The following is a 55,868-nucleotide window of genomic DNA, read 5'->3' on the forward strand; positions in this document are numbered from 1 at the left end:
GCGAGTTCCGGCTCAGCCAGGCGTCGAAGGTCTCGGGTGTGGCCGGGCCGTGGGCGCCGAGGTAGGCCAAAATGAGGGTGGCGGCGGCCGCGTCCGGCTCGGGTAGCCCGGGCCAGTCGGTGACGGCCCGCGCCGGGCTGGTGAAGGTGACCCGGCTCCCCCGCGCGGGCCCGTGGCACAGGATCCCCTGCCAGGCCAGCGGTTTGAGCACCGCACCCCAGCCGGAGCGCAGCTGCTCGTCCAGGTGCGCGAGCCCGGGCCGGGCGATGACCGCGGCGACCAGCTCCTCCCGGGAGAGCGCGGCGTCGGCCAGGATCTCTTCTACGGCCGCGCCGAGCGCGGTGATCTGCTCCGGCGTCGCGCCGAAGTTCCGCGTCCACACCGGCTTCTCCCAGGTGCGCGCGGAGGCGACGAGCGCGAGCGCGGCGGCCGCCTGCTCGGCGGTGAGCACGTGCAGCGTCCCGCGCATGGCCCAGGTGCGCAGCACCTTTCGCGCCCCGAGCGCCGCCGCCACGCCATCGGCAGCCGGTTCGGCCGAGCGCAGCGCGACCGCCAGCTCGGCGGCCGAGGCCACCTGGGCCTGCACCCCGGCCAGCCGCCGCACGACCTCGACCGCGGAGTCCGCCGGTTCGACCAGGAACTGCCTGCGCGACCGCCACGCGAACACCTGCTCGGCGGTCAGCCGGATCACGGAATCCCCGGCGTCCGGCGTGCCGCCAGCCCGCGCAGCGCGGCCCGCAGCCCGGCGCTCTGCTCGGCGTCGACCAGCTCGACGAAATGACTGAACACCAGGTCGGCACGGCCGCCGGAGCCGAGCGCGTCCGCCATCACCCTGGCGCTGTGCTCCTCGCGGGTGAGGGTGGGCCAGTAGCGGTAGGCCTTGCCCGCGCGCTCCCTGGCCAGCCAGCCCTTGCGGTGCAGGTTGTCCATGGTCGACATGACGGTGGTGTAGGCGATGTCGCGTTCGGCGGCGAGCTCCCCGTGGAGCTCCCTGACCGTGGTCGACTCGGTATCGCGATCCCAGAGCCGATCCATGACGACCGCCTCCAGCTCGCCGAGACCCCGCACCGCTCTTCTCCTCCCGCCGGGCCGCTCCAGTGCCGGATCAGCGTACCGGGCAGCACCGCCGGATCCGCCCGCACGGCGGACATCAGACCATCTGGTATGCGAACATATGTTCGTGTCCGGCGACGGCGATATTTCTCCGGCGACGCCACGGCAACGGATCAGCACCCGGGCCGAGGCGTCGATCCTGCACGCCGACCTGGACTCCTTCTACGCCTCGGTGGAGCAGCGCGACGATCCCGCGCTGCGCGGCAAACCGGTGATCGTCGGCGGCGGGGTGGTGCTGGCCGCGAGCTACGAGGCCAAGGCGCGCGGCATCCGGACCCCGATGGGCGGCGCGCAGGCGCGCGCGCTCTGCCCCGAGGCGATCACCGTCCCGCCGCGGATGGCGGCGTACGCGGAGGCGAGCAGGCTGGTCTTCGAGATCTTCCACGACACCACGCCGGTGGTCGAGGGCATCTCGATCGACGAGGCGTTCCTGGACGTGGGCGGGTTGCGCCGGATCGCGGGCGAGCCGGTCGGCATCGCGGAGCGGCTGCGGGCCAGGGTGGCGGGCGAGGTGGGGCTGCCGATCTCGGTCGGGATCGCGCGCACCAAGTTCCTGGCCAAGGTGGCCAGCGCGGTCGCCAAGCCGGACGGGCTGCGCGAGGTGCCGCCCGGCGGCGAGCTGGAGTTCCTGCACCCGCTGCCGGTCGAGCGGCTCTGGGGCGTCGGCGCGGTGACCGCCCGCACCCTGCACGAGCACCGGATCACCCGGGTCGGCGACCTGGCCGAGCTCGGCGAGCGCGGGCTGCGCGGCATCCTCGGCCCGGCCGCCGCGCGGCACCTGCACGCCCTGTCCATGGCCCGCGATCCGCGCCGGGTCGAGACCGGCCGCAGGCGCCGCTCGATCGGGGCGCAGCGCGCGCTCGGGTCCCGTCCGCGCCCGCCGGAGGAGATCGCGGCCTACCTGCACGGCCTCACCGACCGGCTCGGGCGCAGGCTGCGCGGGGCGAACCGGGTCTGCCGGACGGTCGTGCTCCGCCTGCGCTTCGCCGACTTCTCCCGCGCCACCCGCTCGCACACGCTCCCCGAGGCCACCGACGACGGCGCGGTGCTCCTGCACGCGGCCCGGCTGCTGCTGCACGCCGCGGCCCCGCTGATCGCCGACCGCGGCATCACCCTGATCGGGGTCGCGCTCACCAACCTCGGCGACGCCGAGACCGTGCAGCTCGCGCTGCCCTTCGAGCCCCGCGCCGGGCACACCCTCGACGCCACCCTGGACGACCTGCGCCGCCGCTTCGGCAGCACCGCCGTCACCAGGGCGGCGCTGCTGCACCGCGGCGAGGGGGTCTCGGTGCCGATCCTGCCGGACTGAGGAGGGGGCCGAAGTAGCCCCCTCCTCCACTCCGGCCGCCCGCCAAGTCGACCCTAGGGGCCGCCGCTCGGGCGCCGCGACCCTTTTCCTGCCGGATGGCAGTCGTTTACCGCACGCGAGACCGACCGGTAAATTCGTCGCCGAGGGCACGGTGCGGGAAGGGACGGTGGGGTGGCGGAGTACTGCGCGGAGGAGTTCGCCGCCGATGCCGAGGATCCGACCGGCTCCTGGGTCACCTATGTGGAAGCCAGGCAGGGATCGATCGGGCTGAGCTTTCCCGCCGACGAGTTCCGATCGGAGGCGTCGGCGCGCGATGTCGGCAGGTTGCAGACGGTCCGGTTCAGCACCGGAGCAATCGGGTACCGGCGCTCGGCGCGGCACATCCGCCGGGGCGACGGCGAGAACAGCCATCGCCTGCTCATCCCGCTGCGCGGGCGGTTCCGGATCGAGCAGGGCGAGGCGCGCGAGTTCATGCAGCCGGGGAAGGTGGCGTTCTTCCACTGGGGCAGCCCGCTCGCCATCACGCACGACGAGGAGATCAGCGCGCTGATCCTCACCGTCCCCGAGGGCATGGTGGACGCCGCCCGCGCCGCGAAGGCGCCGCTGGCACTGGATGATCGGCGCCCGCTGGTGCGGGGGCTCGTTGCCCAGGCGCGGTGGCTCGACGAGGCCGACGGCTGGACCGCCGCGGACTTCAGCATCGCCTACACCACCGTGCTGGCCCAGCTGGACGGGGCACTCAACCCGCACCCCGCGATCACCACCGGCCGCCTCGCGGAGCAGGTCGAGCAGGCCATGGCCCTGATCGAGGAGCACGCCGACGACCGCGAACTCACCCCGGCCGTCATCGCGGGCCGGGTCGGGGTGGCCGAGCGGACCCTGTACCGCGCCTTCGAACAGGCCGGATACCCGGCGCCGGGGATGGTGCTGCGAAGCGCGCGGCTCGCCCGAGCCCACCGGCGGCTGTGCGAAGCGCTGCCGGTCGATCTCACCGAGCTGGCGCGCGAGACCGGCTTCCCCAGCCTGCGCCGGTTCCGCGAGGCGTATCGGGCACAGTACGGCCGCTCCCCCGCGGAGTTCCGCGCGGAGCTGCTCGGCGAGCGCGTCCCGCGGGCCACCGCGTCCCCGGGAAGCCGTGCTCCGGCCGGGCTCGACGCGCCTAGAGCCGCTCGATGACGGTGGCGTTGGCCAGCCCGCCCGCCTCGCACATGGTCTGCAGGCCGTAGCGGCCGCCGGTCTGCTCCAGGTGGTTCACCAGGGTGGCCAGGATGCGGGTGCCGGAGGCGCCGAGCGGGTGGCCGAGGGCGATGGCACCGCCGCGCGGGTTCAGCTTGGCCGGGTCGGCGGCGAGGTCGTGCTGCCACACCAGCGGGACCGGGGCGAACGCCTCGTTCACCTCGTAGGCGTCGATGTCGTCGATGCCGAGCCCGGCGCGGCCGAGCACCTTGCGGGTGGCCGGGATGACGGCGGTGAGCATGAGCAGCGGGTCGTCGCCGGTGACGGCGAAGGAGTGGAAGCGGGCGCGCGGGCGCAGGCCGAGCGCGCTCGCCTTCTCCTCGCTCATGATGAGCGCGGCCGAGGCGCCGTCGGTGAGCGGGGAGGAGTTGCCCGGGGTGATCGACCACTCGATCTCGGGGAAGCGCGCCTTGTGCTCGTCGTCGGCGAACGCGGGGCGGAGCCCGGCCAGCTTCTCGGCGGTGGTGCCGGGGCGGATGGTCTCGTCGGCGGTGAGCGTGCCCGCGGCGACGATTTCGTTGTCGAAGCCACCGGCGGCGGCGGTCTCGGCGGCGAGGCGGTGCGAGCGGGCGGCGAAGGCGTCGAGGGTGTCGCGGTCCAGCTTCCAGCGCGCGGCCAGGATCTCGGCGGCGGTGCCCTGCTGGATCAGCCCCTCGGGGTAGCGGTGCGCGAGCGGGGCGCCGTTGGCGTCCTTGCCCTGCGCGTTGGAGAACATCGGCGCGCGGCTCATGGACTCGACGCCGCAGGCGATGGCGATGTCGTAGGCGCCGGCGATGACGCCCTGCGCGGCGAAGTGCGCGGCCTGCTGGCTGGAGCCGCACTGCCGGTCGACCGTGGTGGCGGGCACCGATTCGGGCAGCCCGGCGGCGAGCGCGGCGGTGCGGGTGATGTTGAACGCCTGCTCGCCCGCCTGGGTGACGCAACCGCCGATCACATCGTCGATCAGCGCCGGGTCGATGCCGGTCCGCTCGAGCAGCGTGGCGAGCACGCCCGCCAGCAGCGTGGCCGGGTGCACGTCGGCCAGCCCGCCTCCGGCTTTCCCCTTGCCGGACGGGGTGCGGACAATGTCGACGATGACTGCGGACGTCATGGCGGCTCCTCGCTCCGAGGCACTGCGTTTCGATCCGAACACGCGAATGCCGATTAACTTACTGGCACTGTACGCGCCGCGGCCGCCGGTGCGGAAGGGTGCTCAGGACTGGTGCGGGGAGTCGAAGGTGCAGACCCGGCCGCCGAGCAGCAGCTGGGTGCCGGGCGCGAGCGTCATGGGGTGGCCGGGGACGGCGCGGGTCCATTCGTGGTGGCCTGCGGCGCGCAGGTGGGTGCCGTTGGTGGAGCCGCCGTCGACCACGGTGACGTCCCAGGCGATGAGCCGGATCTCGGCGTGCGCGCGCGACATGCCGCCGGAGGGGTCGGCGATCCGGATGGGCCTGGCGCCGCGCGCGGCGACGGCCTCGTGGTGTTCGGGTTCGCGGCCGAGGACCAGGTCGCCGTCGAGGACCAGGGTCCGGCCGTCGTCGAGGAGCAGGATGCCGAGCGGGGGGCGCAGGCCGTCGGTGAGGCTGCGGCCGGGGTGGTCCATGGAGAGGCCGCAGACCGCGCAGTAGGAGACCCGCGGGTCGTTGAGGTGCCTGCGCGGGCACGGAAAGCCCTGCACGACGACGCCGCCGATGCGGTCGGCGGTCGGCGCGGGCGGGGCCGGGTTGCGGACCGCCTCGGCGGCGCTCGGGACGACGGTGTCCTCGAGGTCGGCGGGGATCAGGGGGCGCGGGGCGGTGGTGCGGCGGGGGTCGGGGCGCTCGGTCGGGGCATTGGCCTTGTCCAGCACGACGCCGGTGCGGAGCCGGGGTTCGGTCGTCGGCCGGAGCAGGGCGGGGCCGTGCCCGTCGCCGTCGGTCCAGAGCACCGCGGCGGCGCCGGGGACGGTGCCTGCGCTCAGCCCGAACACCCCGCGCACCGGCAGGTTCTCGACCTCCCGCTCCGGCTCGTCGACGTAGAGCCCGATGCCGACCGCGGGCGCCGGGGTGACCAGCCGGTCGACGGTGAACCCGGCGTCGCGGCCGCGCAGGATCTCGGTGCGCCGCTCGGCGTCGAGCACCGCGCGCACCCCGCCGTGCAGGAACACCGCCACCCCGGCGCCGACCGGGGTGAGCACCCCGAACTCGACGCTCTCGGCGCCGGGGAGCCCCATGAGCCAGGTGGTGGCGAGCCGGGCGAAGGCGCGGCCGGGGTTCTCCGGGTCGTCGGCGGTGGCGGCGGCGATCAGCTCGAGTACCGCTCCGGTGTGCCGCCAGGCTCGCGAGATCGCGGTCACCGGGGTCTCCATGCGGTGCGCGACCACCGCGACGGCGCCGTCCGCGACGGCCACCACGTGCCGCCCCGGCACGACCTCCACCTGGGCGGTTCCCGCGAGGCTCCGCATGCGCGCCCCCTCGCCGACGACGGTCCGGCAGTGCCGGAGCTGTTCTGAGCAAATGCTAGAGCACCGAGGGGGTTCGCACCCGGCGCGCCGGGCGATCCGGGCGAACCTGCCACGCGTCCGGCCGGGCCGGACGTACCATTCCGGGCGTGGACGCTATCGCTCGCCCGCTTCGGGTCCTGGTCTACAGCAACGATGCCGACACCAGGGAGCAGGTGATGACGGCCGTCGGCCGGCGGCCGTCGGGTGAGCTACCCGAGTTCTCGTATCTCGAGGTGGCGACCGGGGCCGTCGTGCTCGAGCGGGTCGATGCCGGGGACGTGGATCTCGCGATCCTGGACGGGGAGTCGGCGCCGATCGGGGGGCTCGGGTTGGCGAAGCAGCTCAAGGACGAGATCTCCGACTGCCCGCCGGTGCTGGTGCTGACCGGGCGGGCCGATGACGCGTGGCTGGCCACCTGGTCGCGCGCCGAAGCGGCGGTGCCGCATCCCATCGATGCGTTCCGGTTGGTCGATGCCATCGTGGCGGTTCTCCGGGGGCGTAACGCCGCGTAGTCCGGCTCCTGCCGATTCCGTAGCGACCGTCCTGCGCGCACGCGCCGATATCGCCCGCTTCGCGCTCGACCGATTCGGTCGCGGGCCGAGGACGCCGCAGGCTGCGCTCCCTGCCGTGCCGACGCGTCAGCGAACATCGAGCGATCTATTCATGCGTGATCGACATGACTCACCCGGCCGCTCGGGCCGCACCGAACTTCTCGACTCCGTCGATAACGATCACGCCCCAACCTTGCGGAGCAGGCGACATTACCCCCGCCGCGCTCATGAATCGCAGTCCCGAATTCGATCAAACCGCACCCCGCGAACCGAACCGGACACCACGCCCCGGTTGTACTCTGTGCCCTAGCTCACAGAGGCGTGGTGGCCCGCATAGCGGGCGAGCCCGAGCCGCCGCGCGGTTTCCCGCCGCCGACCCCAGCTCTCGAGGAGGGGAAGTGCCGTCGTGAACACCGAACTGCCCGCCCTGGTTCTCGGCGGCCTCGCCGCCGGCTTCGCGATCTTCTCGATCGGGCTCGCCGCCGTGATCGGCCCCAAGCGCTTCAACCGGGCGAAGCTCGAGCCGTACGAGTGCGGGATCGAGCCGACCCCGCACGCGGTCGGCGGTGGTCCGGGAACGGCCGCGGGCCAGCGCTTCCCGGTGAAGTACTACCTGACCGCCATGCTCTTCATCATTTTCGACATCGAGATCGTCTTCCTCTACCCGTGGGCGGTGCACTTCGACGCGCTCGGGGTGTTCGGGCTCGCGGCGATGGCGCTGTTCGTGCTGAACGTCTCGGTGGCCTACGCCTACGAATGGCGCCGCGGCGGACTCAGCTGGGACTGAGCGGCGCACCCGACTACCGAGGACACACCATGGGTCTGGAAGAGAAACTGCCGAGCGGCTTCCTGCTGAGCACCGTCGAGGATCTGGCCGGGTACATGCGCAAGGGCTCGCTGTGGCCCGCGACCTTCGGGCTGGCCTGCTGCGCGATCGAGATGATGGCGACCGGCGGCGGCAAGTTCGATATCGCCCGGTTCGGGATGGAGGCGTTCCGGGCGTCGCCGCGGCAGGCGGATCTGATGATCGTGGCGGGGCGGGTGAGCCAGAAGATGGCGCCGGTGCTGCGCCAGGTCTACGACCAGATGACCGAGCCGAAATGGGTGCTGGCCATGGGGGTCTGCGCCTCGTCGGGCGGCATGTTCAACAACTACGCCATCGTGCAGGGCGTTGACCACGTGGTCCCGGTCGACATCTACCTGCCCGGCTGCCCGCCGCGCCCGGAGATGCTGTTGAACGCGATCCTCGCGCTGCACGCCAAGATCCAGGAGACCCCGCTCGGGGTGAACCGCGAGGAAGCGGTGAAGGCGGCCGAGGCGGCGGCGCTGGCCTCGACGCCGACCATCCGGATGGAGGGGTTGCTCCGATGAACGCGCCACGCTCGGAATCGGAGTCGGGTGGGCGGGACGACGCGAAGCCCGCGAGCGACCGGGTCTCCCCCGGCCCCGGATCGGACGGCCCCGACGCCGCGAAGGCCGCGAGTGCGCCGGCCGGTTCCGCCGCCCCGGCCGCCACGCCCAACGGTTCCGCCGAACCCGCATCCGATGCGACCGGCCGCGGTTCCGCCCCCCTGTCGGCGGGTGCCGACCCGACCCCCGGCGGCATCGACGCCGCCGCGACAGCGGGCCCCGAGGGGACCGTTCCCGAACCGGGCGACCCCGAGGTGATCGGTGTGCGGCACGGCATGTTCGGCGTGCGCGGCACCGGCGACACCTCCGGGTACGGCGGGCTGGTCCGCCCGGTGAGCCTGCCCGGCGGCACACAGCCCCCGTACGGCGGCTGGTTCGACGGCGCGGTCGCGACGCTGCGCGCGGCGCTCAGCCCGGTGGCACTCGAGCAGGCGCTGGAGAAGGTGATCGTCTTCCGCGGCGAGCTCACCCTGCACGTGCACCGCGAGCAGCTGCCGCTGGTGGCGCGGGCGCTGCGCGACGACGAGGGGCTGCGCTTCGAGCTGTGCCTGGGCGTGAACGGCGTGCACTACCCGCAGGACGCGGGCCGCGAGCTGCACGCGGTCTACCAGCTGTCCTCGATCACGCACGGCTACCGGCTGCGGGTGGAGGTCGCGGCGCCGGACGCCGACCCGCACATCCCGTCGCTGTTCGAGATCTACCCGACCACCGACTGGCACGAGCGCGAGACCTACGACTTCTTCGGCATCGTCTTCGACGGGCATCCCTCGCTGACCCGCATCACCATGCCGGACGACTGGCGCGGGCACCCGCAGCGCAAGGACTACCCGCTCGGCGGGATCCCGGTCGAGTACAAGGGCGCGCGGATCCCGCCGCCCGACCAGCGGAGGGCCTACAGCTGATGAACCACACCGATATCGACAATCGCCCGAAGCACGCCAGGCCCGAGGCCGAGCCGCCGATGGTGACGCTCGCCGGGCAGGACTGGGACCAGGTCGGCGCCGTGCTGGAGAGCGTCGCCGAGGAACGCATCGTGGTGAACATGGGGCCGCAGCACCCCTCCACGCACGGCGTGCTGCGGCTGATCCTGGAGATCGAGGGCGAGACCGTGGTGGAGGCGCGCTGCGGCATCGGCTACCTGCACACCGGGATCGAGAAGAACCTGGAGTTCCGCAACTGGACCCAGGGCGTCACCTTCGTGACCCGGATGGACTACCTCTCCCCGTTCTTCAACGAAACCGCCTACTGCCTGGGCGTGGAGCGGCTGCTCGACATCACCGAGGCGATCCCGGAGCGCGCCACGGTGGTCCGGGTGCTGCTCATGGAGCTGAACCGGATCTCCTCGCACCTGGTGGCGCTGGCCACCGGCGGCATGGAGCTGGGCGCGCTCACCGCCATGCTCTTCGGTTTCCGGGAGCGCGAGCTCGTCCTCGACGTCTTCGAGACGGTCACCGGGCTGCGGATGAACCACGCCTACATCCGCCCCGGCGGGCTGGCCCAGGACTTCCCGGACGAGGCCGTCACCAAGGTCCGCGACCTGCTCACGCTGCTGCCGAAGCGGCTGCGCGAGCTGGAGCTGCTGCTCAGCAGCAACCCGATCTGGAAGGCGCGCACCAAGGGCATCGGCTACCTGGATCTGACCGGCTGCATGGCGCTCGGCATCACCGGCCCGGTGCTGCGCTCGGCCGGGCTCCCGCACGACCTGCGCCGCGCGCACCCGTACTGCGGGTACGAGAGCTACGAGTTCGACATCCCGACCGCGGCGGGCTGCGACTGCTACGGCCGCTACCTGATCCGGGTGGAGGAGATGAAGGAGTCGCTCAAGATCGTCGAGCAGTGCCTGGACCGGCTGCGGCCGGGCCCGGTCATGGTCGACGACCGGAAGATCGCCTGGCCCGCGGATCTGGCGGTCGGGCCGGACGGGCTCGGCAACTCACCGCAGCACATCGGCAAGATCATGGGGTCGTCGATGGAGGGGCTGATCCACCACTTCAAGCTGGTCACCGAGGGGATCCGGGTGCCGGCGGGGCAGGTGTACTCGGCGGTGGAGTCGCCGCGCGGGGAGCTCGGGGTGCACATGGTCTCCGACGGCGGGACCCGGCCGTACCGGGTGCACTACCGCGACCCCTCGTTCACGAATCTGCAGGCGGTGGCGGCGATGTGCGAGGGCGGGCTGGTGGCGGATGTGATCGCCGCGGTCGCCAGCATCGACCCGGTGATGGGCGGGGTGGACCGGTGACCGAGATCCTGCTGCGGCTCTCCACCCGGCCCGACCCGTACCCGGAGGCGGTGCGCGAGCGGCTCGCCCGCGATGCCGGGGTGATCGTCGCCCGCTACCCGCACCCCCGCTCGGCGCTGCTGCCGCTGCTGCACCTGGTGCAGGCGGAGGAGGGGTTCGTCTCGGCCACCGGCATCGATTTCTGCGCCGAGCTGCTCGGGCTGACCGCGGCCGAGGTGACCGCGGTGGCGACCTTCTACTCCATGTACCGGCGCACGCCGACCGGCGACTACCACGTCGGGGTGTGCACCAACACGCTCTGCGCGGTGCTCGGCGGGGACGCCATCCTGGCGCGGCTGCGCGAGCACCTCGGCATCGAGCACGGGCAGACCACGCCCGACGGCGCGGTCACGCTCGAGCACATCGAGTGCAACGCGGCCTGCGACTACGCGCCGGTGGTCATGGTGAACTGGGAGTTCTTCGACAACCAGACCCCGGATTCGGCGCAGGCGCTGGTGGACGCGCTGCGCGCGGGCGACCAGGTGGTGCCGACCCGCGGCGCCCCGCTCTGCCGCTTCCGCGACACCGCCCGCATTCTCGCCGGCTTCCCCGACGAGCGCCCCGGCGCCCTGGACGGCATGGCCGGTGAGCCCACCCTGGCTGGTCTCCGGGTCGCCCGCGAGCAGGGCATGGCCGCACCCGAGCCACCCGCTCCCGGCGCGGAGGAGTCGCGGTGACCGCGCGACCGAACCCCGCCGCTATCGAGGAGGGTCCGGCATGACCGCGCTGACCCCGGTGCTGAGCGAGCACTGGGACTCCCCCCGCTCCTGGACGCTGGACACCTACCACGAGCACGGCGGCTACGACGCCATGCGCACCGCGCTCTCGATGGCCCCGGACGCGGTCATCGGGCTGGTCAAGGACTCCGGGCTGCGCGGCCGCGGCGGCGCGGGCTTCCCCACCGGCACCAAGTGGAGCTTCATCCCGCAGGGCCCCGGCCCGGACGGCACCGTCCCCCCGCACTACCTGGTGGTCAACGCCGACGAGTCGGAGCCGGGCACCTGCAAGGACATCCCGCTCATGCTGGCGACCCCGCACGCCCTGATCGAGGGCGCGATCATCGCCGCCTACGCCATCCGCGCGAACCACGCCTTCATCTACGTGCGCGGCGAGGTGGTCCCGGTGCTGCGCCGCCTCCAGGCCGCCACCGCCCAGGCCTACGCCGCCGGCTACCTGGGCCGCGACATCCTCGGCTCCGGCTACGACCTGGAGCTGATCGTGCACGCCGGGGCAGGCGCCTACATCTGCGGCGAGGAGACGGCGCTGCTCGACTCGCTCGAGGGCAGGCGCGGCCAGCCCCGGCTGCGCCCCCCGTTCCCCGCGGTCGCCGGGCTCTACGCCCGTCCGACGGTGGTCAACAACGTGGAGTCGATCGCGAGCGTCCCGCCGATCATCCGCAACGGCATCGACTGGTTCCGCTCGATCGGCAGCGAGAAGTCCCCCGGTTTCACCCTGTACTCGCTCTCCGGCCACGTGGCCCGCCCCGGCCAGTACGAGGCGCCGCTGGGGATCACGCTGCGCGAGCTGCTCGGCTACGCGGGCGGCGTGCGGGCGGGGCACCGGGTGAAGTTCTGGACCCCGGGCGGCTCGTCGACGCCGCTGTTCACCGACGACCACCTCGACGTCCCGCTGGACTACGAGAACGTCGCCGCGGCGGGCTCCATGCTCGGCACCAAGGCGCTGCAGATCTTCGACGAGACCACCTGCGTGGTGCGCGCGGTACTGCGCTGGACCGAGTTCTACGCGCACGAGTCCTGCGGCAAGTGCACCCCGTGCCGGGAGGGCACGTACTGGCTGGTCCAGCTGCTGCGCCGGCTGGAGACCGGGGACGGCACCGAAACCGACCTGGACACGCTGCTCGATCTCTGCGACAGCATCAACGGCAAGTCGTTCTGCGCGCTCGGCGACGGCGCGGCGAGCCCGATCCTGTCCTCGCTGAAGTACTTCCGCGAGGAGTACCTGGAGCACCTGCGCCGCGGTGCCTGCCCGTTCGACCCCGCCGCGTGCACGGCATGGGCGGACGGCGGCTGGCAGAAAGCCGGAACGGACGCCGAACCCACAGCACAGCAGGAGACGCCATGACCGCCACCGTGCCAGGCACCGGCCGGGAGCAGGCCGTCACCGACCTGGTGACGCTGACCATCGACGACACCGAGATCAGCGTGCCGAAGGGCACGCTGCTGATCCGCGCCGCGGAGCTGGTCGGCATCCAGATCCCGCGCTTCTGCGACCATCCGCTGCTCGACCCGGTCGGCGCCTGCCGCCAGTGCCTGGTGGAGGTGGAGGGGCAGCGCAAACCGGTGGCGTCCTGCACCGTCGCGGTGGCCGAGGGCATGGTGGTACGCACCCAGCTCACCTCGGCGGCGGCGGGCCGCGCCCAGGAGGGCGTGATGGAGCTGCTGCTCATCAACCACCCGCTGGACTGCCCGGTCTGCGACAAGGGCGGCGAGTGCCCGCTGCAGAACCAGGCCATGTCCTCGGGGCGCACCGAGTCCCGCTTCGACGGGGTCAAACGCACCTACCCCAAGCCGATCCCGCTCTCCACCGCCGTGCTGCTGGACCGGGAGCGCTGCGTGCTCTGCGCGCGCTGCACCCGCTTCGCCCAGCAGGTGGCGGGCGACCCGTTCATCGAGCTGATGGATCGCGGTGCGCTGCAGCAGGTCGGCACCGCCGAGTCGGAGCCGCTGGACTCCTACTTCTCCGGCAACACCGTGCAGATCTGCCCGGTCGGCGCGCTCACCGGCACCGCCTACCGATTCCGGGCGCGCCCGTTCGACCTGGTGTCGAGCCCGAGCGTGTGCGAGCACTGCGCGTCGGGGTGCGCGCAGCGCACCGACCACCGGCGCGGGAAGGTGCTGCGCCGCCTGGCCGGGGACGACCCGCAGGTCAACGAGGAGTGGAACTGCGACAAGGGCCGCTGGGCCTTCGCCTACGCCACCGAGCGCGACCGGATCACCACCCCGCTGGTCCGCGGCGCCGACGGCGAGCTGGCCGCCGCCTCCTGGTCGGAGGCGCTGGCGATCGCCGCGATCGGGCTGAGCGAGGCGCGCGGCGCGGCCGGGGTGCTGGTCGGCGGCCGGGCGACCGAGGAGGACGCCTACGCCTACGCCAAGTTCGCGCGGGTCGCGCTCGGCTCCAACGACATCGACTTCCGGGCGCGGCCGCACTCGGCGGAGGAGGCGGAGTTCCTGGCGGCACTGGTGGCCGGGCGCGGGGTCGGCGTGGACTACGCGGGCCTGGAGCGGGCGCCGATCGTGCTGCTCGCCGGGTTCGAGCCGGAGGAGGAGTCGCCGATCGTCTACCTGCGGCTGCGCAAGGCCGCGCGCACCGCCACGCTGCCGGTCTTCGCGATCGCGCCGTTCACCTCGCGCGGGCTGACCCGGATGTCGGGCCGGCTGCTGCGCACCGAGCCGGGTGGCGAGCCGGCGCTGCTGGACGCGCTGCGCACCGATTTCGGCACCGCGGCGCGGCTGCTGCGCGAACCGGGCGCGGTGATCATGGCCGGTGAGCGGCTGGCCGCGATCCCGGGGGCGCTCTCGGCGGTGGCGCGGCTCGCGGCGGAGTCCGGGGCCGGGCTGGCATGGGTGCCGCGGCGGGCCGGGGAGCGCGGCGCGGTCGAGGCCGGTGCGCTGCCCGGGTTGCTGCCCGGCGGGCGTCCGGTGGCGGATCCGGCGGCGCGCGGGCAGGTGGCGGCGGCGTGGGGCGCCGAGCTGCCGGTGTCGGCCGGCCGCGACACCACCGGGATCCTCGGCGCCGCGAGCGAATTGCGCGCCCTGCTGCTCGGCGGTGTCGACCTGGACGATCTGCCCGACCCGGTGGCGGCGCGCGCGGCGCTGGAGGCGGCGTCGTTCGTGGTGAGCCTGGAGCTGCGGCACAGCGCGGTCACCGATTTCGCGGACGTGGTGTTCCCGGTGGCGTCGGTGGCGGAGAAGGCGGGCACCTTCCGGAACTGGGAGGGGCGGGCGCGCCCGTTCGAGGCGGCGCTGGGCGGGTCGACGGTGCGCCGCACCGCGGCCCCGCTGCCCGACCTGCGGGTGCTGCACGCGCTCGCCGAGGAGATGGGCACCCCGATCGGGTTGCGCGATGTCGCCGCGGCGCGCGCGGAGCTGGCCGGGCTCGGCCGCTGGACCGGGAACCCGGTTCCGGCGCCGGAACACGATCACCCGGAGCTGCCGCACCCGGAGTCCGGGTCGGCGATCCTGACCGGCTGGCGGATGCTGCTCGACCGCGGCCGCCTGCAGGACGGGGAGGACGCGCTCGCCGGTTCCGCGCGGCCCGCCGTGGTGCGGCTCTCCGCCGACACCGCCGCCGAGATCGGTGTCGCCGCGGGCGAACCGGTCACCGTGCGCACCGCGCACGGCGCCATCACGCTCCCGCTCGACCTCGCCGACCTGCCCGACCGCGTCGTCTGGCTGCCGTGGAACTCGCCGGGCAGCACCGTCGCCGCGACCCTGCGCGCCCGCCCCGGCGACGTGGTCTCGATCGCCCCGGCCGACGGGCGAGCCGATGCGTGACGCGCGCACGGCCCGGCCCGGCGCATCCCGCACTACCGGAGGAGTCCCGCGATGAACGGCGTGTTCGGCACCGACCCGCTGTGGCTGGTGCTGCTGAAAGCGGTGGGCGTCTTCGTCTTCGCCATCATGATCCCGCTGATCGCGGTGCTGGCCGAGCGCAAGGTCGTCGCCCGCATGCAGATGCGGATCGGCCCGAACCGGACCGGCCCGTTCGGCATCCTGCAGTCCATCGCCGACGGCGCCAAGATGGCGCTGAAGGAGGACATCATCCCGGCGGTGGTGGACAAGCCGATCTTCATCATGGCGCCGATCCTCTCGGTGATCCCGGCGTTCATGGCCTTCGCGGTGATCCCGTTCGGCCCTGAGGTCTCGATCTTCGGGCACACCACCGCGCTGCAGCTCACCGATATGCCGGTGGCGGTGCTCTACATCCTGGCCGTCACCTCGATCGGGGTGTACGGGATCGTGCTGGCCGGCTGGTCATCGGGGTCGACGTACCCGCTGCTGGGCGGGTTGCGCTCGACCGCGCAGGTGATCTCCTACGAGATCGCGATGGCGCTCTGCTTCGCGACGGTGTTCCTGCTCTCGGGCACGATGGCGACCTCGGGGATCGTGGCCGCGCAGACCGGCACCTGGTACGTCTTCCTGCTGCTTCCCTCGTTCCTGATCTACTGCGTGGCCATGGTCGGGGAGACCAACCGGGCCCCGTTCGACCTGCCCGAGGCCGAGGGCGAGCTGGTCGGCGGCTTCCACACCGAGTACTCCTCGCTGAAGTTCGCCATGTTCATGCTGGCCGAGTACGTGAACATGGGCACTGTCTCCGCGCTGGCGACGACGCTGTTCCTGGGTGGCTGGCGGGCGCCGTGGCCGCTGAACATGTGGGAGGGCGCGAACGCGGGCTGGTGGCCGCTGCTGTGGTTCACGCTCAAGGTGTGGGCGTTCCTGTTCGTCTTCGTCTGGCTGCGCGGCACGCTGCCCCGGCTGCGCTACGACCAGTTCATGAACCTGGGCTGGAAGCTGCTCATCCCGACCGCGCTGCTCTGGGTGATGGTGGTGGCAACGGCCCGGGTGCTCGGCAACGAGGGATATCCGGTCGAGACCCCGATCCTGGTGCTGGTCGGCCTGGCGATCACCGCGGGCATGATCGCGCTGTTCCTGCGCGCGGGGAGGGCCCCGACGATCCCGGACGAACCGGCCGAGACCGGGCCGCCCGCGGCGGAATCCGGGCGGCACGGCGCGGTGTACCTGGGGTTCCCGACCCCGCCGGTGCCCGCCGGGCTGACCCACGCCGACGCCGCGACCGGCGGGCTCCTCGAGCCGCTGGCCGGGTTCGCGGTGACGGCGGCGACGATGTTCAAGAAGCCGATCACCGAGTTCTACCCGGAGCAGAAGGTGCCGACCGCGCCCCGCTACCACGGGCGGCACCAGCTCAACCGGCACCCGGACGGGCTGGAGAAGTGCGTGGGCTGCGAGCTCTGCGCGTGGGCCTGCCCGGCGGACGCGATCTTCGTCGAGGGCGCCGACAACACCGAGGGCGAGCGGTTCTCCCCCGGTGAGCGGTACGGGCGGGTCTACCAGATCAACTACCTGCGCTGCATCGGCTGCGGGCTGTGCGTGGAGGCCTGCCCGACCCGGGCGCTGACCATGATCAACGACTACGAGCTCACCGACGACAACCGCGCGGCGCTCATCTACGAGAAGGACAAGCTGCTCGCCCCGCTGGCCCCCAACATGGAGGCACCGCCGCACGCGATGGTGCCCGGCACCGACGAGGGCGACTACTACCGGGCCGGGGTCACCGGCGCGCTCCCCGACCCCGGCCCGGCCGCCCGTGCGGCGGCGCGGGAACCGGACCCGGCCGCCACCCCGGAGCCGGTGGCCCTCACACCGGGAGGTGCCCGGTGAGCGCGCTGACAACGCTGGCAGCGGAGCTCCCTCCCACCGGAACCGGTGAGGCGGTGCAGTTCTGGATCCTGGCCCCGGTGGCGATCCTGGGCGCGCTCGGCATGGTCTTCGCCCGCAAGGCGGTGCACTCGGCGCTCTGCCTGGCGGCGACGATGATCATCCTGGCGATCTTCTACATCGCCCAGGACGCGCTGTTCCTGGGCGTGGTGCAGATCGTGGTCTACACCGGCGCGGTGATGATGTTGTTCCTGTTCGTGCTCATGCTGGTCGGCGTCGACTCCGCGGAGTCGCTCACCGAGACGCTGCGCGGGCAGCGGGTGGCGGCGACGGTGGTCGGGCTCGGCTTCGGCGCGCTGTTCGTGGCGGGGCTCGCCCGCGGTGTCCGCGCGGCCGAGATCTCCCTCCCGGCAACGGGTTTCCCGGGCCGGGATGTGATAGCGGAGCTGGCCGAGCTGATCTTCCTTCGCTACGTGTGGGCCTTCGAGCTGACCGGCGCGCTGCTGATCACCGCGACCATCGGCGCCATGGTGCTCGCGCACCGCGAGCGCTTCGGCCCGCGGCTGAACCAGCGCGAGCTGGTCAGGCGCCGCTTCCACGGCGGCGGCATGCGCCCGACCCCCCAGCCCACCCCCGGCGTGTACGCCAGGCACAACGCCGTCGACGTCCCGGCCCGGCTGCCGGACGGCTCGTTCGCCGAGCAGTCGGTGAGCACGATCCTGCGCCAACGCAAGGACAAGGCGCTGACCGATCCGACGGTGCTCGACGAGGAGGAGAACCGGTGAACCCCGCGAACTACCTGTTCCTGTCGGCGCTGCTGTTCACCATCGGCGCCGCGGGGGTGCTGCTGCGGCGCAACGCGATCGTGGTGTTCATGTGCGTCGAGCTCATGCTGAACGCGGTGAACCTGGCGTTCGTGACCTTCGCCCGCCTGCACGCGAACCTGGAGGGCCAGGTCTTCGCCTTCTTCACGATGGTGGTGGCCGCGGCCGAGGTGGTGGTGGGGCTGGCGATCATCATGACCATCTTCCGTGCCCGCCGCTCGACCTCGGTCGACGACGCCAGTCTGCTGCGGTTCTGACATGGATACCGTGACGCTCTGGCTGCTGCCCGCGCTGCCGCTGGCAGGCGCGGCCGTCCTGCTGCTGCTCGGCCGCCGCGCCGACCGCTGGGGGCACTGGCTCGGCTGCGCGACCGCGCTGGCCGCCTTCGCGCTGGCCGCGGCGGCCTTCGTGGCCATGCTCGGCCGGGCCACCGCCGACCGCGCGATCGGCGCCGACCTGTACTCCTGGGTCCCGGTGGACGGGCTGCAGGTTGATCTGGCGCTGCGCCTGGACCAGCTCTCGATGTGTTTCGTGCTGCTGATCACCGGGGTCGGCTCGCTGATCCACATCTACTCGACCGGCTACATGAAGGACGATCCGGGTCGCCGCCGCTTCTTCGGCTTCCTGAACCTGTTCCTCGGCGCCATGCTGCTGCTGGTGCTCGCGGACAACTTCCTGGTGCTCTACCTGGGCTGGGAGGGCGTCGGGCTGGCCTCGTACCTGCTGATCGGGTTCTGGTTCCAGAAGCCGTCGGCGGCGACCGCGGCGAAGAAGGCGTTCGTGGTGAACCGGGTCGGCGACACCGGCCTGGCGATCGCCATGATGGTCATGTTCGCCACCTTCGGCTCGGTCGACTTCGGCACCGTCTTCGCCGGGGTGCCCGGCGCGAGCGAGGGCACGGTGCTGGCGCTGGGGCTGCTGCTCCTGCTGGCGGCGTGCGGCAAGTCGGCGCAGGTGCCGCTGCAGTCCTGGCTCGGCGACGCCATGGAGGGCCCCACCCCGGTCTCGGCGCTCATCCACGCCGCCACCATGGTCACCGCGGGCGTCTACCTGATCGCCCGCTGCCACGCCATCTACGACCTCTCCGCGGGCGCCCGGCTGGCGGTGGTGCTGGTCGGGGCGGTGACGCTGCTGTTCGGCGCGATCATCGGCTGCGCCAAGGACGACATCAAGAAGGCGCTGGCCGCCTCCACCATGAGCCAGATCGGCTACATGGTGCTGGCCGCGGGGCTCGGCCCGGCCGGGTACGCCTTCGCCATCCTGCACCTGCTCACGCACGGTTTCTTCAAGGCGGGGCTGTTCCTCGGCGCCGGGTCGGTCATGCACGCGATGAACGACGAGACCGACATGCGCCGCTACGGCGCGCTGCGGGCGGCGCTGCCGATCACCTTCGCCACCTTCGGCCTCGGCTACCTGGCGATCATCGGGGTGCCGCCGTTCGCCGGGTTCTTCTCCAAGGACAAGATCATCGAGGCGGCCTTCGCCGAGCCGGGCGCGGCCGGGCTCGCACTCGGCGCGGTCACGCTGCTCGGCGCCGGGCTGACCGCGTTCTACATGACCCGGGTCATGCTGCTCACCTTCTTCGGCGAGCGCCGCTGGGCCGAGGACGCGCACCCGCACGAGGCCCCGGCCTCGATGACCGGGCCGATGATCGTGCTGGCCTTCGGCTCGGTCGGCGCGGGCGGGCTGCTGGTGCTCGGCTCCGGGCTGCAGACCTGGCTGGCCCCTGTGGTCGGTGAGGCGCACGGCGAGCACACGATCCCGGCCTGGGTGGTGACGCTGCTGGCGCTGGCCACGGTCGCCGTCGGCGTCGCGGTGGCGGTGCGGCGCTACGGGCGGCGCCCGGTGCCGCGCACCGCACCGGAGCCGGTGTCGGCGCTGACCGTCGCGGCGCGGCGTGACCTCTACGGCGACGCGGTGAACGAGGCGGCGTTCATGCGGCCCGGGCAGCACCTGACCCGCTCGCTGGTCTTCGTCGACGCCCGCGGGATCGACGGCGTGGTGAACAGCACCGCGGCCGGGATCGGCGGGCTCTCGGCCCGGTTGCGGCGCGCGCAGACCGGTTTCGTGCGCTCCTACGCGCTGTCCATGTTCACCGGCGCGGCCCTGGTGGCCGCAGCCCTGCTGGCGGTGAGGATCTGGTGAACGATTTCCCCTGGTTGACGGTGCTCTGGCTGGTCCCGGCCGGAGGCGCGCTGCTGGCCGCGGTGATGCCTGCCGCGCGCCCGGCCGCGGCGCGCTACGTCGCGCTCGGCGCGGCGCTGCTCACGCTGGCGGTCGCGGCCGGGGTGGCGGTGGGTTTCGAGCCGGGCGCCGGCCGCTACCAGTTCGTCGAGGAGCACGAGTGGATCCCGGCCTTCGGCGCAGGCTACACCCTCGGCGTCGACGGCATCGCGCTGGTGCTGGTGCTGCTCACCGCCGCGCTCATGCCGCTGCTGCTGCTCGCGGGCTGGCACGACGGCCGCGCCGCGGGAGCGGGGCCGCGCGCCACGCACACCTACGTGGCGCTGATGCTGGTGGTCGAGGCGATGGTGCTGCTCTCCTTCACCTCGCTCGACATCCTGCTGTTCTACGTGTTCTTCGAGGCCATGCTGATCCCGATGTACTTCCTCATCGGCGGTTTCGGCCCGCGCACCGGCGACGAGCAGGCGCGGCAGCAGCGCTCGCGGGCGGCGGTGAAGTTCCTGCTCTACAACCTGTTCGGCGGGCTGGTAATGCTGGCGGCGGTGATCGGGCTCTACGTGCTCACCGCGCGCGAGGGGCTCGGCGCGGACGGCGGCGGCACCTTCGACATGCGGATCGTGGCCGAGGCGGCGGCGAACGGGCAGCTTGGCGCGGCGGCGCCGGTGCTGGACGCGCTGTTCCTCGGGTTCCTGTTCGCCTTCGCGGTGAAGGCACCGCTGTGGCCGCTGCACACCTGGCTGCCGGGGGCGGCGGTGGCGGCGACCCCGGCGGGCGCGGTGCTGATGATGGCGGTGGTGGACAAGGTCGGCACCTTCGGCATGCTGCGCTACAGCCTGCCGCTGTTCCCGGACTCCGCGCGCTCCTACGCGCCGGTGATCGTCACCCTGGCGGTGGTCGGCATCCTGTACGGGGCGCTGCTGGCGATCGGGCAGACCGACATCATGCGGCTCATCGCCTACACCTCGATCTCGCACTTCGGCTTCATCATCCTCGGCATCTTCGCCATGACCGGGCAGGGCCAGACCGGCGCCACGCTCTACATGGTGAACCACGGGATCTCCACGGCCGCGCTGTTCCTGGTGGCCGGGTTCCTGGTGTCGCGGCGCGGCAGCACGCTGATCGCCGACTACGGCGGGGTGCAGAAGGTGGCGCCGGTGCTGGCGGGGAGCTTCTTCGTGGCCGGGCTGGCGACGCTGTCGCTGCCGGGGCTGGCGCCGTTCGTCAGCGAGTTCCTGGTCCTGGTCGGCACCTTCACCCGCTACCAGGTGGCGGCGATCGTGGCGGCGGGCGCGCTGGTGCTGGCCGCGATCTACATCCTGTGGCTGTACCAGCGGCTGATGACCGGGCCGGTGCGGGAGGAGAACGCGACGCTGCCGGATCTGGTGCCGCGCGAGCTGCTGGTGCTGGCGCCGCTGCTGGCCGCGCTGCTCGTCCTCGGCGTGTATCCGAAGCCGGTGCTGGAGCTGGTGGATCCCGCTGTCCAGCAGACGCTGACCTCGGTCGGCGTGCAGGACCCGGTCCCCGCTGTTCCGTCGGCGAATGCCGGGAAGGAACCGAAATGAGCTCTCCGACGATGTCTCTCGCCGCCGCGCTGCCCGCGCCGAGTATCGAGTACGGGCTGCTCTCCCCCATGCTGCTGGTCTTCGCGGCCGGGGTGCTCGGGGTGCTGGTGGAGGCGTTCGCGCCGCGCAGGTCGCGCTACACCCTGCACCTGGTGCTCGCGGTGTCCGCGCTGGTGGCGGCGTTCGTGGCGGTGCTGCTGCTGGCGGGCACCTCGGCGACGGCGGTGGCGGGGGCGGTCGCGGTGGACGGGGTCACGCTGTTCCTGCAGGGCGCGATCCTGGTGGTCGCGGTGCTGGGGGTGGTTCTCGCCGCCGAGCGCGGCCTCCCCGCGCCGGGCCGGGCCCGCTCGGGGCCGGGCACCTGGACCGCGGCGGCCGCCCAGCACGCCGCGCGCCGGGTGGACGCCTTCACCCCGCAGGCCGCCGCGGTGCCGGGCGGGGCCGACGAGGACGCGGCCGCGCGCGCCGGGATCGCCGCCACCGAGGTGTTCCCGCTGCTGCTGCTCGCGGTGGGCGGGCTGCTGCTCTTCCCGGCCTCGAACGACCTGCTGACGATGTTCGTCGCGCTCGAGGTGCTCTCGCTGCCGCTGTACCTGCTGTGCGGGCTGGCCCGGTATCGCCGGCTGCTCTCGCAGGAGGCCGCGCTGAAATATTTCCTGCTCGGCGCCTTCTCGTCGGCGTTCTTCCTGTACGGGGTGGCGCTGCTCTACGGGGCGGCGGGCACGGTGCGGTTGAGCGGGATCGGCGCCGCGCTGGCCGGGCAGTCCGGGGAGCCGCTGCTGGCGCTGCTCGGGGTCGGCATGCTGGCGGTGGGGTTGCTGTTCAAGGTGGGGGCGGTGCCGTTCCAGGCGTGGGTGCCCGACGTCTACCAGGGCGCGCCGACGCCGGTGACGGCCTTCATGGCCGCCGCGACCAAGATCGCGGCGATCGGCGCGCTGGTGCGGGTGCTCACGGTCGCGGTGCCCTCGCTGCGCGACGACTGGCGTCCGGTGCTGGCGGCGGTGTGCATCGCGACCATGGTGCTCGGCGCGGTCATGGCGGTCACCCAGACCGATGTGAAGCGGATGCTGGCGTATTCGTCGGTGGCGCACGCCGGGTTCCTGCTCACCGGCGTCGTCGCGGCCGACGACGCGGGCACCGCGGCGCTGCTGTTCTACCTGGCCGTCTACGGCCTCGGCACGCTCGCCGCGTTCGCCGCGGTGGCGCTGGTGCGCGCCCCCGACGGATCGGAGGCGACCGCGCTCGCCGACTGGGCCGGGCTCGGCCGCCGCAACCCGTGGCTGGCGGGCGCCTTCGCGCTGCTCCTGCTCTCCTTCGCCGGAATCCCGCTCACCAGTGGCTTCGTCGCCAAGTTCGCGGTATTCGGCGCGGCGGCCGGTGCGGACGCGGCGGTGCTGGTGATCGTCGGCGTGCTGTGCAGCGCGGTGGCGGCGTTCTTCTACGTGCGGGTGATCGTGATGATGTTCTTCACCGACCCGCCCGCGGAAGGGCCGAGCGTCATCACCCCCGCGCCGACCACCGCGGTGGTGGCGGTGGGCTCGGTCGCCACGCTGCTGCTCGGGGTGTTCCCGCAGCCGCTGCTCGAGCTCGCCGAGCGGGCGGCGGTGTTCGTGCGCTGAGGGGTCAGGACAGGAGCAGCGCCAGGGCGGCCAGCAGCCACAGCAATTGGTACTGCCACAGAACGGGGGGCTGATATGTGTCCATCGGGGATTCCTTCGCGCTGGTCCACTCACGGTAGGGCCGATGGGCGGCGCGCGACAGCCGTAACCTGTCACGCCCCCTAGGCAATCCGCCAGGGTGGCAGCGTGTTGTAGGTGACCGCGCGCAGCAGCCACTCGACCGGGCCGTACGGGTGCCGTGCCAGCCACCACCCGCTCGCCGCGTAGAGCGCCGCCACGATCAGCACCGAGACCCCGAGTACCGCGAGCGGCGGCAGCTCGTCGGCGAGCGCGAACCCGTACCCGGTCAGCACGAGCATGAGCAGCACCGACTGGGCGATGTAGTTGCTGGCGGCCATCCGCCCGGCGGGCGCGAGGATCGCGGTCACCCGCGCGCCGGAGCGGCCGGTCGCGAGCAGCGCGATGCCTGACAGGTAGGCGGCGGCCATCAGCGGATCGACCGTCCCCTGCACACTCCACCAGTAGTCGGGCGCGTCCCACCAGCCCATGTAGTTCGCGAACGTCACCGCCGAGACCGGAACGCCCACCGCCAGCCCGCCGACGAGCACCCACGGGGCCCGGTGCCGCAGCCTCGCGGTGTCGGTGAGCAGCCCGCGCCGCCCCGCGACCAGGCCGAGCAGGAACATCGCGAAGGACGGGACAGCCTGCCCCACCCAGACCAGGATCAGGAAGAACGGCGCCAGCTCGGTCTGGGCGGCGAGCGTCGAGGAGAACGAGCCTGCGTACTGCTGGGCGTAGCCGGGCAGGTCGAGCACGGAGTACACGTCCCGCGTGTCGTTGTCGGGCAGCAGCCAGAGCGCGGTCCACGCCACCAGCAGTGCGCCCGCGAGGATCAGCGCGGTGCGGTCCCCGATCCCGCGCAGCGCGACCAGCAGCAGCCCGAGCGCCCCGAACAGGGTGAGGATGTCGTTGAGCCAGAGCAGCTCGACGTGCAGCACGCCGAGCGTCAGCAGCGCGAGGCAGCGCCGCACCAGCCGCGGCGCCGGCGGCACCCCGGCGCGCTCGGCGGCCGCGATCTGCAGCGTGAACGCGTACCCGAACAGGAATGCGAACAGCAGGTAGAAGCGGCCGGAGAAGAACGCGATCACGGTGGCGTCGGTGAGGTGGTCGGCGGTGCCGTCGAACAGCGGGTACCAGTCGCCGTCGGTGCCGCCGATCGACCAGAACGCGCTCGCCACATTCATATTCGTCACGCAGATGCCGAGGAGCGCGAAGCCGCGCACGGTGTCGAGCACCGTGCTGCGCGCCGTCGTGTCGATCACGATCGAACTCTAGGTGCTCACCGGTAGGCGGCGGCGACCCCGTCGATCATGCGCTCCAGCGTCTCCGAGGTCGGGGTGTCGACGACGTCGATCAGCTCGGCCGCGACCGGGACCCGGTGCCGGTTCGCGACTGCCGCGAATCCGCCGGTGCGGAAGCCGTGCTCGGCGGCGAGGCGCTGCAGGTCGGGGTCGGTGCTGAGCAGTTCGCCGACCCGGTCCCCTGCCTTGCCGAGCGGGATCACCGTGTGCTGGGAGAGCACGGTCGGCGAGGGGTAGGCGAGCACCATGCCCGGTTTCGTCCGCCCCGCGACCACGGCCTCCACGAACTGGGACTCGTAGATCCACACCAGGGGCGCGGGACCCATTCCGGTGGCGAGGTATTCGCGGAACGGCCCCTCGCTGGTGCCCTCGGTGCGGCCCTGGCCGGCGAAGAGCCTGCCGAGCAGCGGCAGTACCCGGCGCTCGGCGTCCGCGTCGGCGACGACGGCGTTGTCGTTGGCGACGAAGCCGGCGACGGCCAGGTACATGGCGGCGGAGTTCGAGGTGCGCGGGTCGGTGGTGGAGACCAGGACGTTCTTGCGCACGGGGTAGGTGGTGTTGCCCGGGAGCCGCTCCCATTCGACGTTGTCGCGCACCAGTTGCAGGTAGCGGGCGATGTCCAGGGTCGGGATCGGGCCGGGGCGGATCACCCCTGCCGCGGTGAGCGCCTCCACGATCGGGGTGAAGGTGGCGACGGCCATGGGTGAGGAGAACGGGGTGTACTTCGTCGCGATGTTCTGTTCGCGCTGGATGCGGTCGGCCGCCGTCGCGCTGGAGGGGAAGACGAACTCGTAGCCGTCGAGGTTCCGGGTGGCGATCTGGCGGGAGCCCGCGGGCTCCACCTGCACGGTCAGGCCGTGCCGGGAGAAGACCTCGGCGACGCGGGGGTCGGCGAAGAACTCCGCTTTCTCCGAGCCGACGAGGCCGTGCACGGTGACCGGGGTGGCCGCGGCGACCGGGGCCGGGGTGTCGTCGCCGGGCCGGGTGGCGGCGACGCCGAGTACCGCGGTGAGGACCAGGACGAGGCCGACGACCAGGGGGACGACCGGGCGTTCGACGGCCCATTTGCGGGCGACGCCGAAGAAGCTGAGGTGGTCGTCGAGGGGGGCGGGGATCGTGATGAACGGGATCTCCGGGGCCGCATGCCGAGGGCCGTTACCGTTGCCGTCGCTGGTGCTGGTGCTGGGGCCGGTGCCGGTGCTGGGGCCGGTGCGGATGGCTGCCGGGCCTGCGGCCGCGGGGTGCGGCTCGGCCTTCTCGGCCGCCTGTGCCGTTTCGGCGGCACCGAGCGCCGCGGAGTCCGTGGCCTGTGCCTCGCCGCTCGGCTTCTCGAGCGACACCGGCCCCGCGGCGACGGTCACCCGCTCCGCGGCGGGGGTCTGCTCGAGTTCGCGGCGCGCGACGCGCTCGATGAGGATCGGGACGAACTCGCGGACGGGGTGCCCGGTGAACCGGGCGCGCACCGAGCGCACGGTGCGTTCGATCCGGTCGGCGGAGTGCGTGTCCGCGAAGTTCTCCACCAGCGTGTCCGTCACCCGTCGGATCGCCTGTTCCTCGCGGTTTCCGCCGTCCGCCTCGTCGCCCACCACAGTCTCCTCACCTCGCCCGAATTCGCCCGCGCGAGGCCGCCCCCGCCGCCGCGCCGCGGGAACCCTACTACCGGCAGGTGTCGAGAGCGTGCGTCCCCGGCGGGTCGAATGCGTTGCGCGGACACCCGTTTCGCGGTGCCCGCCGCAGCGGAAAGCGCAGGTCCGCAGCGGAACCCGGGCGGCGGCGGCCGCGCGGCGAACGAGGCTGTCGCAGCGAAGATTTCACCTGCTCTCCGCCCGGGCGACGATCGGCGTTCGGGCCGCGTTACCCGCTCAGCGCGGCTGGGCGAGCAGCGCGTCGAGCTGCTGCTCGGCCCGTTCGGCCCTGGCCAGGGTCTGGGCGCGGGCCTCGTCCAGGGCCTGCGCGCGGTGGGCCGCGTCGGCCTCGGTCTTCGCGAGCGCGGCCGCCGATTCCCGGCGCAGCTCGGTCAGCCGCTCCGCCGCCGTACGTCGCGCTTCGGCGAGTTCGTCTCGCACGGTGCCGGTTTCGGCGCGAGCAGCGTCGAGGTCGGCGCGCACGGCCACGGTCTCGGCGCGGGCCGAGTCGAGTTCGGCTCGTACTGTGCCGATCTCGGCGCGAGCGGCGTCGAGTTCGGCGCGCAACCGCTCCACGTCCCGCCGCGTCCCGGCGAGCGCTTCGCCGCGCTCGGCGGCGATCTCCTCGGCGCGCTGCGCGGCGCGTTCGGCGTCGGCGGCGCGCTGGCCGGCCCGGGCGGCATCGGCGTCGGCGGCGCCGATGCGGTCGACGGCCTCGACGCGAACCCGCTGGATCTCGGTCTCGGCCCGCTCCTCCGCCGCCGAGACCCGCTCCCGCGCCTCGGCTTCGACGCGCTCGCGCGCGCTCTCGAGTTCGGCGCGCGCGGCGGCGACCTGCTCGTCGGCACCGCTCCTGGCGGCGAAGACGTCCTCCGACGCCTGCCTGGTGATCCGCTCGACCTCGGCGAGCGCTTCGTCCCGGACCGCCTCGGCACGCTCGGCCGCCCCCGCGGCGTCGTCGGCCGCGGCTTCGGCACCCGCCCGCGCCTCCTCGGCGGCGTGCCGCCGCTGCTGCGCCTCGGCGGCGGCGATCTCCGCCTCGGCGATCCGCCGCGCCGCCTCGGCCTGCGCGGCCTGCACCTGGGCCTCGGCGACGGATGGGTCCGCCAGGGTGCCGAGTTCGGCGACGGCGGCGTTCAGCGTGGTGCCCAGCTGCTCGGCGAGGGTGCGGAACCGGGTGAGCAGTTCGTCGGCGCGCAGCCGAGCGGCCGTCACCGGCGCAGCGTCCGTCACAGTGACAGCGGGCGCGCTCTCGGCGCTCTCCTGCAGCCGCTGTCGTTCGCGCCAGGCCCGCCAGCGGGTGTGGTCGGCGTGGTCGCAGTACTCCGACGGCCTGCCGGGGCCGCCGGTGCGGGTGACGGGCCGGTGGCAGCCCGGGTAGTTGCACATGCTCGATGCCACAGGGCGCATCGTAGCTAGGCGGGCTCCGCGGGGAGGACAGCGCGGATGACGGCCTCGAGCGCGTCGGCGATCCGGTCGAGGGATTCGATGGCGCGCTGGGCTCGGCAGACGGCGACGCCGCCCTCGATGGCGGCCACCACGAGCGCGGCGGTGCGGGTCGCGTCGTCGGGGGTGGCGCCGTGGTCGCGCAGGGCGGCGGCGAGCAGGTCGGTCCAGTTGGTGAAGGCGGCAGCGGCGGCGATGCGGGGTTCGGCGTCGAGGTCGGGGTGCTCCTCGACCGAGACCGCGAGCACCGGGCAGCCGGCCTGGAAGTCGCTGTCCAGCACGATCGCCCGCCAGGATTCGACGAAGGCGCGCAACCCGGCGATCGGCCCCGCCGCGAGTTCGCGGGTCAGCGTGCGGGCGACGAGCCCGTCGGCGAAGCGCACCGCCTCGGCGGCCAGCTGCGCCTTGCCGCCGGGGAAGTAGTGGTAGGTGGAGCCGAGCGGGGCGCCGGTGTGTTTGGCCAGCTCCCGCACGCTGGTGGCGTTGTAGCCGCGGCGGCGCAGCATGTCCGCCGCGCCTGCCACCATCCGGTCGCGTTGCTCGGGCACCGGCCCACCTCCCTGTTCATAACGACTGTCATAGTGTACCGTCCCCGCGGTATAACAGTCGTCATAAGGAGTTCGACATGCCGTTCATCCAGCTGACCCTGCCCGCCGGTGTCCTCGACGACCGCGTCCGCCGCGGTCTGCGCGACACCCTCGCCACGACGCTGATGCACTGGGAGGGCGTGCCCGTGGACAGCGCCTTCTTCCGGGCGCAGGCGTGGGCGCAGATCCAGGAGGTACCGGGTAACGACTTCGGGGCGCTCGGCGACGAGCTGCCGCGCTTCCGGGTGGATGTCACCGTCCCCGCGGGCGGGCTCTCGGAGCGCCGCCGAGCCGGGCTGATCCAGCAGGTCACCGCCGACGTGCTGGCCGCGGCGGGGTTGCCCGCCGACGACGCGCCGCGGGTGTGGGTGCTGGTGCGCGAGCAGCAGGAGGGCACCTGGGGTGCGGCGGGTGCCGTCATCCGGTTCGCGGATCTGAAGGCGCTCGCCGCCGAGCACCGCGCCTGAGCGGGCGCAGGTAGCGGTGACCTGAGACCGCGTCGTGCGATCAGCAGCAGCGGGCCGCCGGTGGGCCGATCAGTGCCGCAGCCCGCGATCCAGTTCGCGCAGCAGCTCCCCCGCCCGGCCGCGGCCGGGCGGGGCGGGTGGGTAGCGGTGCAGCACCGCGAGCACCGCCGGTCCCGGCGGTGCGCCCGCCGGGCTCGGGGACCCGTCGAGTTCGGCGGCGTGCGCGGCGTAGGCGGCGGCGCCGAGGATGTGCCAGACCTGCGTGGCTTTCGCGATCGGGTGCAGGTAGGCCGCGCTCGCCGCCGCCACCGCGGCCCGCGCCGCCTCGCTCGCGGCGCGCTGCCCGGCATCGCGGGCTTCCCGGTAGGCCCGCTGTGCCGCCCACGCCCCGTCCCGGATGGCCTTCGTGCGTCGTCCGCCCGCGGCGAACGCGCGCGCCGCCTCGACGGCCTGCCGGGGGCGGGGGTCGCCGGGGCGGTGGCGTTCGAAGCGGGTGAGCGCGGGTTCCGCGCAGGTGATGGCGTAGGCGGTGACGGCGCGGAGTTCGTCGAGGTCCATGAGGTTCGACCGTATCGTTGAACACCCGGTTGGCAGTTCGCCGCGGGTAACCCCGGGATCCGGGCCGCGGACCCTCGAACGGTGGGCAGCGGTGATCTCCCCGCGATGAGTTTCCCGCCGGACTTCCGTCTCTACCCACGAACTCGCGTCCACCCCAGAGGAGACCGGTATGACCGCCACCTACACCTTCGACGTCTACTCCACCCTGGACGGCTTCGCCTCCTACGACGAGCACGGCGATTGGGGCGGCTACTGGAGCAAGGAGGGCCCGGAGTTCCTCGCGCACCGCGCCGCCGTGCTCGGCGCGGACCAGCGCATGGTGCTCGGCGCGAACACCTTCCTGCAGTTCGTGGAGTTGCTCGGCCCGATCGACCCGGCCGAGCTGGACCCGGTGAACGCCCGCATGCGCGCCATGCCGACCACGGTTGTCTCGACCACCCTGCCCGGCACCGGCGACTGGCCCGACGCCACCCTCGCCACCGGGGACGCCGTCCGGGTCGTCGCCGACCTCAAGGCGGAGTCCCCGGTGCCGCTGCGCTCGCACGGCAGCCTGTCACTGAACCGGTCACTGCTGGCCGCCGGGCTGATCGACCGGGTCCAGGTGACCATCTTCCCGGTGCTCAGCGGGCAGACCGGAGCCGAACGCATCTTCGACGGCGTCGCCGACTACGACCTCGAACTGCTGGAGAGCCACACCTTCGACGGCCGCATCCAGGAGCTCGTCTATCGCCCCTCCCGGCACGGCTGACTCCGGCGTCGCCGGGCCGTGTTCGATCCGGAACACCGGGGTCCGGCCTAGACTGCTGCGCACGAGCTGATCGGAGTCGATGGACTCCGACGCTCGGCACGAGGACGGTGGACGGCGCGGTCGGACCGAGGGTGGCTGGATGAACGACGGCAAGACGCTGCTGGCCTGGTGGAACGATCCGGTCGACTACGCCTGGCTGGTGGGCACCCTGGCGGCGCGTTCGGCGCTGGGGCCGCTGCGGGTGCTGGTCGGGCTCGCCGGGCTGTCGATCGCGGTGATGGGGGCGGTGATCGCGGGCACGCCGATCGGACCGGTGAACCCAGTGGTCACCTCGACGGTCGGGGTGGGGGCCGGACTTCTGTGGGCGTTGCGCTGGTGGTTGCTTCCATGGCCGGGGAACATCGAGTCGCTGGTGCTGATCGGGATCGCGGACGTGCTCTTCACCGTGGAGTTCCTGCAGGTGCCGGATCGGCTGTTCGGGGCGATGGGTGCGGTGCTGCTCGTAGTCACCGGCAGTTACCTGGGCTTCTTCCACAGCGCGCGGGCGCTGGCGGTGCACACCGCGTGGTCACTGCTGTCGGTGATCGTGTTCTCGGTGCGGATCGCGACCGGCGGACACGACGTCCGGTTGGCGCTCGCTGTCGGGTTGCTGCTGATCGCGGCGGTGGTGAGCGTGCTGCCCGCGCTGCAGATCCTGTACTGGCTGCTGCGCACCGAGTCGCTCTCGGATCCGCTCACCGAACTGCTCAACCGCCGCGGCCTGGAGATCCGGCTCCCCCGGCTGATGCACGGCTACCCCGCCGTCTGCGTGATCGCCTTCGACATCGACCGGTTCAAGGAGGTCAACGACACCTGGGGGCACCGGGTCGGGGACACCGTGCTGGTCAGCACCGCGCGCAGGCTGCACGAGGCGGCGGGGACGCCCGCTGTGGTGGCGCGGACCGGCGGCGAGGAATTCGTCGTCGCCGTCCCGCTGGGCGCGGTCGCCGCGCGCGCCGAGGCCGAGCGGTTGTGCCGCGCGGTGGCCGCGCCGCGCTCGACCGAGGTGGAGGTGACCGCCAGCGTCGGGGTAGCGGTCTTCGACACCGCCGCCTGCCCGGACTGCCCGCGCCCGACTCCCGAGCGGCTGCTGCACGCCGCCGACGCCGCCATGTACCGGGCCAAACAGGCGGGCGGGAACCACGTCGTCGTCGACGAGCTCACCCTCCCGCCGAAGCACCGGCACTGAGGGTTCAGAGCAGTTCGACCTCGCCGAACTCGGCGGTCAGGCTGTGCCTGCGCCCGCGCAGCACCCCGCCCTCGCGGTGCACGACGCCTTCGTGCAGTTCGATGCGCAGGCGGGCGCGGCGTATGTCGACCTCGCGGACGACTCCGCAGACGCCGCCGAACGGGCCCTGCGGGAAGTAGACGACGTCGCCTGCACCGAATTCCATTACGCGAGAATAACCATGTGCTCACGGTGACGATGAATGATCGGGCCTGCACCTACTCGGCGGCCACTGCCGTGTGGCCGGGACCGCGCTGATCGGCATCCGCGGCGGCGAGTACGACCTGGCCCTCGGCTTCCTTCCGGTCGGTGCGGTCGAGCGGTTCGCGGAACTGGCCGCGGCAGCCGGAGTCGAGATCGCGATCCACGGTCCGCGCGCGACCGTTGAGCAGCGGTAGGTCGAACCGGTCGGCGAGCGCCACGCCGGTAAGTCAATCCGGCATTGCCGCAGCCAGTTCGGCGCACAGCGCGCCGAGTTCGGTCGCCGGGACGCGGGGCGCGGTTGTGGAGTCGGCGTCGTGCCAGGGAACGGCGGCCGGAGTGGCCGCCGGCCGGGTGAAGACGTGCTGGTGCAGGTGGACGCCCGCCGCGCTCAGCCCGGCGACGAAGGTGAACACGTGGGCGGGCTCGAGGACTCGGCGCAGCGCGGTGATCGAGGAGCGGACGGCCCGCGCGACGGCCACGGTCTCGGCGTCGTCGAGCCCGTCGAGGGTGGCGACATGGCGGCGGGGTTCGACGAACAGGTACCCCGGCCGCGCCCATTCTCCGATAGCGGGCCGGTGGGTGACGACCACCAGGTCGTCGGCGCGGACGAGCGGGCTCACCAGCGGCCCGGCCCCGCGATGCTTGGCGCACATAACGCATTCCCGCATGAGCTGCACGGTACTGCTCGTCGGTATCGGTCCCCGACGATATCGAATGGACTCGGCGCGGACCCGCATGAAAACCTCTGCCCATGAGTACGATCGACGACGTCGTCGCCCTGGCGTCCGCGCTCGACCTGCACCTCTCCCCCGAGGGGGCGACGGTGATCGAGGCCGGGCTGGACTACCGCGTCGTCCTCGCCGCCGACGATGCCGGGCGCCGCTGGGTCCTGCGCCTGCCCCGCCGCGCCGACGTCTCCGCGGGCATGGCCGCCGAGACCCGCATCCTCGACCTGGTCGCCCCCGCCCTCGCCGCCGACGGCGTCGCCGTCCCCGACTGGCAACTCCGCACCCCCGAGCTGATCGCCTACCCGGCCCTGCCCGGCGCGCCCGGCCTGACCCTGACCGATGCGGGCGAACCCGACTGGCACATGGACCCCGCGAGCCCCGACTACGCCGCCCGCCTCGGCCGCCTCCTGGCCCGCCTGCACTCGATCACCCCCGAGCAGGCCGCCGCCGCCGGGGTGGAGGTGCGCAGCCCCGAGCAGGTCAGGCAGGCGTGGCGGGACGACATCGCGAAGGTGCGCGCGGAGTTCACGGTCGCCCCCGAGATCGCCGGGGCCTGGGCGGCGTGGCTGGACGACGACATCTGCTGGCCCGATCGGACCGTGATGACGCACGGCGAGATCTACCCGGCCCACGTCCTGCTCGCCGAGGACGGCACCATCACCGGTGTCCTGGACTGGACCACCGCCCGCGTCGACGACCCCGCCCGTGACCTGGCCGCCCAGTACGGCGCCACGGGCGAGGAGCTGCTGCGGGCGACCCTGGAGGTCTACGCGCAGGCCGGTGGGCACGTGCACCCGGGCCTGGTGGCCCAGGCGCGGAACCTGTGGAACGCCTTCCCGATCGGCTACGCCCTGCACGCGCTCACCACCGGAGCCGAGAGCGACCGCGCGGCCGCCGCCGCACTCCTGAACCCGCGGAGCTGAACGCCGCTACTACCCCGTGAACTGACGCCGCGCCGTGATGGTCGCGAGTTCGAGGATCTCCGCGCGGTCCGCGCCCACGATGAAACCGGCGTCGATCGCCCGGTCCAGCGCGGCGGCGAAGCCGGTGCGGTACTCGTCGAGGCCACCGGGGTATCGGCGTGCCAGCTGCGCCACGTCGAACGGCGCCCCGGATCCGAACAGTGCCGACATGCGATCGTTCTCGGTGTTCGAGCCCGAGGTGGCAGCGGTGGGAACGTCGACCCAGGGGGTTCGCAGCCCGCCGCGCGCCACCCCCTCGTCATCGGTGAGGATCGTCGGCGGCTCCCCGTCCGTCACGTCGATCGGCGGTGCCGCGGGGGCGGCTCGACCGGCGACCACCCAGTCGTGGAGCCGCGCGATCGCCGCATTGAGCACATAGTGGTGCTGCGGTGCGAAGTTGAGGAAATGGGTCAGTTGACGACCCAGCATCGTGCTGGTCGGCCGATACGCCTCGGCGAGTTGGTCGACCGGCGCGAGCCCGCTGTCGAGGAAAGCGCCCTGGATCGTGTAGTTGTCGGCGTGCGCGGCGCCGGGAATCTCCCAGACGCGAAGCAGCTCACCGTCCGGTTGCCGAGCCGGGAGGTAGCCGGGGAGCACCCCGCCGAGCAGGTCGGTCTCGGTGATGACGGCGAGCACGGGGACCGCCAGGTCGTCGCGGAAGCGCGGACGTGGGAGGCGGGCGACGGTCGCGGCGTCGAACATCGATCCCCCGTCGAGTGGGCCTGCGGGACCGAACCGGGAGTGCACCAGGAATCCGTCGTAGACCTGCCCGAGGGGAACAACGGCGTTGATGTAGGTCGTGAGGAACATGGCCGACTGGGACTCGCCCACCGCCAGGACCCGCTCCGGGCGCAGCCCTGCGAGCAACTCATCGCCCCGGTCCCGAGCGACCGCCCCGAGCTGGCCGAAGATATCGAAGCTGTACTCGTCGCCGGGATGGTTCAGGCGTGCGTAGCGCTGCGGATCGACCGTCTTGAGCGAGAAGTCGCCGACCATGCCCGCACCACCCTCGATGCCGACGCGCTGCGCCGAGACCCCGACGTAGGCATAGCCTTCGCGCAGCAGTTCGCGGTGCGCCATCATCCACACGGCGGGAGCGTCGAGGCCACCGCTCACATTGAGCCACTCGACCACCACCGTGCCGTTGAACCGGCCGGCATCGGCGGGGACGACGGCCACCGCCCTGGTGGCGTAATCCGCCTGCGCGCCGGGGACGACGTCCCAGCGGCCGTCAGCGGCGAGCTCACCGGCGGGGACGTAGGAACTCGCCGTTCCCTCGACCACGAACTCGCTGACCGAATATCCGAGTTCGGTCAGGTCGTAACTTCCGAGCAGCAGGTTCGGTGTGCCCTCGATCGGCGTGAGGATGGGATCTCGCACAGCTGACTCCCTCGTTCCGCGTCGTGTGACTCGATCGTAGCGGCGATTTTCGCGAATTTTCTGACCTCCGATAAGTGAACATTATCGGGTGTCAGGCACCGGCTGTTCTCGATCGACCCACCTATTACGTTTCGTTTCGTCACACAACGCAAACGCAACGTAAAGGGCTATCGAAACAGGACCCCGCCGACGACTATTCTCGATCCGTGCCCGAACATCCCGTCGCCATCCCCGACCCGGTCCAGGCACGCCTCCGCTCCGGCGTAGGCACAGTCCTCATCGACACCGCCGCCCTACGCCGAGTCCGCGAACGCTTCGACGACACCCAGGCAGGCGCCCTCGGCCGCTACCTCCAGGCCGCCCAATCCGAGAACACCGTCCGCGCCTACCGCGCGGACTGGATAGCCTGGGCCGCCTGGTGCGCCGCCGAAACCCGGCAGGCACTCCCCGCCGACCCTCTCGACCTCGCCGTCTACCTCGCCGCCGCCGCGGACGCCCGAAAACCCGACGGCCGCTGGGCATTCGGCGCCGCGACCCTGGAACGCAAATCCTCCGCGGTGGCCGCGGTACACGCCGCGAACGGCCTCCCCTCCCCCACCCGCGCCGACGTCGTCCGCATGACGCTGCGCGGTATCCGCCGCGCCCGCCGCACCGCCCCCCTGCGCAAACGCCCGGTCCTGCTGCACACCCTCGAGCAGCTCCTCGCCTGCCTGCCGCCCCCCGGCACGCCCACCGAACCCGCCCGCCGCCGCGACACCCTGCTCCTGCTCACCGGCTTCGCCGGCGCGCTGCGCCGCAGCGAACTCGCGGGGCTGCGCATCGGCGACGTCACCGTGCACACCGACCACCGCACCGGCGAACCCGTCCTGGTCCTGCGCCTGCCCGCCACCAAGACCGACCCCACCGGCACCGCCGAACACCGGGTCGCGCTCCCCCGCGCCAACCGCCCGCACACCTGCCCGGTCTGCGCCTACGCCGACTGGCTCGAACTCCGCGCCGCCAACCCTCGAACCCCCCTCCCGCAGCGAGACCCGGCACTCCACCGCTGCCACGGCTTCACCGGTACCGACCTACCCGGCGACCTCCCCCTCTTCCCCGCCATCAACCGCCACGGCGGCATCGGCGACCGCGCCGTCTCCGGCCGCGCCGTCGCCGAACTGGTCAAGCGCTACGCCGCCAAGGCCGGACTCGACCCGGCCCTGTTCTCCGGCCACTCCCTGCGCGCCGGCTTCGCCACCCAGGCCGCCCTCGGCGGCGCCGCCGACCGCGAGATCATGCGCCAGGGCCGCTGGTCCAACCCCCGCACCGTGCACGGCTACATCCGCACCGCCGACCCCCTCGACGACAACGCCGTCACCAAACTCGGCCTCTGATCAGGACTCCGGGTACGCCGGGTACTCCTGCGCCCGCAACACCCGCGCCAGGTGCGCGGCATTGCGCGCAGCCGCGGCGTTCGTGCTCCGCACCGGCTCCGGCACCTCGTCCAGATCGAGGTAGTCGGTGCCCTGCATCGCCTCACCGTTCCAATACGTGCACCCCTGCGCCGGAATACTGAACCCGATGTCGTTCAGCGCCTGGAACAGATCCGCGACGATCTTGTGCGCGCCGTCCTCGTTCCCGACCACCGCCGCCACCGCGACCTTGCCGACCATGCTCGGCCGATTCTCCGCATCGGTCTCCGACAGCTCCGCGTCCAGCCGCTCCAGCACCCGCTGCGCCACCGAGGACATGTGCCCGACCCAGGTGGGGGTGGCCACGATCAGGATGTCTGCGGCCAAGATCCGCTCCCGCAGCCGCGGCCACTGATCGCCGTCGCCCTCGTCGGCGGTCACCCCCGGCCGCACGTCGTAGTCGACCACTCGCACCACCTCGCCGGTGACATCCCGAACAGCCAGCTCGTCCAGCACCTGCCGGGCGATCAGCGCACTGCTGGAATCGGCCGGGGACTTCTTCAACGAACACACCAGCGCGAGCGCGGTCAGCGCCATCGGACAACCTCCTCGAAAACCGGGACCGCCTGCGAGCGACGGCGAACACGACCGCTGTGCCCGGCCACCCACCGGGCAAACACCGGTTCGCCGCGCCCGGCACGGGGTAGGAGCCCGGCATGACCGAGCACACCCCGCACACCATCGACTACCCGGGCACCACCGCCGACATGGCCGAACAGCCCCGCGACGAGATGCGCGACTGGGTCGGCCGCGGCCTGCTCCACGGCAGGAAAGCCGTCGTCACCGGCGGCGACTCCGGCATCGGGCGCGCGGTCGCCGTCGCCTACGCCAAGGAGGGCGCCGACGTCGCCATCGCCTACCTCTCCGAGCACGCCGACGCCGAACACACCCGCGACCTCGTCACCGCCGCCGGCCGCACCTGCCACCTCTACCCCGGCGACCTCGCCGACCCCGAACACTGCCGCGCCACCATCGACCGCGCCGCCACCGACCTCGGCGGACTCGACATCCTCGTCAACAACATCGCCTACCAGCAACCCGTCGACGACTTCGCCGACCTCACCCCCGACCAGTGGCGCCGCACCTTCGCCGTCAACATCGACAGCTTCTTCCACGCCATCCAGGCCGCGCTCCCGCACCTCACCCCCGGCGGCGCCATCATCAACACCAGCTCCATCAACGGGCTGCGCGGCAACGCCACCCTCATCGACTACGCCGCGACCAAGGGCGCGATCAACGCACTCACCTACTCGCTGGCCCAATCGCTGAAAGACCGCGGCATCCGGGTCAACGCCGTCGCCCCCGGCCCCGTGTGGACCCCGCTCATCCCGGCCACCATGGACGCCGACAAGGTCGCCGAATTCGGCAAGCAGGTGCCCTACGAACGCGCCGCCCAACCCGACGAGATCGCCCCCTCCTACGTCTTCTTCGCCGCCGGCGCCATGTCCTCCTACTACTCCGGCGAGATCCTCGCCCCCATCGGCGGCGAAACCCTGCCCGGCTGACCACACCGAATCTCCACAAACGGGCCGGAAACCCTCCACAGCCCATAGCTAGGCTCGCCGACCATGGAACAGCGCCGGATCCTGGTCGTCGAAGACGAACCCACCATCGCCGAATCGGTGGCGGCGCGGCTGCGCGCCGAGGGCTTCACCGTCGAAACCGCACCCGACGGCCCCGCCGGAACCGCGGCCGCCACCCGATTCCAGCCCGACCTCGTCGTCCTCGACATCATGCTGCCCGGCTACGACGGCCTCGAGGTCTGCAGGCGCATCCAGGCCGAACGGCCCGTCCCGATCCTCATGCTCACCGCCCGCACCGACGAGACCGACCAGCTCGTCGGGCTCGGCGTCGGCGCCGACGACTACCTCACCAAACCCTTCTCGCTGCGCATCCTCACCGCCCGCGTGCACGCCCTGCTTCGCCGCATCGACCGCGCCGACGACGGCGCCGTCACCGTCGTCGGCGACCTCCGCATCGACACCGGACAGCGCCGCGTCTGGCGCGCCGGGGTCGAAGCCAAGCTCACCCCGCTCGAATTCGAGCTGCTCACCCGCCTCGCGCAGCGCCCCCGCATGGTGCACGCCCGCGAGCGGCTGCTCGAACAGATCTGGGACTGGGCCGACGCCGCCGGCACCCGCGCCGTCGACAGCCACATCAAGGCCCTGCGCCGCAAACTCGGCGCCGACCTCATCCGCACCGTGCACGGCGTCGGCTACGCCCTGGAAGAACGGTGATCGAGAACGGGCGCGCCCGGCTGCGCCGGACGGCGGCCCGGCTGAGCGCAGCCATGCCACGCCCGCTCGACCCCATCCGCTCGGTCAAACTCAAACTCGCCGTGCTCATGACCTGCGCCGGCGGCATCGGCTTCGTCTTCTTCTGGATCCAGATCGGCTGGATTCCCCCGCGCACCACCCTCGCCGCCATGCTCATCGCGCTCGCCCTCTCCCAGTTCCTCGCGCACGGCATCACCGTGCCGCTGCGCGACATGACCGCCGCCGCCACGCGCATGGCCCGCGGCGACTACACCGTCCGGGTGCGCGCCACCTCCCGCGACGAAGTCGGACAGCTCGCCACCGCCTTCAACCGCATGGCCGACGACCTCGCCGCCGCCGACCGGCAGCGCCGCGACCTCGTCGCCAACGTCTCGCACGAACTCCGCACCCCGATCACCGCGCTCAACGCCCTGCTGGAGAACCTCGTCGACGGCGTCGCCGATCCCGACCCCACCACCCTGCGCACCGCCCTGCACCAGACCGAACGCCTCGGCCGCCTCGTCACCGACCTGCTCGACCTCTCCAGCATCGAAGCGGGCGCCATCCCGCTCGACCGCGAAGAATTCGCCATCGGCCCGCTCTTCGCCGAGGTCGTCGCCGAAGCCGAGGTCATGACCGCCGCGCTCGGCCGCGGGGTCCGCTTCCACACCGCCGCCGCCCCCGGCACCACCGTGCACGCCGACCGTGCCCGGCTGCACCAGGTCCTGCTCAACCTGCTCGACAACGCCGCAAGACACGGCCCCACCGGGGGCGAGGTCCGGATGTTCGCGGACACCGGCGCGGGCGACATCGTCATCGACGTCGAGGACGACGGCCCCGGCATCCCACCCGCCCAGCGCGACACCATCTTCGACCGCTTCAGCCGCGGCGGCCGCACCGACGGCGGTGGCACCGGCCTCGGCCTCGCCATCGCACGCTGGGTCGTCGACCTGCACGGCGGCACCATCGCCGTCACCGACCCCGGATCCCGCATCCGCATCACGCTGCCCGCCACCGCACCGGCGGGCCACTGAATCCGCATCACGCTGCCCGCCACCACCCCGGGGGCTACCGACACCAGCCAGGAGAAACCGTGCCCGGAACACCCGCCGACAACCCATCGGAGACAGCAGAACCCGCAGGCAGCGGAGCCACACCGCACCACGCCGGACCCACTGCCGAGGCAACCGACGCCCTACCCGCTCCACCGCCCGCCGGACCTACCGCCCCGACAGCCGTCCTGGCACCGAAACTCGCCTCCCCCAGCCACTCACCCCGCACACCGCCGCTGCCCCCGCCGCGCCCACCACGCAGGCACCGGGTCAGCTACCCCGCGGGAGTACTCACCGCCGCAACCGCCGCCGGCCTGGCCGGCGCACTCACCGTCACCCTCGACCGCCCCGGTATCGGCTGGCTCCTGGCGGGAACCGCCGCCGTCACCGCGGTCGGCACCGTCCACCTGCGCGCCCTGCGCGCCGTCCCGAACGACGACCCCACCCCGGCCCTGCGCTCGCAACGCCTCGGGTGGACCATCGCCACCCTCGCCCTGCTCGCCGTCGGCACCGTCCGCGCCGCACCCTGGCTCTTCGTGCTCTGCGCGATCGCCGCCGGAATCACCGCCTCGCTGGCCGTGCTCGGCCGCCGCACATTTCACGGCATCCTCTTCGACGCCCTCGCCATCCCGCTCGCCGCCACCGACGCCTTCGGCTGGGCGTGGGCCGCCAACGACCGGCGGCGCAAAGACGGCACCGCCACCGGAAACCGGCGGCTCGCCGTCTCCCTCGCGGCGACCGCCGCCGTACTACTCGTCTTCGTCCCGCTGCTCGCCGGCGCCGACGCCACCTTCGCCGCCGGAATCGACTCCATCACCCCGCGCGTCGGCGGCTACACCATCCTCACCTGGATCATCGTCTTCGGCACCGTCGTCATCGGCGTCACCAGCGCCCTCTACCTGCTCGCCGGGCCGCTCGGCGCCGCGGCGGCCGAGCCACCCCGACGCACCTTCGCGCTCCTGGAGTGGGCACTCCCGGTCGGCACCCTCACCGCGCTGTTCGCCGCTTTCGTCGGCACCCAATCGGTCGCGGCCTTCGGCGGCGACGACTACGTGCAGCGCACCGCCGACCTCACCTATGCCGAATACGCGCGCAGCGGCTTCTGGCAACTCTCCGCCGTCACCGTGCTCACCCTCGCCGTCGTCCTCCCCGTCCTGCACCGCGCCGCGAAGGACACCGCCACCGAGCGCCGCTGGCTCCGCACCCTGCTCATCGCGGTCAGCGGACTCACGCTGGTCATCGACGCCTCCGCCGTCACCCGGCTCTGGACCTACCAGGAGGCCTATGGCCACACCGTGCTCCGGCTCCTGGTCGGCACCACCGAACTCGGCCTCGCCGCCGTCTACCTCATGGTCATCGCCGCCGTGCTCCGGCTGCGCTGGGCCTGGCTGCCGCGCGCCGCCATCGGCACCGCCGTCGCCACCCTGCTCGCGCTCGCCGCGATCGATCCCGAGCGGCTGATCGCCGACCGCAACATCGACCGCTGGCAGCACAGCGGCAAACTCGACACCGGCTACCTCGGCGGCCTCTCCGCCGACGTCGCGCCCGCCCTCGACCGGCTCCCCGCCGACCTCCGGCTCCGGCTGCGCGCCGACCTCGCCGACCGGCTCGGCGACGACACCTGGCAGAGCTGGAACCTGGCCAGGCACAACGCCCGTTAGCGAAGCCCGCGCGCCCGCGCGACAGCGGCCAGCACCGGGGTGGCGGCCCGCGTCAGCGCCGCCCCGGCCACGGTGTCGGTGCACAGAATCCAGCGCACCGGCCCCATCGCCGCGGTCAGGACCGCCGCACCCCGCTCCCGCATAGCCGCCTCGAACGCCGCCACCGCCGGTGCGAGCGCCGGTGAATGCCCCAGCCGTTCGACCAGATCGGCCGCGTCACGAATGGCCGCACCGGCGCCCATCCCCGCGGTAGGCGGCGTGGCATGGACCGCGTCGCCCAGCGCGGTGATCCGCCCCGCACCCCACGGCGCGAGATCACCCGCCCGGGACGAGGCCGCGTTGAAACGGAACGCCGCCACCGTCGCCGGATCGGCCGCTCCGAGCACCTCCAGCACCCGCGCACTCCAGCCCAGCTCCAGGAAGCGATCAACCAGCGCCGCCCGCAGCGCGCTCCCGTGCGGCTTCCGCAGCGCATCGGTCACCGGCGAATCCGGGAACATGGCACCCCAGATGAACGTCGGCCCGGTGGTCACCGAGGCCCGCAGCTCGGGACGATTCAGCACCGCATTGCCCACCGGATCGAGAAACCCCAGATACAGCGCCGCACCGTGCGGCCCGACCACCAGCCCCGACCGCGTACCCAGCCGCTCCCGTTCACCCGCGCTCAGATCAGCGACCGAGGTCCGCCCCGAAAACCCGACGATCCCCGCGGGCGCGTTCGTCGGCCCGCCCGCCAGGAACCGCGCGACGAGCGAATGCGCGCCATCCGCCCCGACCACCAGATCACCCGTCACCGAGGAGCCGTCGTCGAACGACACCGCCGGCGCGCCGTCCCCGTCGTACCCGACCCCGCTCACCACCTTTCCCAGGTGCAGATCGTCACCGACCGCCTCCGCCAGCAGCGCGCGCAGCGTGATCCGGTCGATGTCGAGACCCGGATCGTCGCGCAGCTCCGGGCCGTACCCGAGCACCCGCCCCCGCCGATCCCAGAACGCGTCCGGATCACGCAGCCGCAGCGCCGAACCCGAGGCCAGCATCCGCTCCACGATCTCCGGCGCGACCAACCCGCGCAGCGCCTCCTGCGCCGGCCCGTCCAGCGTGATGTGGTATCCGCCCGTCGCCCGGACATCGGTATCCCGCTCGAACACCGACACCTCCACCCCCGCCCGCCGCAACCCCGACCCCAGCGCCAGCCCGCCGATTCCGCCTCCGACAACAACGACCCGCATCCGCGTCCACTCCTTCATCCGGCAACCTGCACCGAACGATGCCGCCCATACCGGACACCGGATGACCACTACCGCGCGCACCATGGACACCCTGGCAACAACCTCCCGGCGCGCCCTGCACCTGCTGTCCCTGCTCGCCGCCCGCCCGCAGTGGTCCCTCCCCGAACTCACCGGGCGGCTCGAGGTCAGCGCCCGCACCAACCTCGCCGCGTTCCGCGAGCTGCGGTGCGAACTCGGCCGGTTACGCCGGCGAGCGTCGGGCGCGGTACCGGCGGCGGTGTTCTCCCGCTCAGCCCCCTCGACATGCTGCATTAGGGTCTTCACGTGATGTCGCGCGTAGCGGCGCCGTGAGTGCTCACGGGAAGGCGGAGGTATGTCCAGTGACCTGATCTTTTTTCTGGCGGGTGTCAGCCAGGTGGTGTGTGGGTTCGTAGCGGCCGCGATCGCATCGAGCAAGCGCCACAGCTGGTGGGGATTCTTCGTGTTGGGAATCCTGCTGGGTCTTCTGGGAGTGCTTGTAGCAGTGATTATTCCGCGGTCCGCGCCCAAAGTGCCGCCCGGGCTGCGCCAGGTTCACTGTCCGCGCTGTACCGCCCTGCAAAACGTGGCGCGAGAACTCTCGAGCTACCAGTGCTGGCAATGCCACCTGCAGGTCAGCCTCGACCCCCCGGCGCCTCGGCACGAGCCCGCTCCACTTGATCCGTCGTACAAATCGCTCAATAATCGGTGGTTCTGAACCGGGACCCTGACCCTCCTCCTTGTCCATGTGGTTTTTCTTGGTTTTTGTAGGGATGGGATTCACATAGATAGATGCGCATATCTAGGTACCACCATTTATCAAACTATCGGACGAGTGACCAGTTACGCTGTGCCGCGATGCGTATCGTGGCCGTCCTCATCGCCCTGCTCCTGTTCGCTCCCCCGCAGGCCGGAGCCTCCCCGGGAGCGCCGGCTCCCCTGCCCCGCGACTTCCTCTGGGGCGTCGCCTCCTCCGGCTTCCAGTCCGAAGGCGAGGCCCCGGACAGCAATTGGGCCCGCTACGCCGCCCGCGAGGACGAGCCGTACGGCGACTCCATCGATTTCCACGGCCGGTTCGTCGAGGACATCGCGCTCGCGAAGGGGCTGGGGGTGCGGGTCTATCGGATCGGGGTCGAGTGGGCTCGGGTGCAGCCGCGGCCGGGGGTGTGGGACGAGGCCGGGCTGCGCTTCTACGACGAGGTGATCGCGGCGATCCGCGCGGCGGGCATGCGGCCGATGATCACCCTCGACCACTGGGTGTACCCGGGCTGGCAGGCCGACCGCGGCGGCTGGGGCGACCCGGAGATCGTGCCGAACTGGCTGGCCAACGCGCGCACCGTGGTCGACCGCTACGCCGCCGCCGACCCGCTCTGGGTGACCTTCAACGAGCCCGCGGTCTACCTGCTGCGCGAGGTGCAGCACGGCGCGCTGCCCGCCGCCGACGTCCCGCTCATGCACGACAGGATCGCGCAGGCGCACCTGGCGATCTACGACCACATCCACCGGGTGCAGCCGGGCGCCATGGTCACCAGCAACGCCGCCTACATCCCCGCCGTCGACGGCGCGGTGAACGGCGCCCTGCTGGAGCGGATCGGCGGCGCGCTCGACTACATCGGCATCGACTACTACTACGGCCTCTCCCCCACCGCGCTGCGCACCCCGTACGACTTCGAGAAGCTCTGGCAGAACCCGCTCGAGCCCGAGGGCATCTACTACGCGCTGCGCCACTACGCCGGGCTGTTCCCCGGCAAGCCGCTCTACATCGTGGAGAACGGCCTGCCGACCGACAACGGCAAACCGCGCGCCGACGGCTACACCCGCGCCGACAACCTGCGCGACACCGTCTACTGGCTGCAGCGCGCGGTCGCCGACGGCCTGAACGTGATCGGCTACAACTACTGGACGCTCACCGACAACTACGAGTGGGGCAGTTACGCGCCCCGCTTCGGGCTCTACACGGTCGACGTCCTGACCGACCCGACGCTGACCAGGCGCCCGACCGACGCGGTGCCCGCCTACACCGAGCTGATCCGCGCGAACGGCACCCCGGCCGGCTACCTGCCGACCAGGGACCCGGCCCCGTGCTCGCTGGTCGACGGCGCGGCCAGCTGCGCCGAGCCGGTCACCGTCCCGCGCTGACGCGGTCCGCCCGGACCGCTCGGATAGGCTGGCCTTTCCGAGTGGTGGGAAAGGATCGCGGGGATGACCGAGGAGCGCGTGCCGCAGGAGAGCGAGCGCGAGCTGTTGGAGTCCGAGATCTCCGCCGATCTGCGGGCGATCACCGCCGTCTCGGAGCAGCTCGGGCACGTCTTCGCCCGCGCCAACGAGCTGCGGCCGACGGATTTCCGCGCGCTCATGCACATCGCGACCGCCGACATCGAGGGCGACCCGCTCACCGCGGGGCGGCTGGCCAAGCTGCTCGGCATCTCCACGGCCGCGGTCACCTACCTGGTCGAGCGGATGATCGAGTCCGGGCACATCCAGCGCGACACCGACGCCGCCGACCGGCGCAAGGTGCTGCTGCGCTACGCCGATCACGGCATGGAGGTCGCGCGCGGCTTCTTCACCCCGCTCGGCACCCGCACCAGGGCCGCCATGGCCGGGCTGCCGGACGAGGACCTGGCCGCCGCGCACCGCGTGTTCAGCACCCTGATCGATTCCATGCGGACGCACTTCGACGAGCTCACCCGGCGCTGAGCGGCGGGATCGGACACGTCCGCGATCCGGACCCATCCACCGGCTCCGGCGTGTCGAATCCTTGTATTTTCGCAGGTAGCGGTAGACAGAGCGGGGAAAACAACTCCGTTTGACGCGTCGATTTCGCGTCATTACTGAGTCACCGGACAATGGCGCCGGGGCGGTGGCACCCATCGTCCGGCGTTCCGAACGACCCAGGAGGAACACCATGACCACCACTCCCCTGCGCCGCACCGCGGCCGTGCTCGCCGGCGTCGGCGCGGCCGCCGCCTGCGCCCTGCTCGCCGCACCCGCGGCGAGCGCCGAGACGGCCACCTGCCCGGCGACCGGCGGCCAGGTCGCCGCCGTCACCGTCGGCGACGCCTCGTGCGCCTCGGAGAGCGTCGGCGGCTCCGCCGCGCTCGCCATCGGCACCGACGGCACCGCGGACGCCGACGCGAACGCCGCCGGGCTCTCCCTGGCCATCGCGCAGAACGGCGGCGCGGCCACCTCGGAGTCCGGCTACCTGTCGGCCCCGGCGGCCGTGGCGATCGGCCCGGGCGCGAGCGTCGTCACGCTCGGTGTGCGGCCGGGGCTCTCGATCGGGATCGCCGGGCCGGGCGCCACGGTCGTGGTGGACGGGGTGAACCGGCCGACCTGCTCCGGCGGGCTCGCCTTCGCCGGTGATTTCCAGACCTTCCAGGGCTGTCTCTCCACGCAGTAGCGGGCGAACGGCGGAAGGCGGGTGCCCGGCGGGCACCCGCCTTCGCGCGTCAGGGGGCGGCGGTCGCCTCGGCGGCGCCGGTGATGTTGCGGGCCATGCCGCCGAAGATCACCGCGTGGAAGGGCGCGATGGCCTTCCAGTAGAGGTGCCCGGCGAGGCCGCGCGGCTCGAAGAGCGCGCGCTGGTGGTAGACCGCGCCGGTGCCGTCCGGCTCGACCCGCAGCTCCAGCCAGGCGCGGCCGGGCACCCGCATCTCGGCGCGCAGCCGCAGCAGGTGCGGGCGCTCCAGGTGCTCGACCCGCCACCAGTCCAGCGCCTCGCCCTCGCGCAGCCGGTGCGGGTCGCGGCGGCCGCGGCGCAGCCCGGCCCCGCCTGCCACCCGATCCATCCAGCCGCGCACCGACCAGGCCAGCGGGAACGAGTACCAGCCGTTCTCGCCGCCGATCGCCTCCACCACCGCCCAGACGGTCTGCGGGTCGGCCGGGGTGGCGAGCGAGCGTTCGTCGCGGTAGAGCGAGCCGCCGGACCACTCCGGGTCGGTGGGCAGCGGGTCGGAGGGGGCGGTGCCCGCGTCGGCGTCCGACCAGCGGGTGGGGACGTCCAGGTCGCGAATCTTGGCCAGCGCGAGCTCGACCGCGTGGTCGTAGCCGACGAGGCCGTCGGCCGGGTCGGGGATGTGCTCGGCGATGGCGTGGTCGCGGCAGACGACGTCGTTGATCAGCGACTCCATCAGCGGCACCGCGATGGCGCGCGGCACCGGCGTCACCAGGTTCACCCACTGCGCGGAGAGCCACGGGGTGAGGACCGGGACCGGGACGATGATCCGGCGCGGCAGCCCGGCGACCCGCGCGTAGCGACGCATCATCTCCAGGTAGCTGAGCACGTCCGGGCCGCCGATGTCGAAGGCGCCGCGCACCTCGGGCGCGACCTCGGCGCCGCTCGTCAGGTAGTAGAGCACGTCGCGGACCGCGATCGGCTGGATCAGGTTGCGCACCCAGCGCGGGGTCACCATGGCCGGCAGCCGCTCGGTGAGGTAGCGCAGCATCTCGAAGCTGGCCGAGCCGGAGCCGAGGATCACCGCCGCCTGCAGCACGAGCGCGGGGACCCGGCCCTCCAGCAGGATCCGGCCGACCTCGGCGCGCGAGGCCAGGTGCCGGGAGAGGTCCTGCCCCTCCGGATTGATGCCGCCCAGGTAGACGATGCGGGTCAGCCCCTGCTCGTCGGCGGCGCGGACCACGAGTTCGGCGGCCTTGCGGTCGACGGTGTCGAAGTCCGCGCGGGTCAGCGAGTGGACCAGGTAGTAGAGCACCTCCTGGCCCTCGAGCGCCCGCGCGACGTCGCCGGCGCTCGTGACGTCGCCCCGCACCACCTCGACCTCGTCGTGCCAGGGCGCATCGGCCAGCTTGCCCGGGGTGCGGGCCAGGACCCGGACCGTGTGCCCCGCCTTCAGCAATTCCGGCACCAGACGGCCGCCGATGTACCCGGTCGCTCCGAACACCACACACCGCACGCGCGTCCACCTTCCGTCGGGAGGTCCGGTCGCGCACGCGCCGCGGACCGGGGCACCGCGCCCCTGCTTGTTCGGCTACCCACCGCACCTGCGGTTACGCGCCCGCCGGGCTGTGATCCCCGCCCTGGTCAGGGCGCGGGTAGCGCGCCGTCGGGGTCGAGCTCGATGCCGAGCGCGCGCAGCCGGCGATCGATCAGCAGCCAGGACTCCGCGGTGAGCAGCTCGACCAGCTCGGTCTCGGTGGAGCCGCCGTGCGCCAGCCACCAGCGCACCGAGGCGTCGATCAGCCCGAGCAGCGCGACGACCAGCCGGTCCGCGGCGGCGGGGTCGGAGTTGAAGCGCGGGATGTAGCGCCCGGCCGCCTCGGAGATCTCCGAGGCGAAGGCGCTGCCGCCGAGCCTGGACTCCTCCTCGGCGCCGCGGGAGTAGTTGCGGCGCAGCAGGAACCGATACAGGTTCGGGTGCTCGCCCGCCCAGGCGACGTGCTCGGCGATCGGTGCGCGGATGACGTCGAGCGGGGTGCCGTCGATGGCGAGCGCGGAGCGGATGCGCTCGGTGAGCTCCTCGTGCGCGCGCCGGGCGACGGCGAGGTCGAGCTCCTCCTTGCTGGCGAAGTGCCGGTAGAAGTGCGTCCGGGCCAGCCCGGCGCGGTCGGCGATCTGGCCGGTGAGCGCGTCCGGGCCGTGCTCGGCGATGGCGGCGATGGCGGCGTCGACCAGGGCCCTGCGCCGCTCGGCGCGGACCGGGGAGGGCGCGGCGGCCCGGCGGGTGCCGGTGGTGTCGGCGCGTCCTCTCGTCATGTCGGGCAAGGCTAGCGGACTCGACGGCGGGGAGTGACGGGCACTACAGTAGCGCTGGGACACACTGTACCCGTTATTCACGGTTACAGAAGAACGAAAGGAACCCGATGGCCGCCTACCGGTCCGTGTGGATGGACGACGACCTGGACGCGCTGCGCTCGCTGGCGCGCGCGTTCTACGACAAGGAGGTCACGCCGAACATCGACAAGTACCTCGCCCAGCACCACGTCGACCGCGACCTCTGGAACAAGGCGGGCGAGCTCGGGCTGCTGTGCCTGTCCATCCCGGAGGAGTACGGCGGCGGGGGCGGCACCTTCGCGCACGAGGCCGTCATGATCGAGGAGCAGGCCAGGGCCGTCGACACCGCGTGGGGCGCCAGCCTGCACAACGGCATCGTGGCGCACTACCTGCTGCACTACGGCACCGAGGAGCAGAAGCGGCACTGGCTGCCGAAGATGGCCAGCGGCGAGGTGGTCGGCGCGATCGCCATGACCGAGCCCGGCACCGGCTCGGATCTGCAGAACGTCAAGACCAAGGCGCTGCGCGACGGCGACGAGTACGTGATCAACGGCTCCAAGACCTTCATCACCAACGGTTCGCAGGCCGACCTGATCATCGTGGTCGCCAAGACCGACGTCAGCCAGGGCGCGGCGGGCATCAGCCTGGTGCTGGTCGAGGCGGACCGGGCCGGGTTCCGGCGCGGGCGGGTGCTGGACAAGATCGGGCAGAAGGGCCAGGACACCTCGGAGCTGTTCTTCGAGGACGTCCGGGTGCCGGTCGCGAACCTGCTCGGCGAGGCCGAGGGCCAGGGCTTCGTGCAGCTCATGCAGCAGCTGCCGCAGGAGCGGCTGATCATCGCGGTCGGCGCGGTGGCCGGCATGGAGACGGCGCTGGAGCACACGCTGCGCTACGTCAAGGAGCGCGAGGCGTTCGGGCGGCCGGTCTTCGGCTTCCAGAACACCAAGTTCAAGCTGGCCGAGGTGGCGACCGAGGCGCGGGTGGCGCGGGTCTTCACCGACGACTGCGTGGCCAAGCACCTCGTCGGCGAGCTGGACATCCCGACCGTGGCCATGGCGAAGTGGTGGACCACCGACCGCGCGCTGGCGATCTCCAGCGAGTGCCTGCAGCTGTTCGGCGGCTACGGCTACATGACCGAGTACCCGATCTCGCGCATGTGGGCGGACAGCCGGGTGCAGATGATCTACGCGGGCACGAACGAGATCATGAAGGAGATCATCGCGCGCTCGCTCTGACGCGCTGCCTGCGAACCGGGCGGTCTCCGCGGAGATCGCCCGGTTCCGTGTTTCCGCCCACGCGGGCGAGTACATTCCAGCCCGGAACCCATCCGAGCACCGAGGCATGTCGAAAGCCAGTCATGCGGACAGGGACGCGACCATGACCAATGAACCGGCGTTCGCGCCGATTCGCCTGCACAGCGCCGACACCGGCGAACAGGATCCGGCGTGCCCCGCCGACCCGGCCGGCCGCGCGGCGACCACCGCGCAGAACCGGCAGCTGATCGGGCTGCTCGCCGCCGTCGCGGGCGGTGACCGGGATGCCTTCACCGACTTCTACCGGCACACCAGCCACCGCGTGTTCGGGCTGGCCGTGCGGGTGCTGCGCAGCCACGCCGCCGCCGAGGAGGTCACCCAGGAGGTGTACCTGCAGGCCTGGTCCATGGCGGCGCGCTACGACGAGACCAAGGCGAGCCCGATCGGCTGGCTCATGATGCTCACCCACCGCCGCGCGGTGGACCGGGTGCGCACCGAGCAGAACGCGGCCAGCCGCGACTCCGTCTACGGCCATGCCCACCTCGGCCGCGCGCACGACAGCGTGGCGGAGGAGGTCGGCCAGCGGCTCGACGAGCAGGCGGTGCTGAACTGCCTGGAAACGCTCACCGCGACCCAGCGCGAGGCGGTCGGGCTGGCGTACTACACCGGCCGCACCTACCGCGAGGTGGCCGACCACCTCGCGGTCCCGCTGCCCACCCTCAAGAGCCGGATCCGGGACGGGTTGAAACGGCTGGAGACCTGCTTGACCGGAAAGACCAGCGATGCCTGACACCGACCGCGACGACCTGCTCGATCTCGCGCCCCTCTACGCCCTGAACGCCGTCGACCAGCAGGAACGCGCCGCCATCGAGGAGCGGCTCACGCGCGCCGACGCGCCGCTCGCCGCCCGGTTCGCCGACGCGGTGGACCGCACGCACGACGTGCTCGGCGAGCTGTCCCTCGTCGACGCCGTGCCGCCGCCACCGGAGCTGGAGGGGCGGCTGCTGGCCGCGCTCGACCAGCTGCAGCCGGGCGGCGTGCGGGATATCCGCAGTGCGCGGCGGTTCTCCGGGAAGCAGCTGGGCTGGCTGGCGACGGCCGCCGCGGTGCTGGTCGCCGCGCTGGTCGGCGGTGCGGTGCTGGCCGGGCGGGACGCCGGGTCGCCGGACCAGCGGATCACCGCGGCGACGGTGCTCGAGCAGGCGGACGCGCGCGCCGCGACCGTGGCGGTGCCGAGCGGTGGCTCGATCACGGTCAACTCGTCGAGTGCGCTCGGCGCGGCGGCGATCTCGTTCGCCGCCATGCCCGAGCTGCCCGCCGACCGGGACTATCAGCTCTGGATCATCCACCCCGGCGGCGACCCGCTGCCGGACGCGGTGGTGCCCGGCTCCGGGGAGGTCGTCGCCGAGTACACGGCCGCCGACACCATCGCCGTCACGGTCGAGCCCGCCGGTGGCTCGCAGGCGCCGAGCGGGGCCCCGATCGCGGCCATGGTCATGGACTGACCAGTCCGCGCACCGCGCGGAGACGAACTCCTCCGGCATCCCACACGATCTGGAGGGCGCGATGACCGCGACCGAGCAGCACAGCCCCGGCCGGGTGGCGGCCGCGCTCTCCGGCGTCCTCGCCGCGGGCCTCGTCCTCGGCGTCGGGCACCTGGTGGCGGCGGTGGTCGAGCCGGCCGCCTCGCCGTTCCTCGCCACCGGGGCGGCCATGGTGGATCGGACGCCGCGGGCGCTGAAGGACTTCGCGATTCGCGAGTTCGGGAGCAACGACAAGCTGGTGCTCTTCGCGAGCATGGCGGTGGTCATGGTGCTGCTCGCCGCCGTCGCCGGGCTGCTGGAGCGGCGGTTCCGCTTCGCGGGGTGCGGGGTTCTCGCGGTGCTCGGGCTGGTCGTGGTCGGGGCCGCGCTGCAACGGCCGGGCGCGACAGCGCTTTTCGCGGTGCCCGCGGTGCTCGGGGTCGTTGCCGGAATCCTCGCCCTCCGCGTCCTGATGCGGGTCGCAGGCGACCGCGCATCGAGTGCCGCGCCCGCCTCCGGCACAGCGTCCACGCCGACACCGGCCGCATCCGACCGCCCCCGGGACCATTCGCGGCGCGGGTTCCTCGGGATCGCGGCCGGGGTCGGCGCGCTGGCCGTCGCCACCTACGCCGCCGGGCAGTACGTCGGGCGGGCGCTGCGCGATGTGGCGGCGGACCGGGCCGGTTTCGTCCTCCCCCGCCCGGTGCGGCCCGCTCCCCCGATCGCGGCCGACGTCACCTTCCCAGACCCGGGCATCTCCCCGTTCAGCACGCCGAACGGCGACTTCTACCGGGTGGACACCGCGCTGCAGCTCCCCGCGCTCACCTCGGACGAGTGGCGGCTCCGCATCCACGGCCTGGTCGACCGCGAGGTCGGGTACACCTTCGCCGACCTGCGCGACCGCGCCGCCGCCGAATCCACCTTCACGCTCACCTGCGTCTCCAACGAGGTCGGCGGCGACCTGCTCGGCACCGCCACCTGGACCGGCTACCGCCTCGCCGACCTGCTCGCCGAGGCGGGCCCACGCCCGGACGCCGACATGGTGCTCTCGACAAGCATCGACGGCTTCACCGCGAGCACCCCGCTCGCCGCGCTCACCGACGGCCGCGACGCGCTGCTCGCCGTCGGCATGAACGGTGAGCCGCTCCCGGTGGCACACGGCTACCCGGCGCGCATGGTGGTTCCGGGGCTCTACGGCTACGTCTCCGCCACCAAGTGGGTGGTCGACCTCGAGCTCACCCGCTTCGACCGCGCCACCGCGTACTGGACCGACCGCGGCTGGACCGCCGAGGCCCCGATCAAGACCTCGTCCCGGATCGACGTCCCGGCCTCCTTCGCCACCGTGGACGCCGGGCGGGTGGTGGTCGCGGGCGTCGCGTGGGCGCAGCGGAAGGGCATCGACCGGGTCGAGGTGCAGGTGGACGACGCCCCCTGGCAGCGGGCCGAGCTCGCCGCCGAGTACTCCGTCGACACCTGGCGGCAGTGGCGCTTCGCCTGGAATGCCGCACCAGGCGCGCACACGCTGCGGGTGCGCGCCACCGACCGCACCGGCGCCACCCAGACCGACGCCCGCGCCCGCCCCTTCCCGGACGGCTCCACCGGCTGGCACAGCCGCGTGGTCACGGTGCGCTGAGCGCACCCCCGAGCGGGCGGGTCGCGGTGGCGGCGAGCTCCTCGTGCTCGTCGTTGATCAGGTGGTAGGCGGCGGCGAGGTCGTCGAGGGCGGCGCGCCACAGCGTCTCGGTCTCGGCGCCGAGCGGGTGCCTGCTCAGCTGCACCAGCACCGCGGCGGCGTCGGCGGCCCGCGCGGCGGCGTCGAGCAGGACCGGAACGGGTTCGGCTGCGGCACCGGCGGCCAGCACCCCGATGCGATTGCTGAGCTGACGCGCGTCGAACCGGGCACGCTCGGCGGTCACCTCGGCGGTGGGCGGGAGCTCGCCCGCGGCGGCGCTCCAGCGGCGTTCGCGCTGGTCCGGGTCGTCGGCGGTGCCGATCACCCGGCGCACCTCGTCACCGAGCACGCGGTGCACCAGACCGGCCAGTTTCGCCTGCTCCACACCGTGATCCGGATCCACCGGGCGCAGCACCCCCGGCTCGTCGGGCTCCACGTTCAGGACGGCGAGCACCGCCCGCAGCTGTGCCATCGTGACCATGCACCCCACCTTTCCCCTGATCGGGCCGCCCACGCCTACCCGATAGCGGAATAGTAACTATTCCCCGGCCGGTGCGGGGGCGGCACGGCGATCCGGGTGCGCGCCGACGACCCCGAGCAGACCGTCCAGCTGGAATTCGAAGAGCTCGGCGCGGTCGGCGAAGGTCCGCTCCCCGTACATGTCGAAGACGTCGGCGCTCACCGCGCCGATCAGCCCGGCGTACAGGGCGGTGCCGCGGGCGATGAGCCAGTCCGGCAGCGGCAGCCCGAACTCCGCGCGGATCGCCTCGAAATCGGCGCGCAGCGCGGTCGATGCGGCGGGTACCGCGTCGGGTTCGGTGAGCGCGCCCGCGGCGCGCGCCTCGCCCAGCAGCCGCATCATGGCGACGATGAGCCTGGTGCCGGACTGCACGGTCTGCTCGGCGGGCGCGTGGTAGCCGGGCACCGGGGTGCCGAAGAGCAGGCCGTAGCGGGCCGGTTCGGCGAGCGCCCAGCCGCGCAGGGTGCGGCCGAGCACGCGCAGTGCGTCCACCGGGTCGCCGGGCTCGGCGGCGAGCGCGGCGTCCACCTCGTCGCCGAGCGCGGTGTAGCCGTCGATGAGCAGCATGGTCAGCAGCTCGTCGCGGCTGCGCACGTAGCGGTAGACCGCGGACGAGACGACGCCGAGGTCGCGGGCGACGGCGCGCAGCGAGAGCGCCGCGGCGCCGTCGGCGGCCAGGTGCCTGCGACCGATCTCCAGGATGTCGGTCATGGTCTGCGCCCTGGCGCGGTCGCGGGGTGTCGGCATGGTCCCAGCCTGACCGTCGAGGGAGAGCACTGTCAACTCTTGCGAGCGCTGCTCCACAGAAGGTGTAACCGGCAGTTTCGCGTACAAGCTACCGAGGAGTAGTGTTGCCTCCGTCACTACTCGCCCCGGATCGAGGAGCAGCCCATGGACCAGCGGACGACCGACTACGACGTGCTGATCGTCGGTTCGGGGTTCGGCGGCAGCGTCACCGCGCTCCGGCTGGTCGAGAAGGGGTACCGGGTCGCCGTGCTGGAGGCGGGCCGCCGCTTCGCCGACGACGAACTGCCACGCACCTCGTGGGACCTGCGCAAGTTCCTCTGGGCGCCGAAGCTCGGCTGCTACGGCATCCAGCGCATCCACCCGCTGCGCAACGTGCTCATCCTGGGCGGCGCAGGCGTCGGCGGCGGCTCGCTGAACTACGCGAACACCCTCTACGTGCCGCCGGAGCCGTTCTTCCAGGACCCGCAGTGGCGCGACATCACCGACTGGCGCGACGAGCTGACCCCGTACTACGAGCGGGCCAAGCAGATGCTCGGCGTGGTGCGGAACCCGCACATGACCCCAGCCGACGAGATCTTCAAGCAGGTCGCCGAGGACATGGGCGTCGGCGACACCTTCGTGCAGACCCCCGTCGGCGTCTTCTTCGGCGAGCCCGGCGAGACGGTGCCCGATCCGTACTTCGGCGGCGCGGGCCCGGAGCGCACCGGCTGCCTGGAGTGCGGCGACTGCATGGTCGGCTGCAAACACGGCGCGAAGAACACCCTGGTCAAGAACTACCTGTACCTCGCGGAGCAGGCCGGGGCCGAGGTCGTCCCGCTGACGACGGTGACCGGGCTGCGGCCGCACAGCGACGGCACCTGGGACGTCACCACCGAGCGCACCGGCGCCTGGCTGCGCAAGCGGCCGCACACGTACTCGGCCGCGCAGGTGGTGCTGGCCGCGGGCACGCTCGGCACCCAGAAGTTGCTGCACGCCATGCGCGACACCGGCACGCTGCCCGACCTCTCCCCCCGGGTCGGCGAGCTGACCCGCACCAACTCCGAGTCCATCGTCGGCGCGGCCACCCGCACGGTGAACCCGGACATCGACGTCACCCGCGGCGTCGCCATCACCTCCTCCATCCACCCGACCCCGGACACGCACATCGAGCCGGTGCGCTACGGCCGCGGCTCGAACTCGATGGGGCTGCTGCAGACGCTCATGGTCGACGGCGGCGGCCGGGTACCGCGCTGGCTGCGCTTCCTCGGCGTCGCGCTGCGGCACCCGCTCACCCTGCTCAGCTTCCTGAGCGTGCGGAACTGGAGCGAGCGCACCATCATCTCGCTGGTCATGCAGCACCTGGACAACTCCATCACCACCTACACCACGCGCGGGCTCTTCGGCCGCAAGCTCACCAGCAGGCAGGGGCACGGCGAGCCCAACCCGACCTGGATCCCGGCGGGCAACGACGTCACCCGCCGGGTCGCGGAGAAGATCGGCGGCGTGGCGGGCGGCACCTGGGGCGAGGTGTTCAACATTCCGCTGACCGCGCACTTCCTCGGCGGCGCGCCGATCGGCGCCGACCGCGAGCACGGTGTCATCGACGCCTACCACCGGGTCTTCGGCTACCCGACGCTGAGCGTGGTCGACGGCGCCGCCGTCTCCGCCAACCTGGGCGTCAACCCCTCGCTCACCATCACCGCCCAGGCCGAGCGGGCCGCCGCCTACTGGCCGAACAAGGGTGCGGTCGACCAGCGGCCGCCGCAGAGCGAGAAGTACCGCCAGGTCGCTCCCGTCGCCCCGGAGCGCCCGGTGGTCCCGGCGCACTCCCCCGCCGCGCTGGTGCTCCCGATCGTGCGGATCACCTCCGGGCAGCCGCGCACGCCCGCGGTCGGCTGACCCGGCGGAGCCGGCTCGGGCTGCCGTGCTCGGCTCCCAGCAGACCGGTCCGGCTCGGATGCGCGTTTCGCGGACCACACCGGCCCGTTCCTCGTAGATTGACCGATATCCCCACACCGGTACGGCCGAGCGGAGCGTGCAACTGTGCCAACGGACGAAATCGACGCCGACTACGTGATCGTCGGGGCGGGCTCCGCGGGGGCGGTGCTGGCGAACCGGCTGAGCGCCGACGCCGCGACCCAGGTCGTGCTGCTGGAGGCCGGGCCCGCGGACAAGAACCGGTTCGCGCACATTCCGGCCGGGTTCGCCAAACTGTTCCGCAGCGAGGTGGACTGGGACTACCTGACCGAACCGCAGGAGCAGCTCGGCAATCGGCAGATCTACTGGCCGCGCGGGAAGATGCTGGGCGGCTCGTCGTCGATGAACGCCATGATGTGGGTGCGCGGGTTCCGCGCCGACTACGACGAGTGGGCGCTGCTCGCCGGCAGCGAGTGGGGGTTCCAGGCCGCGGTCGAGCAGTTCCGCCGGATCGAGACGGTCGAGGGCGCCGAGTTCCCGGACGAGGGCACCACCGGCCCGCTGCAC

The 55,868-nt window shown here is 72.7% G+C and carries 55 protein-coding genes and 1 pseudogene (2 of these 56 only partly in view); 37 read left to right on the top strand and 19 right to left on the bottom strand.

Features of this window, described 5'->3' with window-relative positions; genetic code table 11:
• Positions 1–691, bottom strand: the 5' portion of a protein-coding gene (locus tag LTT61_RS03155; RefSeq protein WP_233018412.1) for a DNA glycosylase AlkZ-like family protein. The gene continues 413 nt to the left of window position 1, outside the view; 691 of the gene's 1,104 nt are visible here — the first part of the coding sequence; its start codon is at positions 689–691; the stop codon falls past the left edge of the window.
• Positions 688–1,068, bottom strand: coding sequence for a BlaI/MecI/CopY family transcriptional regulator (locus LTT61_RS03160; RefSeq protein WP_269821842.1), 381 nt, complete (start codon positions 1,066–1,068; stop codon positions 688–690). Before LTT61_RS03160 ends, LTT61_RS03155 begins: the two co-directional genes overlap by 4 nt.
• A gap of 106 nt (positions 1,069–1,174) precedes the next feature.
• Between LTT61_RS03160 and dinB the strand changes: the two genes are divergently transcribed.
• Together dinB and LTT61_RS03170 are read left to right on the top strand one after the other, a co-directional pair.
• On the top strand, positions 1,175–2,422 hold the full coding sequence (dinB, locus tag LTT61_RS03165; protein WP_233018413.1) for a DNA polymerase IV: 1,248 nt from the start codon (positions 1,175–1,177) through the stop codon (positions 2,420–2,422).
• A 171-nt stretch (positions 2,423–2,593) separates the two neighbouring features.
• Positions 2,594–3,598 carry a helix-turn-helix domain-containing protein gene (locus LTT61_RS03170; RefSeq protein ID WP_233018414.1) on the top strand — a complete coding sequence of 335 codons (1,005 nt, stop codon included), beginning with the start codon at positions 2,594–2,596 and terminating at the stop codon, positions 3,596–3,598.
• Here the strand turns inward: LTT61_RS03170 and LTT61_RS03175 are convergent.
• The gene (locus LTT61_RS03175; protein ID WP_233018415.1) at positions 3,582–4,748 is read right to left on the bottom strand and encodes a thiolase family protein; all 1,167 of its coding nucleotides are present in this window, start codon (positions 4,746–4,748) and stop codon (positions 3,582–3,584) included. The genes LTT61_RS03170 and LTT61_RS03175 overlap by 17 nt on opposite strands.
• A 102-nt stretch (positions 4,749–4,850) precedes the next feature.
• A complete protein-coding gene (locus LTT61_RS03180; protein WP_233018416.1) occupies positions 4,851–6,080 on the bottom strand; it encodes an FHA domain-containing protein in 1,230 nt (409 codons plus the stop codon).
• A 215-nt stretch (positions 6,081–6,295) separates the two neighbouring features.
• Here LTT61_RS03180 and LTT61_RS03185 point away from each other — a divergent pair, with 215 nt between their 5' ends.
• From LTT61_RS03185 to nuoN, 15 genes and pseudogenes are all read left to right on the top strand, one after another.
• Positions 6,296–6,631 (top strand): hypothetical protein, encoded by a 336-nt coding sequence (locus LTT61_RS03185; RefSeq protein ID WP_233021312.1) that lies wholly within the window; start codon positions 6,296–6,298, stop codon positions 6,629–6,631.
• 445 nt (positions 6,632–7,076) lie between these two features.
• Entirely contained in the window at positions 7,077–7,457 is a 381-nt protein-coding gene (locus LTT61_RS03190) for an NADH-quinone oxidoreductase subunit A (protein ID WP_233018417.1), read from the top strand.
• A gap of 29 nt (positions 7,458–7,486) precedes the next feature.
• Positions 7,487–8,041, top strand: a complete 555-nt coding sequence (locus LTT61_RS03195) for a NuoB/complex I 20 kDa subunit family protein (RefSeq protein ID WP_233018418.1) — start codon at positions 7,487–7,489, stop codon at positions 8,039–8,041.
• Positions 8,042–8,274: 233 nt separating this feature from the next.
• Positions 8,275–8,982: an NADH-quinone oxidoreductase subunit C gene (locus LTT61_RS03200; RefSeq protein WP_233021313.1), complete on the top strand. Its 708-nt coding sequence runs from the start codon at positions 8,275–8,277 to the stop codon at positions 8,980–8,982.
• 59 nt (positions 8,983–9,041) lie between these two features.
• Positions 9,042–10,319, top strand: a complete 1,278-nt coding sequence (gene nuoD, locus LTT61_RS03205; protein ID WP_420094847.1) for an NADH dehydrogenase (quinone) subunit D — start codon at positions 9,042–9,044, stop codon at positions 10,317–10,319.
• Positions 10,316–11,035: an NADH-quinone oxidoreductase subunit NuoE gene (nuoE, locus tag LTT61_RS03210; RefSeq protein ID WP_233018420.1), complete on the top strand. Its 720-nt coding sequence runs from the start codon at positions 10,316–10,318 to the stop codon at positions 11,033–11,035. Before nuoD ends, nuoE begins: the two co-directional genes overlap by 4 nt.
• Positions 11,036–11,075: 40 nt before the next feature.
• Positions 11,076–12,440 (top strand): NADH-quinone oxidoreductase subunit NuoF, encoded by a 1,365-nt coding sequence (gene nuoF, locus LTT61_RS03215; RefSeq protein ID WP_233018421.1) that lies wholly within the window; start codon positions 11,076–11,078, stop codon positions 12,438–12,440.
• Complete coding sequence (locus LTT61_RS03220; RefSeq protein ID WP_233018422.1) at positions 12,437–14,872, top strand: NADH-quinone oxidoreductase subunit G; 2,436 nt, start codon at positions 12,437–12,439, stop codon at positions 14,870–14,872. Before nuoF ends, LTT61_RS03220 begins: the two co-directional genes overlap by 4 nt.
• Before the next feature lie 51 nt (positions 14,873–14,923).
• Positions 14,924–16,144, top strand: a pseudogene (nuoH, locus tag LTT61_RS03225) (NADH-quinone oxidoreductase subunit NuoH); the annotation flags it as partial.
• Positions 16,139–16,777 (top strand): NADH-quinone oxidoreductase subunit NuoI, encoded by a 639-nt coding sequence (gene nuoI, locus LTT61_RS03230; RefSeq protein ID WP_420094848.1) that lies wholly within the window; start codon positions 16,139–16,141, stop codon positions 16,775–16,777. The pseudogene nuoH and the gene nuoI, both read left to right, overlap by 6 nt.
• Positions 16,778–16,782: 5 nt before the next feature.
• The gene (locus LTT61_RS03235) at positions 16,783–17,559 is read left to right on the top strand and encodes an NADH-quinone oxidoreductase subunit J (protein WP_420094849.1); all 777 of its coding nucleotides are present in this window, start codon (positions 16,783–16,785) and stop codon (positions 17,557–17,559) included.
• Entirely contained in the window at positions 17,556–17,855 is a 300-nt protein-coding gene (nuoK, locus tag LTT61_RS03240; RefSeq protein WP_233018424.1) for an NADH-quinone oxidoreductase subunit NuoK, read from the top strand. The genes LTT61_RS03235 and nuoK overlap by 4 nt, the downstream gene beginning before the upstream one ends.
• A 1-nt stretch (position 17,856) precedes the next feature.
• A complete protein-coding gene (nuoL, locus tag LTT61_RS03245; RefSeq protein ID WP_233018425.1) occupies positions 17,857–19,743 on the top strand; it encodes an NADH-quinone oxidoreductase subunit L in 1,887 nt (628 codons plus the stop codon).
• The gene (locus LTT61_RS03250; protein ID WP_233018426.1) at positions 19,740–21,344 is read left to right on the top strand and encodes an NADH-quinone oxidoreductase subunit M; all 1,605 of its coding nucleotides are present in this window, start codon (positions 19,740–19,742) and stop codon (positions 21,342–21,344) included. Before nuoL ends, LTT61_RS03250 begins: the two co-directional genes overlap by 4 nt.
• The gene (gene nuoN / locus LTT61_RS03255; protein WP_233018427.1) at positions 21,341–22,963 is read left to right on the top strand and encodes an NADH-quinone oxidoreductase subunit NuoN; all 1,623 of its coding nucleotides are present in this window, start codon (positions 21,341–21,343) and stop codon (positions 22,961–22,963) included. The genes LTT61_RS03250 and nuoN overlap by 4 nt, the downstream gene beginning before the upstream one ends.
• 161 nt (positions 22,964–23,124) lie before the next feature.
• Here the strand turns inward: nuoN and LTT61_RS03260 are convergent, their stop codons facing one another.
• The 4 genes from LTT61_RS03260 to LTT61_RS03275 all read right to left on the bottom strand — a co-directional run bounded on the left by LTT61_RS03260 (position 23,125) and on the right by LTT61_RS03275 (position 27,922).
• A complete protein-coding gene (locus tag LTT61_RS03260; RefSeq protein ID WP_233018428.1) occupies positions 23,125–24,285 on the bottom strand; it encodes a DUF418 domain-containing protein in 1,161 nt (386 codons plus the stop codon).
• Positions 24,286–24,302: 17 nt separating this feature from the next.
• A complete protein-coding gene (locus LTT61_RS03265) occupies positions 24,303–25,910 on the bottom strand; it encodes a three-helix bundle dimerization domain-containing protein (protein WP_233018429.1) in 1,608 nt (535 codons plus the stop codon).
• A gap of 276 nt (positions 25,911–26,186) precedes the next feature.
• On the bottom strand, positions 26,187–27,350 hold the full coding sequence (locus tag LTT61_RS03270) for a hypothetical protein (RefSeq protein WP_233018430.1): 1,164 nt from the start codon (positions 27,348–27,350) through the stop codon (positions 26,187–26,189).
• 14 nt (positions 27,351–27,364) lie between these two features.
• Positions 27,365–27,922: a TetR/AcrR family transcriptional regulator gene (locus LTT61_RS03275; RefSeq protein ID WP_233021315.1), complete on the bottom strand. Its 558-nt coding sequence runs from the start codon at positions 27,920–27,922 to the stop codon at positions 27,365–27,367.
• 98 nt (positions 27,923–28,020) lie between these two features.
• Here LTT61_RS03275 and LTT61_RS03280 point away from each other — a divergent pair, with 98 nt between their 5' ends.
• The gene (locus LTT61_RS03280; RefSeq protein WP_233018431.1) at positions 28,021–28,449 is read left to right on the top strand and encodes a tautomerase family protein; all 429 of its coding nucleotides are present in this window, start codon (positions 28,021–28,023) and stop codon (positions 28,447–28,449) included.
• 69 nt (positions 28,450–28,518) lie between these two features.
• Here the strand turns inward: LTT61_RS03280 and LTT61_RS03285 are convergent, their stop codons facing one another.
• Positions 28,519–29,007, bottom strand: coding sequence for a putative immunity protein (locus LTT61_RS03285; protein WP_233018432.1), 489 nt, complete (start codon positions 29,005–29,007; stop codon positions 28,519–28,521).
• A gap of 169 nt (positions 29,008–29,176) precedes the next feature.
• On the opposite strand from LTT61_RS03285, the gene LTT61_RS03290 reads away from it, so the two are divergent.
• Both LTT61_RS03290 and LTT61_RS03295 read left to right on the top strand, forming a co-directional pair.
• Positions 29,177–29,755, top strand: a complete 579-nt coding sequence (locus LTT61_RS03290) for a dihydrofolate reductase family protein (protein ID WP_233018433.1) — start codon at positions 29,177–29,179, stop codon at positions 29,753–29,755.
• 139 nt (positions 29,756–29,894) lie between these two features.
• Positions 29,895–30,983, top strand: a complete 1,089-nt coding sequence (locus tag LTT61_RS03295; RefSeq protein ID WP_233018434.1) for a sensor domain-containing diguanylate cyclase — start codon at positions 29,895–29,897, stop codon at positions 30,981–30,983.
• A gap of 4 nt (positions 30,984–30,987) precedes the next feature.
• On the opposite strand, the gene LTT61_RS03300 is transcribed toward LTT61_RS03295, so the two are convergent.
• The 3 genes from LTT61_RS03300 to LTT61_RS03310 are packed head-to-tail and all read right to left on the bottom strand — an operon-like array spanning position 30,988 to position 31,894.
• Positions 30,988–31,188, bottom strand: coding sequence for a hypothetical protein (locus LTT61_RS03300; RefSeq protein WP_233018435.1), 201 nt, complete (start codon positions 31,186–31,188; stop codon positions 30,988–30,990).
• A 52-nt stretch (positions 31,189–31,240) separates the two neighbouring features.
• A complete protein-coding gene (locus LTT61_RS03305; protein ID WP_233018436.1) occupies positions 31,241–31,444 on the bottom strand; it encodes a hypothetical protein in 204 nt (67 codons plus the stop codon).
• A gap of 9 nt (positions 31,445–31,453) precedes the next feature.
• Positions 31,454–31,894, bottom strand: a complete 441-nt coding sequence (locus LTT61_RS03310; RefSeq protein WP_233018437.1) for an HIT family protein — start codon at positions 31,892–31,894, stop codon at positions 31,454–31,456.
• 83 nt (positions 31,895–31,977) lie between these two features.
• Here LTT61_RS03310 and LTT61_RS03315 point away from each other — a divergent pair, with 83 nt between their 5' ends.
• Positions 31,978–32,877: a macrolide 2'-phosphotransferase gene (locus tag LTT61_RS03315; RefSeq protein WP_233018438.1), complete on the top strand. Its 900-nt coding sequence runs from the start codon at positions 31,978–31,980 to the stop codon at positions 32,875–32,877.
• A 9-nt stretch (positions 32,878–32,886) separates the two neighbouring features.
• On the opposite strand, the gene LTT61_RS03320 is transcribed toward LTT61_RS03315, so the two are convergent.
• A complete protein-coding gene (locus LTT61_RS03320) occupies positions 32,887–34,296 on the bottom strand; it encodes an alpha/beta hydrolase domain-containing protein (protein ID WP_233018439.1) in 1,410 nt (469 codons plus the stop codon).
• A 206-nt stretch (positions 34,297–34,502) separates the two neighbouring features.
• Between LTT61_RS03320 and LTT61_RS03325 the strand changes: the two genes are divergently transcribed.
• Positions 34,503–35,669, top strand: a complete 1,167-nt coding sequence (locus tag LTT61_RS03325) for a site-specific integrase (RefSeq protein WP_233018440.1) — start codon at positions 34,503–34,505, stop codon at positions 35,667–35,669.
• Here the strand turns inward: LTT61_RS03325 and LTT61_RS03330 are convergent, their stop codons facing one another.
• Complete coding sequence (locus LTT61_RS03330; protein ID WP_233018441.1) at positions 35,670–36,284, bottom strand: flavodoxin family protein; 615 nt, start codon at positions 36,282–36,284, stop codon at positions 35,670–35,672.
• A 119-nt stretch (positions 36,285–36,403) separates the two neighbouring features.
• Between LTT61_RS03330 and LTT61_RS03335 the strand changes: the two genes are divergently transcribed.
• The 4 genes from LTT61_RS03335 to LTT61_RS03350 all read left to right on the top strand — a co-directional run bounded on the left by LTT61_RS03335 (position 36,404) and on the right by LTT61_RS03350 (position 40,715).
• Positions 36,404–37,252: an SDR family oxidoreductase gene (locus tag LTT61_RS03335; RefSeq protein ID WP_233018442.1), complete on the top strand. Its 849-nt coding sequence runs from the start codon at positions 36,404–36,406 to the stop codon at positions 37,250–37,252.
• Between the two features lie 63 nt (positions 37,253–37,315).
• Positions 37,316–37,984 (top strand): response regulator transcription factor, encoded by a 669-nt coding sequence (locus LTT61_RS03340; protein ID WP_233018443.1) that lies wholly within the window; start codon positions 37,316–37,318, stop codon positions 37,982–37,984.
• A 53-nt stretch (positions 37,985–38,037) separates the two neighbouring features.
• Positions 38,038–39,036, top strand: coding sequence for a HAMP domain-containing sensor histidine kinase (locus LTT61_RS03345; protein WP_233021316.1), 999 nt, complete (start codon positions 38,038–38,040; stop codon positions 39,034–39,036).
• A gap of 59 nt (positions 39,037–39,095) precedes the next feature.
• The gene (locus LTT61_RS03350; protein WP_233018444.1) at positions 39,096–40,715 is read left to right on the top strand and encodes a DUF4153 domain-containing protein; all 1,620 of its coding nucleotides are present in this window, start codon (positions 39,096–39,098) and stop codon (positions 40,713–40,715) included.
• On the opposite strand, the gene LTT61_RS03355 is transcribed toward LTT61_RS03350, so the two are convergent.
• A complete protein-coding gene (locus LTT61_RS03355) occupies positions 40,712–41,944 on the bottom strand; it encodes an FAD-dependent monooxygenase (RefSeq protein ID WP_233018445.1) in 1,233 nt (410 codons plus the stop codon). The genes LTT61_RS03350 and LTT61_RS03355 overlap by 4 nt on opposite strands.
• A gap of 61 nt (positions 41,945–42,005) precedes the next feature.
• Here LTT61_RS03355 and LTT61_RS03360 point away from each other — a divergent pair, with 61 nt between their 5' ends.
• The 5 genes from LTT61_RS03360 (at position 42,006) to LTT61_RS03380 (ending at position 45,362) form a co-directional block, all read left to right on the top strand.
• Positions 42,006–42,272 carry a hypothetical protein gene (locus tag LTT61_RS03360; RefSeq protein ID WP_233018446.1) on the top strand — a complete coding sequence of 89 codons (267 nt, stop codon included), beginning with the start codon at positions 42,006–42,008 and terminating at the stop codon, positions 42,270–42,272.
• 45 nt (positions 42,273–42,317) lie between these two features.
• A complete protein-coding gene (locus tag LTT61_RS03365) occupies positions 42,318–42,680 on the top strand; it encodes a hypothetical protein (protein ID WP_233018447.1) in 363 nt (120 codons plus the stop codon).
• Between the two features lie 140 nt (positions 42,681–42,820).
• Complete coding sequence (locus LTT61_RS03370; protein ID WP_233018448.1) at positions 42,821–44,101, top strand: family 1 glycosylhydrolase; 1,281 nt, start codon at positions 42,821–42,823, stop codon at positions 44,099–44,101.
• 63 nt (positions 44,102–44,164) lie between these two features.
• Entirely contained in the window at positions 44,165–44,659 is a 495-nt protein-coding gene (locus LTT61_RS03375) for a MarR family winged helix-turn-helix transcriptional regulator (protein WP_233018449.1), read from the top strand.
• Positions 44,660–44,867: 208 nt separating this feature from the next.
• Positions 44,868–45,362, top strand: a complete 495-nt coding sequence (locus tag LTT61_RS03380) for a DUF6764 family protein (RefSeq protein ID WP_233018450.1) — start codon at positions 44,868–44,870, stop codon at positions 45,360–45,362.
• A gap of 49 nt (positions 45,363–45,411) precedes the next feature.
• On the opposite strand, the gene LTT61_RS03385 is transcribed toward LTT61_RS03380, so the two are convergent.
• Both LTT61_RS03385 and LTT61_RS03390 read right to left on the bottom strand, forming a co-directional pair.
• Entirely contained in the window at positions 45,412–46,860 is a 1,449-nt protein-coding gene (locus LTT61_RS03385) for an SDR family oxidoreductase (protein WP_233018451.1), read from the bottom strand.
• 140 nt (positions 46,861–47,000) lie between these two features.
• On the bottom strand, positions 47,001–47,672 hold the full coding sequence (locus LTT61_RS03390) for a TetR/AcrR family transcriptional regulator (RefSeq protein WP_233018452.1): 672 nt from the start codon (positions 47,670–47,672) through the stop codon (positions 47,001–47,003).
• A gap of 107 nt (positions 47,673–47,779) precedes the next feature.
• On the opposite strand from LTT61_RS03390, the gene LTT61_RS03395 reads away from it, so the two are divergent.
• The 4 genes from LTT61_RS03395 to LTT61_RS03410 all read left to right on the top strand — a co-directional run bounded on the left by LTT61_RS03395 (position 47,780) and on the right by LTT61_RS03410 (position 52,099).
• Complete coding sequence (locus LTT61_RS03395) at positions 47,780–48,925, top strand: acyl-CoA dehydrogenase family protein (RefSeq protein WP_233018453.1); 1,146 nt, start codon at positions 47,780–47,782, stop codon at positions 48,923–48,925.
• A gap of 142 nt (positions 48,926–49,067) precedes the next feature.
• Positions 49,068–49,733 carry an ECF RNA polymerase sigma factor SigK gene (gene sigK, locus LTT61_RS03400; protein ID WP_233018454.1) on the top strand — a complete coding sequence of 222 codons (666 nt, stop codon included), beginning with the start codon at positions 49,068–49,070 and terminating at the stop codon, positions 49,731–49,733.
• Positions 49,726–50,448 carry an anti-sigma factor gene (locus LTT61_RS03405; RefSeq protein ID WP_233018455.1) on the top strand — a complete coding sequence of 241 codons (723 nt, stop codon included), beginning with the start codon at positions 49,726–49,728 and terminating at the stop codon, positions 50,446–50,448. Before sigK ends, LTT61_RS03405 begins: the two co-directional genes overlap by 8 nt.
• Positions 50,449–50,509: 61 nt before the next feature.
• On the top strand, positions 50,510–52,099 hold the full coding sequence (locus LTT61_RS03410) for a molybdopterin-dependent oxidoreductase (protein WP_233018456.1): 1,590 nt from the start codon (positions 50,510–50,512) through the stop codon (positions 52,097–52,099).
• On the opposite strand, the gene LTT61_RS03415 is transcribed toward LTT61_RS03410, so the two are convergent.
• A complete protein-coding gene (locus LTT61_RS03415; protein WP_233018457.1) occupies positions 52,086–52,619 on the bottom strand; it encodes a hypothetical protein in 534 nt (177 codons plus the stop codon). The genes LTT61_RS03410 and LTT61_RS03415 overlap by 14 nt on opposite strands.
• A gap of 57 nt (positions 52,620–52,676) precedes the next feature.
• On the bottom strand, positions 52,677–53,405 hold the full coding sequence (locus LTT61_RS03420) for a TetR/AcrR family transcriptional regulator (protein ID WP_233018458.1): 729 nt from the start codon (positions 53,403–53,405) through the stop codon (positions 52,677–52,679).
• A 144-nt stretch (positions 53,406–53,549) separates the two neighbouring features.
• On the opposite strand from LTT61_RS03420, the gene LTT61_RS03425 reads away from it, so the two are divergent.
• A complete protein-coding gene (locus tag LTT61_RS03425) occupies positions 53,550–55,283 on the top strand; it encodes a GMC oxidoreductase (RefSeq protein ID WP_233018459.1) in 1,734 nt (577 codons plus the stop codon).
• Positions 55,284–55,427: 144 nt separating this feature from the next.
• A protein-coding gene (locus LTT61_RS03430) for a GMC family oxidoreductase (RefSeq protein WP_233018460.1) crosses the window boundary here: on the top strand, positions 55,428–55,868 show its start. It continues 1,146 nt past the right edge of the window; 441 of the gene's 1,587 nt are visible here — the first part of the coding sequence; the start codon lies at positions 55,428–55,430; its stop codon lies beyond the right edge, outside the window.

Origin of the sequence: Nocardia asteroides, from assembly GCF_021183625.1 — a bacterium.
In the GTDB taxonomy this organism is placed as follows: domain Bacteria; phylum Actinomycetota; class Actinomycetes; order Mycobacteriales; family Mycobacteriaceae; genus Nocardia; species Nocardia asteroides_A.

What these genes read in the sequence shown, in the direction of transcription:
- LTT61_RS03360 (WP_233018446.1), top strand. Translation starts at nt 42,006, where the DNA reads ATGACCACTACCGCGCGCACCATGGACACCCTGGCAACAACCTCCCGG.
- LTT61_RS03330 (WP_233018441.1), bottom strand. Translation starts at nt 36,284, where the DNA reads ATGGCGCTGACCGCGCTCGCGCTGGTGTGTTCGTTGAAGAAGTCCCCG.
- LTT61_RS03415 (WP_233018457.1), bottom strand. Translation starts at nt 52,619, where the DNA reads ATGGTCACGATGGCACAGCTGCGGGCGGTGCTCGCCGTCCTGAACGTG.
- LTT61_RS03355 (WP_233018445.1), bottom strand. Translation starts at nt 41,944, where the DNA reads ATGCGGGTCGTTGTTGTCGGAGGCGGAATCGGCGGGCTGGCGCTGGGG.
- LTT61_RS03375 (WP_233018449.1), top strand. Translation starts at nt 44,165, where the DNA reads ATGACCGAGGAGCGCGTGCCGCAGGAGAGCGAGCGCGAGCTGTTGGAG.
- LTT61_RS03185 (WP_233021312.1), top strand. Translation starts at nt 6,296, where the DNA reads ATGACGGCCGTCGGCCGGCGGCCGTCGGGTGAGCTACCCGAGTTCTCG.
- LTT61_RS03285 (WP_233018432.1), bottom strand. Translation starts at nt 29,007, where the DNA reads ATGGACCTCGACGAACTCCGCGCCGTCACCGCCTACGCCATCACCTGC.
- LTT61_RS03395 (WP_233018453.1), top strand. Translation starts at nt 47,780, where the DNA reads ATGGCCGCCTACCGGTCCGTGTGGATGGACGACGACCTGGACGCGCTG.
- LTT61_RS03290 (WP_233018433.1), top strand. Translation starts at nt 29,177, where the DNA reads ATGACCGCCACCTACACCTTCGACGTCTACTCCACCCTGGACGGCTTC.
- nuoN (WP_233018427.1), top strand. Translation starts at nt 21,341, where the DNA reads ATGAGCTCTCCGACGATGTCTCTCGCCGCCGCGCTGCCCGCGCCGAGT.
- LTT61_RS03295 (WP_233018434.1), top strand. Translation starts at nt 29,895, where the DNA reads ATGAACGACGGCAAGACGCTGCTGGCCTGGTGGAACGATCCGGTCGAC.
- LTT61_RS03365 (WP_233018447.1), top strand. Translation starts at nt 42,318, where the DNA reads ATGTCCAGTGACCTGATCTTTTTTCTGGCGGGTGTCAGCCAGGTGGTG.
- LTT61_RS03175 (WP_233018415.1), bottom strand. Translation starts at nt 4,748, where the DNA reads ATGACGTCCGCAGTCATCGTCGACATTGTCCGCACCCCGTCCGGCAAG.
- nuoL (WP_233018425.1), top strand. Translation starts at nt 17,857, where the DNA reads ATGGATACCGTGACGCTCTGGCTGCTGCCCGCGCTGCCGCTGGCAGGC.
- LTT61_RS03195 (WP_233018418.1), top strand. Translation starts at nt 7,487, where the DNA reads ATGGGTCTGGAAGAGAAACTGCCGAGCGGCTTCCTGCTGAGCACCGTC.
- LTT61_RS03345 (WP_233021316.1), top strand. Translation starts at nt 38,038, where the DNA reads ATGCCACGCCCGCTCGACCCCATCCGCTCGGTCAAACTCAAACTCGCC.
- nuoD (WP_420094847.1), top strand. Translation starts at nt 9,042, where the DNA reads ATGGTGACGCTCGCCGGGCAGGACTGGGACCAGGTCGGCGCCGTGCTG.
- dinB (WP_233018413.1), top strand. Translation starts at nt 1,175, where the DNA reads ATGTTCGTGTCCGGCGACGGCGATATTTCTCCGGCGACGCCACGGCAA.
- LTT61_RS03420 (WP_233018458.1), bottom strand. Translation starts at nt 53,405, where the DNA reads ATGCCGACACCCCGCGACCGCGCCAGGGCGCAGACCATGACCGACATC.
- LTT61_RS03410 (WP_233018456.1), top strand. Translation starts at nt 50,510, where the DNA reads ATGACCGCGACCGAGCAGCACAGCCCCGGCCGGGTGGCGGCCGCGCTC.
- nuoF (WP_233018421.1), top strand. Translation starts at nt 11,076, where the DNA reads ATGACCGCGCTGACCCCGGTGCTGAGCGAGCACTGGGACTCCCCCCGC.
- LTT61_RS03220 (WP_233018422.1), top strand. Translation starts at nt 12,437, where the DNA reads ATGACCGCCACCGTGCCAGGCACCGGCCGGGAGCAGGCCGTCACCGAC.
- LTT61_RS03370 (WP_233018448.1), top strand. Translation starts at nt 42,821, where the DNA reads ATGCGTATCGTGGCCGTCCTCATCGCCCTGCTCCTGTTCGCTCCCCCG.
- LTT61_RS03280 (WP_233018431.1), top strand. Translation starts at nt 28,021, where the DNA reads ATGCCGTTCATCCAGCTGACCCTGCCCGCCGGTGTCCTCGACGACCGC.
- LTT61_RS03425 (WP_233018459.1), top strand. Translation starts at nt 53,550, where the DNA reads ATGGACCAGCGGACGACCGACTACGACGTGCTGATCGTCGGTTCGGGG.
- LTT61_RS03380 (WP_233018450.1), top strand. Translation starts at nt 44,868, where the DNA reads ATGACCACCACTCCCCTGCGCCGCACCGCGGCCGTGCTCGCCGGCGTC.
- LTT61_RS03310 (WP_233018437.1), bottom strand. Translation starts at nt 31,894, where the DNA reads ATGCGGGAATGCGTTATGTGCGCCAAGCATCGCGGGGCCGGGCCGCTG.
- LTT61_RS03300 (WP_233018435.1), bottom strand. Translation starts at nt 31,188, where the DNA reads ATGGAATTCGGTGCAGGCGACGTCGTCTACTTCCCGCAGGGCCCGTTC.
- LTT61_RS03180 (WP_233018416.1), bottom strand. Translation starts at nt 6,080, where the DNA reads ATGCGGAGCCTCGCGGGAACCGCCCAGGTGGAGGTCGTGCCGGGGCGG.
- LTT61_RS03390 (WP_233018452.1), bottom strand. Translation starts at nt 47,672, where the DNA reads ATGACGAGAGGACGCGCCGACACCACCGGCACCCGCCGGGCCGCCGCG.
- LTT61_RS03315 (WP_233018438.1), top strand. Translation starts at nt 31,978, where the DNA reads ATGAGTACGATCGACGACGTCGTCGCCCTGGCGTCCGCGCTCGACCTG.
- LTT61_RS03275 (WP_233021315.1), bottom strand. Translation starts at nt 27,922, where the DNA reads ATGGTGGCAGGCGCGGCGGACATGCTGCGCCGCCGCGGCTACAACGCC.
- LTT61_RS03335 (WP_233018442.1), top strand. Translation starts at nt 36,404, where the DNA reads ATGACCGAGCACACCCCGCACACCATCGACTACCCGGGCACCACCGCC.
- LTT61_RS03405 (WP_233018455.1), top strand. Translation starts at nt 49,726, where the DNA reads ATGCCTGACACCGACCGCGACGACCTGCTCGATCTCGCGCCCCTCTAC.
- LTT61_RS03340 (WP_233018443.1), top strand. Translation starts at nt 37,316, where the DNA reads ATGGAACAGCGCCGGATCCTGGTCGTCGAAGACGAACCCACCATCGCC.
- sigK (WP_233018454.1), top strand. Translation starts at nt 49,068, where the DNA reads ATGACCAATGAACCGGCGTTCGCGCCGATTCGCCTGCACAGCGCCGAC.